40 protein-coding genes and 1 rRNA gene (1 of these 41 running past the window's edge) are annotated in these 50,811 nt (G+C 62.9%); 18 read left to right on the top strand and 23 right to left on the bottom strand.

Going from position 1 to position 50,811, the window contains the following annotated elements:
- Both rrf and FVW59_RS17445 read left to right on the top strand, forming a co-directional pair.
- Positions 1–114, top strand: a 5S ribosomal RNA gene (gene rrf / locus FVW59_RS17450); the annotation flags it as partial.
- 245 nt (positions 115–359) lie between these two features.
- The gene (locus FVW59_RS17445) at positions 360–1,232 is read left to right on the top strand and encodes a bifunctional methionine sulfoxide reductase B/A protein (RefSeq protein WP_148065646.1); all 873 of its coding nucleotides are present in this window, start codon (positions 360–362) and stop codon (positions 1,230–1,232) included.
- Between the two features lie 4 nt (positions 1,233–1,236).
- Here FVW59_RS17445 and FVW59_RS17440 read toward each other — a convergent pair whose 3' ends face one another.
- From FVW59_RS17440 to FVW59_RS17420, 5 genes are all read right to left on the bottom strand, one after another.
- A complete protein-coding gene (locus FVW59_RS17440) occupies positions 1,237–4,377 on the bottom strand; it encodes an HD domain-containing phosphohydrolase (RefSeq protein ID WP_148065645.1) in 3,141 nt (1,046 codons plus the stop codon).
- Positions 4,377–5,759: a hypothetical protein gene (locus tag FVW59_RS17435; RefSeq protein ID WP_148065644.1), complete on the bottom strand. Its 1,383-nt coding sequence runs from the start codon at positions 5,757–5,759 to the stop codon at positions 4,377–4,379. Before FVW59_RS17435 ends, FVW59_RS17440 begins: the two co-directional genes overlap by 1 nt.
- A 1-nt stretch (position 5,760) precedes the next feature.
- The gene (locus FVW59_RS17430) at positions 5,761–8,925 is read right to left on the bottom strand and encodes an HD domain-containing phosphohydrolase (RefSeq protein ID WP_148065643.1); all 3,165 of its coding nucleotides are present in this window, start codon (positions 8,923–8,925) and stop codon (positions 5,761–5,763) included.
- A gap of 203 nt (positions 8,926–9,128) precedes the next feature.
- Positions 9,129–11,465, bottom strand: coding sequence for an Ig-like domain-containing protein (locus FVW59_RS17425; RefSeq protein ID WP_148065642.1), 2,337 nt, complete (start codon positions 11,463–11,465; stop codon positions 9,129–9,131).
- 292 nt (positions 11,466–11,757) lie between these two features.
- Positions 11,758–12,981, bottom strand: coding sequence for an Nramp family divalent metal transporter (locus FVW59_RS17420; RefSeq protein ID WP_148065641.1), 1,224 nt, complete (start codon positions 12,979–12,981; stop codon positions 11,758–11,760).
- Between the two features lie 90 nt (positions 12,982–13,071).
- Here FVW59_RS17420 and FVW59_RS17415 point away from each other — a divergent pair, with 90 nt between their 5' ends.
- From FVW59_RS17415 to FVW59_RS17400, 4 genes are read left to right on the top strand one after another with little or no spacing between them, the layout of a single operon-like run.
- The gene (locus FVW59_RS17415) at positions 13,072–13,923 is read left to right on the top strand and encodes a glycosyltransferase family 2 protein (protein WP_148065640.1); all 852 of its coding nucleotides are present in this window, start codon (positions 13,072–13,074) and stop codon (positions 13,921–13,923) included.
- Between the two features lie 50 nt (positions 13,924–13,973).
- On the top strand, positions 13,974–14,681 hold the full coding sequence (locus FVW59_RS17410) for a hypothetical protein (RefSeq protein ID WP_148065639.1): 708 nt from the start codon (positions 13,974–13,976) through the stop codon (positions 14,679–14,681).
- Positions 14,678–15,148: a ribosomal protein S18-alanine N-acetyltransferase gene (rimI, locus tag FVW59_RS17405; protein WP_187275955.1), complete on the top strand. Its 471-nt coding sequence runs from the start codon at positions 14,678–14,680 to the stop codon at positions 15,146–15,148. Before FVW59_RS17410 ends, rimI begins: the two co-directional genes overlap by 4 nt.
- Positions 15,135–15,542, top strand: a complete 408-nt coding sequence (locus FVW59_RS17400) for a hypothetical protein (protein WP_148065637.1) — start codon at positions 15,135–15,137, stop codon at positions 15,540–15,542. Before rimI ends, FVW59_RS17400 begins: the two co-directional genes overlap by 14 nt.
- 64 nt (positions 15,543–15,606) lie before the next feature.
- Here the strand turns inward: FVW59_RS17400 and FVW59_RS17395 are convergent, their stop codons facing one another.
- The 7 genes from FVW59_RS17395 to metG all read right to left on the bottom strand — a co-directional run bounded on the left by FVW59_RS17395 (position 15,607) and on the right by metG (position 23,448).
- A complete protein-coding gene (locus tag FVW59_RS17395; protein ID WP_148065636.1) occupies positions 15,607–16,320 on the bottom strand; it encodes an electron transport complex subunit E in 714 nt (237 codons plus the stop codon).
- Positions 16,320–16,973 carry an electron transport complex subunit RsxG gene (gene rsxG / locus FVW59_RS17390; protein ID WP_148065635.1) on the bottom strand — a complete coding sequence of 218 codons (654 nt, stop codon included), beginning with the start codon at positions 16,971–16,973 and terminating at the stop codon, positions 16,320–16,322. Before rsxG ends, FVW59_RS17395 begins: the two co-directional genes overlap by 1 nt.
- A complete protein-coding gene (gene rsxD / locus FVW59_RS17385) occupies positions 16,973–18,010 on the bottom strand; it encodes an electron transport complex subunit RsxD (protein ID WP_148065634.1) in 1,038 nt (345 codons plus the stop codon). The genes rsxG and rsxD overlap by 1 nt, the downstream gene beginning before the upstream one ends.
- Positions 18,010–20,058, bottom strand: coding sequence for an electron transport complex subunit RsxC (gene rsxC / locus FVW59_RS17380; RefSeq protein WP_148065633.1), 2,049 nt, complete (start codon positions 20,056–20,058; stop codon positions 18,010–18,012). The genes rsxD and rsxC overlap by 1 nt, the downstream gene beginning before the upstream one ends.
- Positions 20,055–20,666 carry an electron transport complex subunit RsxB gene (gene rsxB / locus FVW59_RS17375; RefSeq protein ID WP_148065632.1) on the bottom strand — a complete coding sequence of 204 codons (612 nt, stop codon included), beginning with the start codon at positions 20,664–20,666 and terminating at the stop codon, positions 20,055–20,057. The genes rsxC and rsxB overlap by 4 nt, the downstream gene beginning before the upstream one ends.
- 6 nt (positions 20,667–20,672) lie before the next feature.
- On the bottom strand, positions 20,673–21,251 hold the full coding sequence (rsxA, locus tag FVW59_RS17370) for an electron transport complex subunit RsxA (protein WP_148065631.1): 579 nt from the start codon (positions 21,249–21,251) through the stop codon (positions 20,673–20,675).
- Positions 21,252–21,381: 130 nt separating this feature from the next.
- On the bottom strand, positions 21,382–23,448 hold the full coding sequence (metG, locus tag FVW59_RS17365) for a methionine--tRNA ligase (protein WP_148065630.1): 2,067 nt from the start codon (positions 23,446–23,448) through the stop codon (positions 21,382–21,384).
- Between the two features lie 202 nt (positions 23,449–23,650).
- Between metG and apbC the strand changes: the two genes are divergently transcribed.
- Positions 23,651–24,469: an iron-sulfur cluster carrier protein ApbC gene (gene apbC / locus FVW59_RS17360; protein ID WP_148065629.1), complete on the top strand. Its 819-nt coding sequence runs from the start codon at positions 23,651–23,653 to the stop codon at positions 24,467–24,469.
- A gap of 18 nt (positions 24,470–24,487) precedes the next feature.
- On the top strand, positions 24,488–25,054 hold the full coding sequence (dcd, locus tag FVW59_RS17355) for a dCTP deaminase (protein WP_148065628.1): 567 nt from the start codon (positions 24,488–24,490) through the stop codon (positions 25,052–25,054).
- Between the two features lie 39 nt (positions 25,055–25,093).
- Here dcd and FVW59_RS17350 read toward each other — a convergent pair whose 3' ends face one another.
- From FVW59_RS17350 to purM, 3 genes are read right to left on the bottom strand one after another with little or no spacing between them, the layout of a single operon-like run.
- On the bottom strand, positions 25,094–25,882 hold the full coding sequence (locus FVW59_RS17350) for a DUF3108 domain-containing protein (RefSeq protein ID WP_148065627.1): 789 nt from the start codon (positions 25,880–25,882) through the stop codon (positions 25,094–25,096).
- Positions 25,818–26,504: a phosphoribosylglycinamide formyltransferase gene (gene purN, locus FVW59_RS17345; protein WP_148065626.1), complete on the bottom strand. Its 687-nt coding sequence runs from the start codon at positions 26,502–26,504 to the stop codon at positions 25,818–25,820. The genes FVW59_RS17350 and purN overlap by 65 nt, the downstream gene beginning before the upstream one ends.
- On the bottom strand, positions 26,501–27,544 hold the full coding sequence (gene purM / locus FVW59_RS17340; protein ID WP_148065625.1) for a phosphoribosylformylglycinamidine cyclo-ligase: 1,044 nt from the start codon (positions 27,542–27,544) through the stop codon (positions 26,501–26,503). The genes purN and purM overlap by 4 nt, the downstream gene beginning before the upstream one ends.
- 187 nt (positions 27,545–27,731) lie before the next feature.
- On the opposite strand from purM, the gene FVW59_RS17335 reads away from it, so the two are divergent.
- From FVW59_RS17335 to FVW59_RS17320, 4 genes are all read left to right on the top strand, one after another.
- Positions 27,732–28,793, top strand: coding sequence for a DUF2066 domain-containing protein (locus FVW59_RS17335; protein WP_187275954.1), 1,062 nt, complete (start codon positions 27,732–27,734; stop codon positions 28,791–28,793).
- On the top strand, positions 28,790–29,860 hold the full coding sequence (locus FVW59_RS17330) for an AI-2E family transporter (protein ID WP_148065623.1): 1,071 nt from the start codon (positions 28,790–28,792) through the stop codon (positions 29,858–29,860). The genes FVW59_RS17335 and FVW59_RS17330 overlap by 4 nt, the downstream gene beginning before the upstream one ends.
- A gap of 2 nt (positions 29,861–29,862) precedes the next feature.
- Complete coding sequence (hda, locus tag FVW59_RS17325; protein WP_246139785.1) at positions 29,863–30,570, top strand: DnaA regulatory inactivator Hda; 708 nt, start codon at positions 29,863–29,865, stop codon at positions 30,568–30,570.
- A gap of 166 nt (positions 30,571–30,736) precedes the next feature.
- A complete protein-coding gene (locus FVW59_RS17320) occupies positions 30,737–31,759 on the top strand; it encodes an OmpA family protein (protein ID WP_148065621.1) in 1,023 nt (340 codons plus the stop codon).
- A 7-nt stretch (positions 31,760–31,766) separates the two neighbouring features.
- Here FVW59_RS17320 and FVW59_RS17315 read toward each other — a convergent pair whose 3' ends face one another.
- The 3 genes from FVW59_RS17315 to FVW59_RS17305 are packed head-to-tail and all read right to left on the bottom strand — an operon-like array spanning position 31,767 to position 34,167.
- Positions 31,767–32,549 carry an amidohydrolase gene (locus FVW59_RS17315; protein WP_148065620.1) on the bottom strand — a complete coding sequence of 261 codons (783 nt, stop codon included), beginning with the start codon at positions 32,547–32,549 and terminating at the stop codon, positions 31,767–31,769.
- Entirely contained in the window at positions 32,537–33,682 is a 1,146-nt protein-coding gene (locus FVW59_RS17310) for a methionine aminotransferase (protein ID WP_148065619.1), read from the bottom strand. Before FVW59_RS17310 ends, FVW59_RS17315 begins: the two co-directional genes overlap by 13 nt.
- 35 nt (positions 33,683–33,717) lie before the next feature.
- A complete protein-coding gene (locus tag FVW59_RS17305) occupies positions 33,718–34,167 on the bottom strand; it encodes an Lrp/AsnC family transcriptional regulator (RefSeq protein ID WP_246139784.1) in 450 nt (149 codons plus the stop codon).
- 152 nt (positions 34,168–34,319) lie between these two features.
- Here FVW59_RS17305 and FVW59_RS17300 point away from each other — a divergent pair, with 152 nt between their 5' ends.
- Positions 34,320–37,820: an indolepyruvate ferredoxin oxidoreductase family protein gene (locus tag FVW59_RS17300; RefSeq protein WP_148065617.1), complete on the top strand. Its 3,501-nt coding sequence runs from the start codon at positions 34,320–34,322 to the stop codon at positions 37,818–37,820.
- A 35-nt stretch (positions 37,821–37,855) separates the two neighbouring features.
- Positions 37,856–38,926 (top strand): Glu/Leu/Phe/Val family dehydrogenase, encoded by a 1,071-nt coding sequence (locus tag FVW59_RS17295; protein WP_148065616.1) that lies wholly within the window; start codon positions 37,856–37,858, stop codon positions 38,924–38,926.
- A gap of 10 nt (positions 38,927–38,936) precedes the next feature.
- Here the strand turns inward: FVW59_RS17295 and FVW59_RS17290 are convergent, their stop codons facing one another.
- Together FVW59_RS17290 and FVW59_RS17285 are read right to left on the bottom strand one after the other, a co-directional pair.
- Entirely contained in the window at positions 38,937–39,719 is a 783-nt protein-coding gene (locus tag FVW59_RS17290; RefSeq protein ID WP_148065664.1) for a queuosine precursor transporter, read from the bottom strand.
- Positions 39,720–39,747: 28 nt separating this feature from the next.
- Complete coding sequence (locus tag FVW59_RS17285; RefSeq protein WP_148065615.1) at positions 39,748–40,449, bottom strand: SDR family NAD(P)-dependent oxidoreductase; 702 nt, start codon at positions 40,447–40,449, stop codon at positions 39,748–39,750.
- A 208-nt stretch (positions 40,450–40,657) separates the two neighbouring features.
- On the opposite strand from FVW59_RS17285, the gene FVW59_RS17280 reads away from it, so the two are divergent.
- Positions 40,658–41,140: a 6-pyruvoyl trahydropterin synthase family protein gene (locus FVW59_RS17280; protein WP_148065614.1), complete on the top strand. Its 483-nt coding sequence runs from the start codon at positions 40,658–40,660 to the stop codon at positions 41,138–41,140.
- On the opposite strand, the gene prlC is transcribed toward FVW59_RS17280, so the two are convergent.
- On the bottom strand, positions 41,137–43,170 hold the full coding sequence (gene prlC, locus FVW59_RS17275) for an oligopeptidase A (RefSeq protein WP_148065613.1): 2,034 nt from the start codon (positions 43,168–43,170) through the stop codon (positions 41,137–41,139). The two genes, FVW59_RS17280 and prlC, sit on opposite strands and share 4 nt — an antisense overlap.
- Before the next feature lie 62 nt (positions 43,171–43,232).
- Between prlC and FVW59_RS17270 the strand changes: the two genes are divergently transcribed.
- Positions 43,233–45,305, top strand: coding sequence for a S9 family peptidase (locus FVW59_RS17270; RefSeq protein WP_148065612.1), 2,073 nt, complete (start codon positions 43,233–43,235; stop codon positions 45,303–45,305).
- A 454-nt stretch (positions 45,306–45,759) separates the two neighbouring features.
- On the opposite strand, the gene FVW59_RS17265 is transcribed toward FVW59_RS17270, so the two are convergent.
- Entirely contained in the window at positions 45,760–47,088 is a 1,329-nt protein-coding gene (locus FVW59_RS17265; protein WP_148065611.1) for a DEAD/DEAH box helicase, read from the bottom strand.
- 140 nt (positions 47,089–47,228) lie between these two features.
- Between FVW59_RS17265 and FVW59_RS17260 the strand changes: the two genes are divergently transcribed.
- Entirely contained in the window at positions 47,229–49,142 is a 1,914-nt protein-coding gene (locus FVW59_RS17260; protein ID WP_148065610.1) for a HipA family kinase, read from the top strand.
- Positions 49,143–49,158: 16 nt separating this feature from the next.
- Positions 49,159–50,493 (top strand): NTP/NDP exchange transporter, encoded by a 1,335-nt coding sequence (locus FVW59_RS17255; RefSeq protein WP_148065609.1) that lies wholly within the window; start codon positions 49,159–49,161, stop codon positions 50,491–50,493.
- On the opposite strand, the gene FVW59_RS17250 is transcribed toward FVW59_RS17255, so the two are convergent.
- A protein-coding gene (locus tag FVW59_RS17250; RefSeq protein ID WP_148065608.1) for an ATP translocase crosses the window boundary here: on the bottom strand, positions 50,460–50,811 show its 3' portion. It continues 1,289 nt past the right edge of the window; only the last 352 of its 1,641 coding nucleotides appear in the window; its start codon lies beyond the right edge, outside the window — the gene reads right to left on this strand; its stop codon occupies positions 50,460–50,462. The genes FVW59_RS17255 and FVW59_RS17250 overlap by 34 nt on opposite strands.

Raw genomic sequence — 50,811 nt, 5'->3', positions numbered from 1 at the left:
TGGCGACAATAGAGCATTGGAACCACCTGACCCCATTCCGAACTCAGTAGTGAAACGATGCATCGCCGATGGTAGTGTGGGGTCTCCCCATGTGAGAGTAGGTCATCGCCAGGCTTTTAATACAAACGCCCCGATCAGTTATGGTCGGGGCGTTTTACTTTGTGTGTTCGATACTCCCACACGGGCAGACCCCGCGCTTTATATGGGGTCCCGGATTGCCGGACCACCCCATGTGAGAGTAGGTCATCGCCAGGCTTTTAATACAAACCCCGTGGTACGCTGTACCGCGGGGTTTTTTATTGCCTGTAAATAAAGCCCTATGTATGGTTCTACCGGTTTGCACACAGGAAACCAGTTGTATGAGTGATGATTGGAAGCCATTGACCCCGGAAGAACACAGGGTCATTGTCGAGAAAGGCACTGAACGCCCTTTCAGCGGTCAGTACGATGATTTTTTTGGGGCGGGCCTTTACCTTTGCCGCCGCTGTGAAGCACCGTTGTACCGTTCCGAAGACAAGTTTCCCTCGCATTGTGGGTGGCCCAGCTTCGACGACGAGATAGCCGGCGCAGTGCGGAGAGAAGTGGATGCCGATGGTCGGCGCACCGAGATACTTTGTGCCCACTGCGATGGGCATCTCGGGCATGTCTTTCAGGGCGAGATGCTGACGGTCAAGAATGTCCGTCACTGCGTAAATTCCGTATCGATGATATTTGTCAGTCATGAAGAGTGGCAACAGAGGGAGGGCACAGCCATGCGGAAGGCGTACTTTGCGGGAGGTTGCTTCTGGGGTGTGGAACATCTCATGCGGCAGCAGGACGGTGTGCTGGATGTGGTGTCCGGTTATATGGGAGGGCACCAGGAAAACCCGAGCTACCGCGAGGTCTGTAATAAGACCACTGGTCATCTAGAGGCCGTAGAGGTCAGCTATGACCCTCGGCGTGTTGACTACGAAACACTGGCAAAACTGTTCTTTGAGATCCACGATCCGACGCAGGTTGATGGTCAGGGCCCGGATCTAGGTGAACAATATGCCTCTGCCGTGTTTGTGGGTGATGACTCGGAGCGGGAAATCATAGAAAAGCTGGTTGCTATCCTTGAGGGCAAGGGCATGGATGTTGCTACCAGGGTCCTGCCGCTCTGTCGTTTCTGGAAGGCTGAGGAATACCACCAGAACTATTATGTAAAAACCGGCAAGGAACCTTACTGCCACTTCTACACCCCGCGCTTTTGAATGCCTAGCCGAGGTAGGTTGATTCGTCTATGGTGTCGATCTGCTCCGGGGCTAGGTATTGCTCGGCGTACTCGAGATAAACCCCGTTGCGGATAAACAGCTCGAAGCTGTCGCGGTCGATGTGGTTGTCCTCCACCATCCTGTGCAGGATATCCACTGCCACACTGACCGGCTTGGCCTTCTTGTAGGGCCGGTCTGCGGCGGTCAGTGCCTCGAAGACGTCCGCCACTGCCAGCAGGCGCTCCGGCACACTCAGCTCTGAGCCGGGCAGCCTGCGCGGATAGCCGGTGCCTTTCATGGTCTCGTGGTGGGTTGAGGCGTAGCGCGGCACGTTCTGCAGTTCATCGGGGAAAGGCAGGCTCTCCAGCATCTTGATGGTGCTGATCATATGCTCGTTGATCTTGAAGCGGTCCTCGGCTGTCAGCGTGCCGCGTGAGATGGACAGGTTGTAGATTTCCCCGAGATTGTAGAGATGTTCGGGGATATCCATGTTGATCCCGTATTCGGGCGGATAGTGCGTGCTGTGAGTGCGCTGAATGATGTGCTCGGGGCGGTCCGCCAGCAGAGGCTCGGTGGCGGGGAGCGGCACTTTTTGCAGGGGTTGGCGCAGTTCTTCCACTGGCGACAGGCCGATGCAGTTGTCAAAGTGACGCTGCCAGGTCGTTGCGGCGATCTGGCGCAGCCGCGCCTGGGCGTCGTCACCCAGGAATTCCCCGCCCACGTTGCACTCGGCAACGAAGGTAAAGTCATCCACCAGTTGCCGCTGCGAGGCCACCAGCGTCTTGCGATGCTCCGCTTCTGCTTCGGGGTCCGCCAGGCAGGCCTTGAGGTAGCTGATCTCGGCATCCCGCCACAGCACTTCGAAGCGGGTGCGTATTTCGTGAATGCGGTTGTAGATGGTTTCCAGCTTGCTGCCCTTGTCGACCACGTGCTCGGGCGTGGTGATTTTGCCGCAGTCGTGGAGCCAGGCGGCGATGCGGAATTCGCGCCACTGCTCCTGGCTGTCGAGCTTGAAGTCGCGAAAGGCCGGGAGTTGGGAGTCGGAAGCGTGCTTGGCCAGCATCAGGGCCAGTTCCGGCACCCGCTCACAGTGTCCGCCGGTATAGGGTGATTTGTCGTCGATGGCCTGGGCGATAAGGCGGATGAAGGCGTCCATCAACTCCCGTTGCGCGGCCTCGTGGGCCTGGATGGCCTGCACCATGTTGAACACAGAATCGGACAGGTCGTCGATTTCCTTGATACGCGACGGGTAGTTTACAACTGCGTCGTACTCGCGCCGTCGAACCTTCTCGTTTTCGACGGCGAGGTGTTTGATAGGTTCGACAATGGGGGCGGCGAAGACCCATGAAAAGGGAAGCAGCAACAGCAGCATGATTCCGGTCAGAATCACGGACAGCCAGACCTTTTCGTTGAATGGGGCGAGCACCGCCTCCCGTGGAACCAGCACGCCGAGATACCAGCGACTGCTCTCATGGCTTAGTAGCGGCTCCACGTAGGTGAAATATTGCTTGCTGCGATAGTGGGCAGGTATCAGCCGGGACTGCAGCTTCTGGTCGCTTGCTGCGCTTATCATCAGGTCCAGAGGGACAGTTCCTGCGTCTATGTTTTCGGTTTGCTGGTTGTCCTCGGTCAGCCACTTGGCCGCAAGTGCCTGCCGTTGTTCGGGGCCGATGGCGGCAATGGCCCGATTCAGCAAGTGCGCCAGTTGCAGCTGACCCGGCTGTACCAGCATGGACATTTCATCGGGAACCGGGTGGCCGCCGAAATCCAGGTTGCTGTGATAACGCAGGCCGTTGATGTAGTAGTGGCTTTGCACATAGCGCAGAATCGGCTCGTTATCCAGGGTCGCGAACACTTCGCCATCGCGCACCCGGCGCAGGGAATCGGCGGGACTGTCGGTCTCAACAATAGTGATCTCCGGAAAGTAATCGCGCACCATGCTGGCCACAGCCCAGCCCTTGGGGATAGCGATCTGTTTACCGGAGAGTTCCGCAAGTGACCGCAGTTGTGCTTTGTCGCGCGTTGTCACCAGTGCCAGCGGCAGCTGCATAAAACTGTCGATGACTTCGCCCCAGTTGCGGTTTTGCTCGGTAATACCGATGGGTTGAAGAATATCCAGCGTGCCGTCGCGGAACTCGCTGATCAGTGAGGGCCATGTCATGCCATTTACAAAGTTGAATTTCAGGCCGGTCATGGCGCCGATCAGGTGGATGACATCCACTGCGTAGCCCCGGGGCTCACCGAGTACCGCATAGTCTATGGGTGGCCAGTCCATTTCGTTGGAGACTTTAAGCGCTGGCAGGCTATCGACAAAGGCTTGCTCATCGGAGCTGAGAGTGAGTTGTGGCACAGGAATGCTGGCAAATTTGTCCTGCTGGCGCAACGAAGAGGCGACGAGCCCTCCCTGTTCGTCGTAGATATACAGCTCGCTGCCTCTGGGGAGATCCTGCTTTGCCAGGCTTTCGGAGACGGCGGCCAGGGTGCGGTCGATGGCTACCACTACACCGCTGTCCAGGACGCGTGCGGAGGTAGTCTGCCCCGGCGCGCCGAGGTGGGCGAAAAGGTAGGGGGCACTGAGGTATACCCCGGGTTTGGCAAGTGCCTGGCGATACCAGTCGCGGTTGCGGACATCGTAGTCGGTCGCTTCCGAGCGGGTTGCACGCACCTGCCAATGCTCGTCGAGGTAGGTAAACTGTCGCTGACGTTCGCTCCCTGCACTGCTGATTTCAACGATGACCCAGCGATCACTTACCGTCGCCAGTAGATGGCTGCGTGTGTCGGTGCTGTGGTTGAGGTTGATCAGCTCCAGGAAGCTGCCGTCCGACCGGCCGATATACAGGCCGTAGAGGGCGTTATTGTATTCCAGCGTGCGCCGGAACAATTGCAGCTGTTCATCGCGGGCATCAGTTTGCAGTAGTTTGGTATTGGTACTCAGCAGCCGGATGACCGAATCAGTGCGTTCAAGGGTCGCGTTATACGCGAGGCCTATGCCATTGGCACTGGTGGTGTAGAGATTGGTGGCGGCGGATTTGGCCAGTGTCTGACTGAAGTAGTACTGCAGCCCCAGGGCAATGCCAGTGGTAGTCAGTGTGGCCAGAACGAAAATTGTGACCACCGCAATGCGGATCGGAATACGGAAGGCCATTAGTAGTAATAGCCGAAGTTGATATTAAAGCGATAGTCCCAGCGATTGTTTCCGGAGACGCCAAAGTCGTTCACCATGTCGATTCGGCTGTAGTCGTCGCCTTCGTTGCCGATGAAATAGTTACCGTCCGAATAGGTCATTTCGCTGTAGATATACCAGCCACCTCGTGCCAGTGCCGCGCCGACTACCACCAGTTGGCTGTCGTTGAAGCTGTCCTCATCCTTTACGATACTGCTCCATTCCAGGTAGGGGCGAATGGAGTCGAGCCAGGGTATGTTGCTGGTCACCAGCTTGTAGCTGACGGAAATGGCTGGCACCCAGGCCTGGGCGGCGACTGGCCAGGCGAAGTCGTAGGCGCCCATTGGAATCAGGTCGTCACTGCGCCAGGGGTTGTCGGCGCTGATGTGATACTCATAGCGGCTGGCCTGAAAGCCAATGGTCAGGTCTCCGATATTCTGGACCAGGTGCATGGCCGCTGCCCAGTGTTCGCCGTCATCGACATTTGTGCCATCGAGTCCGCCGTACTGCAGGGAGGCGCCGATAGCTGTGTCGCCATATTCAGAGCGGAGGTAGCGGATGAGGCGCAGGTTGAACTGGTCGGCTTCGCGAAAGCCACTGCGCGCGCCGTTGAAAGTCACGTTGCCGTCGCTGTCGATGCTTTCTCGCCAGCGCACCACGTCGTAGCCGTAACGGGTGCTGTCTTCACTGCGGCCAGAAAAGCTCGGTTCATTGTGGACGTAGTAGCCCAGATCAACGGCCCAGTCGTCGCCCGCATAGCTGTACTTTGCGCCGAGGTCGGGGTCGTCCGAAAGGCCCACATAGTAATGCTGGTCGAAAAAATAGCTCTGGCTGATGCCGTAGGGGCCGGCGCCGAAGGGGACACGATTCACACCCAGCTCCAGGTGACTCTGCGACGACAGGCGATAGCCGAGCCAGCCGGTATGCAGGAAACTGTAGTTCTGGCCGCTGCCGGCCGGATACCAGCGATATTCCAGCTTGCCGACCAGTGGCCCCTGTTCGAGCGCCATGTTGATACGGAAAGTATCCAGCTCGACATTGCCGCCGTGTCCGGCGCGGCTGGGGCCATCATCGTAGCCCTCGTAACTGCCGTATACATAGTTTACGCGCATGGCGCCACCAATGGTCAGCGGCCCGATACTAAAGCCGGCGTTGGCCTCGCGGTTGCGCTGCAATTCGGCCCGCAGTACCTCCGACTCTTCCCGGGATTTGCTCGCGGCGTCCCGGGCAGCCTGTAGATCCCGCTCTGCCGCGTTCAATCGCGCCTGCAGATCTGCCACCCGTGCTTCAAGTTCACTGATGCTCTCTGCCCGCAGCGGTACAGCAAGGCAGCAGAAGGCCAGCAGGCCAAAAGGGGCGACCACGTTACAGTGCACGGCCCAGGTAACTTGCGCGGTCCACCTCGTCAATCTGCTCAGGCGCGAGGTAGCGCTGGGCATACTGCAGATAGACTTTCTTACGGATAAACAGCTCGAAGCTGTCGCGGTCGATGTGGTTGTCCTCCACCATCTTGTGCAGGATATCCACTGCCACACTGACCGGCTTGGCCTTCTTGTAGGGCCGGTCTGCGGCGGTCAGTGCCTCGAAGACGTCGGCCACTGCCAGCAGGCGCTCCGGCACACTCAGCTCTGAGCCGGGCAGCCTGCGCGGATAGCCGGTGCCTTTCATGGTCTCGTGGTGGGTTGAGGCGTAGCGCGGCACGTTCTGCAGTTCATCGGGGAAAGGCAGGCTCTCCAGCATCTTGATGGTGCTGATCATATGCTCGTTGATCTTGAAGCGGTCCTCGGCTGTCAGCGTGCCGCGTGAGATGGACAGGTTGTAGATTTCCCCGAGATTGTAGAGATGTTCGGGGATATCCATGTTGATCCCGTATTCGGGCGGATAGTGCGTGCTGTGAGTGCGCTGAATGATGTGCTCGGGGCGGTCCGCCAGCAGAGGCTCGGTGGCGGGGAGCGGCACTTTTTGCAGGGGTTGGCGCAGTTCTTCCACTGGCGACAGGCCGATGCAGTTGTCAAAGTGACGCTGCCAGGTCGTTGCGGCGATCTGGCGCAGCCGCGCCTGGGCGTCGTCACCCAGGAATTCCCCGCCCACGTTGCACTCGGCAACGAAGGTAAAGTCATCCACCAGTTGCCGCTGCGAGGCCACCAGCGTCTTGCGATGCTCCGCTTCTGCTTCGGGGTCCGCCAGGCAGGCCTTGAGGTAGCTGATCTCGGCATCCCGCCACAGCACTTCGAAGCGGGTGCGTATTTCGTGAATGCGGTTGTAGATGGTTTCCAGCTTGCTGCCCTTGTCGACCACGTGCTCGGGCGTGGTGATTTTGCCGCAGTCGTGGAGCCAGGCGGCGATGCGGAATTCGCGCCACTGCTCCTGGCTGTCGAGCTTGAAGTCGCGAAAGGCCGGGAGTTGGGAGTCGGAAGCGTGCTTGGCCAGCATCAGGGCCAGTTCCGGCACCCGCTCACAGTGTCCGCCGGTATAGGGTGATTTGTCGTCGATGGCCTGGGCGATAAGGCGGATGAAGGCGTCCATCAACTCCCGTTGCGCGGCCTCGTGGGCCTGGATGGCCTGCACCATACTGACCATGGAATCGGACAGGTCGTCGATTTCCCGCACACGTGAAGGCAGTCGATTCACTTCGTCATAACGACGCAGGCGAATCTTGTCATTCTCCAGCGCCAGCTGGCGTATGGGATAGACTATGGGAGAGGCGAAGGCCCAACACAGCGGCAGCAGCAGGATGAACAGGCCGCCGGTAATGGCTGCGGACAGTTTAACCTTTTCCAGGAAGGGGCCGATGATAGCGGCCTGCTTTACCAGTACGCCAAAGTAGAGTTGGTCGGCACCGGCTGCAATAGATGGCGAGACAAACAGGAAATGGGGCTCGCCCTCGTGCACCACTTCACGGAGGGTGTCGAACAGATGGGGCGACTGTATCAGTGAAATCATCGTTTCAGTGGGGACAACACCGGCACTGGCTCCGTTGCTGGTCCGGGAATAATCCAGCCAGCGATGGTTCAGCTCGTCCCGCTGGGCCTGGCTGATGTTGGCAATGGCGCGATTGATCAGCGGCAGGGCCGGAGCCAGGCGCTCGCCGGCAAGGATATGAAGACTGTCCGGCACAGGTCCCGATCCAAGATCGACACTACTGTGGTACTGCAGCCCGCTCAGGAAGTAGTGCTGTTCTATGTAGCGCAGGATGGCCTCGTTATCGAGCGCTGCGTCAACCTCCCCGTTACGCACCAGTCGCATGGCAGCGAGAGTGCTGGTAGTTTCGACGATACCGATCTGGGGGAAGCGCTCCCGTATAACCGGAATCACTGACCAGCCAGCTGGAATGGCAAGTTGCCGGCCGGCAAGTTCGGACAGGCTGGAGACGGGTTTGTGCCCCTGGGTGGTGACGATGGCGTAGGGCAGTGTGAAGTAGGCGTCGGAGGCTTGTCCCCACTGGGCGTTGTCGGCAGTCAGCAAAACGGAATGCAAGAGGTCGATGCGGCCTTCGCGAAAGCGTTCCACCAGCTCTGACCAGGTGTAGCCGTTGACGAACTCCACTTCGAGTCCCAGTTCTTCGGCAATTAACTGGATCAGATCAATGGAATAGCCCCGGGGCTGTCCAGTCAGTGCGTAGTCAAAGGGTGGCCAATCCATCTCATTGGAAACGGTGATGGGTGACAGGCGTTCCATCAGTGCGCGTTCTTCGCGGTTTAGCGACAGCAAACCATTGGCAGCAAGTGCACGCTGCTCACCGGTGCGGGCGGAGGTGCCCATTACGGTACCGTCGGCGCGGTAAATATAAATGTCGCCAAATTCCGCTATCTGCTGTTGTCGCAGCCAGTTGGAAATGGATTCCAGGGTAAAGTCCAGGGCAACCACTATGTCGCTGTTGCCTACCCGGCGTGACACCGTGCGACCGGGAGCGCCGAGTTGTGAGAACAGGTAGACATCCGTCCGGTGCAGCTGGCCCTTGTTCTCCATCGCCTTGCTGTACCAGTTGCGGGCGCTGGGGTCGTAGTTTACCTGTTCACTGCGTTGCACCCGCTCGACCAGGTCGGCGTTGAGGTAGTGGAAGCTACGGGTTGCCTTTTCCTGGCCAGGGGTGACCCTGATCGCCAGCCAGCGATCGTCCGGCGTCGCCAGATGAAAGCGCCGCAGGCCCGGTTGTACGTCGAGGTTGACCAACTCCACCATGCTGCCATCCGCACGGCCGATATAAATGCCGTACAGCAGGGGATTGGTGATCAGGGCCTGGGCGAAGGTTTCCAGCATCTTCCCTTCGTCGTCCCCGGTGAGCAGTGCTTCATTCTCTGCCAGCAGGTTGAGGGTACTGGCATTGCCGACGGCGAAATTCATCTGTTCCGTCATCAGAGCGCCGGAGGCCAGGGTGAACAGTTCGGTGGTGGCTTCCCGGGCCAGCTGGCGGCCGAAGTAGTACTGCAGGCCGATGGCCAGCGCCGCCGTCAGCAGCGTTGCCAGCATGAAAATCAGTACCACGGTCATCCTGATCGTGATCCTGATATTGCCCAGCCTGAGTTCCATTTAAGCTCCGGTGCAGATTCCGCGGAGGAATGAGCTAACTAAAGCAGATTTTGTGGGAAAGTCACGCCGCCGTTCCCGTTCCGGCTCAATCAGTGTGGGGTGCGTCTATCATCGCCGAATCATCATACCGCGGTTTTTTGTGGGTCGGATACAAAAAAGGCCGCACGGAATGCATGCGGCCTTGAGTGCGACTTGCCTGTCGGCTAGCAGCTTGGGGAGTTGGGATCCGCCGGGGGTTGTTGGGGCGCATCGTTATCCCAGCCGCAGGTGTAGAGTATGGATTCCGCTGCGCCGCCATCACCGGGTGACAGCGTTACGCGCAATGTGTCGGTTCCGGATTCCCGGGGGCATCCCTGTTCTGTTTGTGAATCGGGATTGTCGCCGCTGCTGCTCAGTACCTGGAATGCCGCGCCAAAGGCGCCGCGCCCGGTGGTGTTGGTTACGATAAAGGAGTCCTTCGACGCCTGGCACTGCCCGTCGGTGGAGGCAATGGTGACGGTGGAACCTGCGGGCGGCCGGCTATTGAAGAGGTCCGATATGTAGACTACGTAGTCGCGCCCTTCGGTTGTACCCTGCTGGACAGAGGAGCCTCTGGCCAGTTGGAATTGCCAGCCAACTGCGGTATCTCCCGCCGACAGTATCAGGATGGTTTGGTCGAATACATTCACCAGGGTTCTGCTGCACCAGACGCCATCGCCCTCCGGGGGGCAAAGCAAGCCGTTGTACAGCGCAGGGCTGTCGTTGTTGTTGTAGCTGCCGTCGCTATTGAAGTCCACAAAGGTTTCTTCAGAGCCGGCAAGGCATTGCAGTGAGTTTGAGTTGCCGCAGCCGGGCAGGGTCGGCGTGTAAAAGCCGTCTTCATTGTGATCGATGAAGGCTTCGGGCAGGTTGGCGAAAAGCTCTCTTTCGTCCTCGTCCATGACGCCGTTGCCGTTGCGGTCAACGAAGGACTCTTCACCGATGGCGGTGACAAGAACGGTGGAGCGACCGCCGCGAACATACAGCAGGTCGTCAGGGCAGGGGCCGGTGGCGCCGCCGAGGCTGGGGCAACCCGTGTTGTTGATGGTCTTGATGGCGTCCTGCGCATCGGGAAGGGTCGGGACCCGAGGCTCGCCGCTGGTCCAGAGTACATCACACTGGCCTTCTGGCGGAGGGGTGGGGCCACCACAGGCCGGAATGGAAACGGCCCTTTCGCCATTGCGTTCGCCGGTGACACAGGACGGGTCGATAGTGCCGTACTCGGTGGTGAAGATTGCACTGGTGCCGTTGGGAACCGGGTTGTTGAATTTGTCCGCCATGCGCACTGTCAGGCAGCGCTGGATGCCGTCCATGGAAAACCCGCTTTCAACCACAAAACTGCCTTCAACCGAAAGGCTGATGGAGTTCTGGTCCGGCAGGCCCGTACTTACAGTGAGAATGTCGGACACAGTCGACAGCGACAGGCCGCTGCCGTCACCTGCCATTACCGAGGCGATGACGCGCACCACGGTGGAGACATCGCCGGAGAACAGGGTGACCTGTACCAGGCCCTCTTCGTCGCTGGTATCGGAGCTCGGGCTCAGCGCCAGGCCGCCCACGGCAGTGCTCAGTGAGAAGTTGACGTCAACGTTTGGCAGCGGGTTATTGCTGGAATCGATCACCTGGAAGGTGACGACGGAGGATTCCTGGCGGCTGCTGCCCCCGCCGGTGCCCTTGAGCACGATCAGGTCGGGCTCTGCGCTGACAAAGGTCAGGCTGTTGGCACGGGGTGAGCCGATATTGAGGGTTGTGAAAGCCTGGCCCTGGCCGCCCTCGATGGTGGCGGTGATCTCGTCGGCCCCGGCGCAGTCGATGGCGGTGAAGGTGGTGGATACGTTGCCGGTCGTGGTTTCCAGCGGGCTCGCCGGTTCGAGTGTCGCCTTGCCGGTGGCGAGGCAGTTACTGCTCAGGGTAATCACCTCGGTGCTGGTCGCACGCTGGCCGCTCTCGTCCACGATGTCGACAAAGACCTCGGCGGAGCCGCGGTAGACCAGGTCGGAATTGGGGTGGACGCCAATTTCGTTCTCAATGAACAGGCCATTGCCGTCGAAGTGGCCGAGGCGCAGCCCCGCGGCGCCAACCTGGTAATTCAGGGTCTGCGAAGTTGCAAGGCCGTCCTCATTGGTGACGGTCGCGGTGATTGCGCCGGCGCCGGTTTCACCGTCTGCTTCCAGGGTGAACAGGGCGATACCCTCGGCGTTGGTGAGGGCTGTCGCCGGGGTCAGTATACCGATGCTGGCATCTGCGGTGACCAGGGTATCGGCAATGAGCGCGCCATTGGGGCCCTCGCGGGTAACCTTGACCTTTAGCGTGGCGGGCATTGAAGTGCTGATGGTATTGGTGCTGTTGCCGTCGGCGTCTTCGAGGCCGAGGGCGAGGAAGTAGGCATCATCTTCCGGATCTACAGGGAGGAAGCCGCCGTCACTTCCACCACCGCCGCCCCCGCCACAGGCGGTGAGCAGTGCGAATATCGCGAGAAGCGCCGAAAAACGGCTGCAGAGACTGGCATAGCGAGTGATCATTGTCTTCCCCTTGTGCCCGCTGTTATCAAGCTTTTATGGCGTCCTGATGGTCATTGTTGGGCCTCCGACCGCTGCTGGTCGGGCCCGTAGCCCCGTTGTGCTGCGACCACAGATTACCACGGTTATTCCACAAAAACTCGATGGATAACATGGCGATACGGACTTTTTGTAATTTTCTCCAGAAACAGCCGGAAGCGGTCCCCAGGGGCAAATTCGGGCGAGTGTCGGGGTGCCCCGGCGAGCTGAATGTCACGCAGGTTCCGCTGCCGGGATCGCGTCGGTGGTGAATGTGCTAGAAGGCGCCTGCCACTCCCATCAGCTTTACCGCTCCCAGCCCGAAGGCAACCATCACCACCAGCCCCCCCAGCAGGTTGGCCAGCGGGCCATTGGTAAACTCACCCAGCAGTTTGCGCTGGTTCATTACCACCAGCAGAAACACGGCCACAACGGGCAGCAGGAAGCCGTTGGCGACCTGGGCGAACAGAATGGCCGTCAGGGGCTTGCTGCCGAGGGCGGCGAAGATGGTGCCGGTAAGCAATACCACCAGCCAGACTACGCGAAAGCCGGGAGCAGACAGTTCATTGCGCCAGCCCAGGGCTCCGCACACCGCGTAGGCGGCGGCCAGCGGGGCGGTAATTGCGCTGGTAAGCCCGCCGGCAAACAGCCCCGCGGCGAACACATAGCGTGCCCAGGTGCCGAGCAGCGGCTCCAGTTGCAGCGCCAGGGAGTCGCTGGTGAAGACGGCGCTGGTGCCAAAGAAGGCCACCGCGGCGGTGCTCAGTATCGCCAGGGTAATCAGTCCGCCGATGCCGATGGAAAGTCCGGTGTCCCAGCGGGCTTCGCGCAGCGCCTGATCGGTGGGCATGTCTTGTGGCCACTTTTCGCGCACCGCGTTGGCGTGCAGAAACAGGTTGTAGGGCACTACCGTGGTGCCGATGAGAGCGATGACGGTCATCAGCGAGCCCGCTGGCAGCGATGGCTTGAGCATGCCTTCCAGCATGGCGGCAGGGGAGGGTGAGACTTTCCAGGCGGTAAGCAGGAACACCGCGCTCATCACCAGCACCAGGACTATCAGGGAGGATTCAAGTACCCGGTAGCGGCCGCTGTACAGCAGCCCGGCCGCGGCCAGCCCGATGACTGCGGCCCACAGGCCGCTGCCAGCCTGGCTGACCAGGGCCAGTGCCAGGGCGGCGCCGGCGATGTTGCCCGCCTCGTAGGCGGCATTGCCGAACCCGACTGCCGCCACCACCAGCAGCACTGCCGCCCGCCCCAGAACAGGGCTGTGAAAATAGCTGCGCAGGGCCTCGGCCAGGCCGGCCCGGGTCACCAGGCCGAGGCGCGCGGCCATCTCCTGCAGCACGATGGTCGCGAAGAGGGAAAACACCAGGGCCCAGAGCAGGGCGAAGCCGAAATGGGCGCCGGCACTGCTGGCAGTGGTAATGGTGCCGGGGCCAATGAAAGCGGCGGTCACCAGAAGTCCGGGGCCGAATTTTCGCAGGAAGCCGTTTTTCGCCATTTAAAGATGCCATCCGGGTGAAAAGAGCGCACCGATGATAGCACCTCAGCGGATGGCGCTGCGGTTACTTGGCCGGGGCGACCTGCTACCATGCGCGCCATGTCGACGCCGCCCAATCCCGCTTCCCTGTCAGTGTCTCTGGTTTTATACCAGAGCGATGCGGTGCTGCTGGATGCAACGCTTGCCAGCCTGGAAAAGGCGGTGGCGCGGGCCAGCAACAGCGGCCTTTTACACACACCGGTTGCCGTTGCGGTGGTGGACAATGCTTCACCGGCCGGATATCGCGCTCAGGTTGAACCCCTGCTGCATTGCGACCCGCAATGGCTGCGCTGCAGCTGGCAGTCGTCGGCTTCGAACCGCGGCTTTGGTGGCGGTCACAACCTGGCGCTGGATGCTCTCGACAGTGAATACCACCTGGTCCTCAATCCCGACGTCGAATTGGCGCCCGATGCCCTGCAGCAGGCCCTGGCCAGCCTTCATCCCGCCCCGGATATTGCCCTGATGGCTCCCGCGGCCAGCGGCAGCGATGGTGCCACTGAGTTCCTGTGCAAACGCCAACCCTCGTTGTTGGTGCTGTTGGCGCGCGCCAGCGGTCAGTCCTGGCTGAGGCGCATACTACGACGCAGTATGGAACACTATGAAATGCGTGAACTGGCCGACGCCCGGGAACTCGTCGACGTGCCGCTGGCCAGCGGCTGCTGTATGTTGCTGCGCACGCGGGCGCTACAGGCGGTGGGCGGCTTTGATGAGCAGTTCTTTATGTACTTCGAGGATTTCGACCTCTCCCTCCGGATCGCCGAGCAGGGGCGGGTGGTGTTCAACCCGGCCATGCGCATTGTTCACCACGGCGGCTACACCGCCAGCAAAGGTTGGCAGCACATCCGCCTGTTCTGCCGCTCCGGCATCCAGTTCTTCAACCGCTACGGCTGGCGCCTGCTGTAGGGCGGGCAGAAAAAACTGGTAGACTGGCACTTTCCGCCAGCACCCGAATCATGCCGCAAGCCCACATTATCCAGCAGCAGGCCTATCTCGCCGCCCTCGGTATCGACTGTCATGTCTCGCGCAGGGATTTGCCTGGCGCGGCGCCGAGCCGGCGTCATGTGATTCAGGCGGCCGTGCCGGCCGCACCAGAACCGGCACCGACAGCAGCAGAGGCGCTAGTGCCCGCCGACGTGGGCGCGATGCTGCGCAACCCTTCTGCGACCCCGGTGCCACCTCCCGCGGCGGCGAACGAAAAGATTGAGCCACAGCGAGCGCTGTCACCCCCGGTCGCCCGCTTCACCCTCTGCGCGGTGTTTGCCGGCCACTGGCTGTGGCTGGAATCGCTGCCCCGCGCCGTTCTGGGCCGCGACCAGGTCAAGCTGATTGGGGCCATGGCCCAGGCCCTGGGGGCGGGGGGCACTCCGCAGGTGGCCCGCTTTGACTGGCCGCCGCACAACAATCGCCAACTCGACCTCGGCGAGGCAGCCGCCCAGGCGGCCCTGCACTCCTTCCTGGAGCGGCAACTCGACGAGCGCGGCTGCCGCGCCCTGATTGTCCTGGGTGAAGGCGCCCTGCGCCACCTGGGGGCGGCGCGCCCCGCCGGGGCCGAATGCGTCGTTGCACCGGCCGGTTCCGCCGATATGCTGGCGGACCCGGGGCTCAAGCGCGGAGTCTGGGACGCGATTCGCCCGCTGCACCTTGCGGAGTCAGCGCGGTGACGCTCAACTTGCGCAGGGCGCTGCCCGCCGATGTGCCGGCCATGGCCGAGATCGATGCCTCTGTGTCTCTCTCACCCTGGTCCGCCGCCCAGTTTCTGGATGCGGTCGCCGCGGATGCGCGCGGTGAGTTTGCCTGGGTGGCAGAGGTGGACGGTGCTGTTCGCGGCTTTGTGGTCTGCCAGCGGGTACTGGACGAACTGAGTATCCACAATGTGGCGGTGGCGCCCGTGGCGCAGCGCCGGGGGCTGGCCAGCCGCCTGTTGCACCACGCCCTGGGCGAGGTGAGGCCGTTACCAGCGCGCTGCCTGCTGGAAGTCCGGGCTTCCAACGCAGCGGCACTGGCCCTGTATCGGGGCCTCGGCTTCACCGAGGACGGCCGCAGGCGACACTACTATCCCGCCGCAGAAGGCCGCGAAGACGCGGTACTTATGTCATTGCAACCAGGAGTCGAACGTGAACGTGCTTGAAACCGAATGGTGGAGCCTGCTGATCCCCCCGGAGTGGTGGGCCGAGGCGGAGGACGACACCATCCTGGTGGGTGACCTGGACGATGTCGGCTGTATCGAGATCAGTACCCTGCACAAGGAAACGGGCATCTTCGACGCCGCTGAAGTCGCCGGCATCGCCCGCGCCGAGAGCCCCGATGCGGGTGATTGGCGCACAGTGACGCGGGGCGATTTCAGCGGCGTGCACAGCGCTTTTTCCGAGGACGGCGCCGCAGTCCGCGAGTGGTACCTGGCCAGCGACGCCATGCTGCTTTTCGTCACTTACAGCTGTGACGAGGAGAACCGCGGCATGGACGATGCCGCGGTGGATGAGATTCTCGATACGCTATTGGTGTTGGGGCCGGCGTCGGACTGAAGCGCCCCGGGCAAGTTAGCCCCGAACAAATTGGCTAGCCCGTCCCGGAAAACGACGCGTACTGTCAGGAAATGGTCCCGGTGACCCGCACCCGCTTGGAGCCTTTTACCGGGCGGGCCTTGAGGGCATCCTGGCGGCGCTTGATCTCGCTGTCGATGAGGTTCTTGCCGGCGATGATCAGCCCGGTGAAGATGAACGCCCCCGGCGGCAGGATGGCCAGCAGGAAGGCCTGGTAGTCCTGCACCATGACCCAGTGCCAGTCGGCGGCGCCCGGGCCGAACAGCAAATCCATATTGGCGAACAGCGCGCCGGTGCCGAGCAGTTCCCGCAACGCCCCCAGCAGCACCAGAATCACTCCGAAGCCCAGGCCCATCATCAGTCCGTCGCACATGGCGAGGGGCAGGGGATTCTTGCTGGCGTAGGCATCGGCGCGACCGAGAATCACGCAGTTGGTGGTGATCAGCGGCAGGAAGATGCCGAGGATCTGGTACAGCTCGTAGGTGAAGGCCTGCATCAGCAGTTCGATACAGGTCACCGCCGCAGCGATGATCATCACAAACACGGGCAGGCGCACCGCATCGGAAACCACATTGCGTATCAGTGACACGGCGGTATTGGAGCACAGCAGTACCAGGGTAGTGGCCGCCGCGAGCCCCAGCGCATTGACTACACTGCCGGTAACGGCCAGCAGGGGGCACAGGCCCAGTAACTGCACAATGGCCGGGTTGTTTTTCCACAGGCCATTCAGGCTGAGCTCGCGATAGTCCGAAGCGGCCATTATTCTGCTCCCTGGTCAGCGGTATTGGCGCTTTCGCCGGCGGCGACGCCAAACAGTCTGCCGTTATTGTCGCGGGCGTATTCCAGCGCGCCCCTGGTGGCGGCCACGACCGCCCGCGGGGTAATGGTAGCACCCGTGAACTGGTCGAAGGCGCCCCCGTCCTTTTTCACTGCCCAGCTATCGGGCTCCGGGTTTTCCAGGGAGCGGCCGTTGAAGCCCAGTATCCAGTCGGATTTGCTCAGTTCCACCTTGTCGCCAAGCCCCGGGGTCTCGCGGTGATTAAGTACCCGCACCCCGGCCACGCTGCCATCGCGATTGACGCCGATGATCAGTTCGATGGCGCCGGAGTAGCCGTCCGGGGCCGTGGCGGGCAGGATCACGGCGATGGCCTGTTGGCCGCGGCGCGCGATATAGGCGGGCTTGTCCTGCTTCAGCCCCAGAGTGCCGGCGGCCACGGTCACGGTGTCGTCCAGCATGTTGTTGTCGTGGCGCTCGTCAGGGATGATTTCCAGCAGGGCCTTTTCCTCGGCCTGGCGCTGGGCCTCGGCAATGCGATCCCGGGTGGACAGGTAGGTGCCGGCGATCAGCACCGTGGTGATCACGGCGAACAGCCCCAGCAGCAGGCTGTTGCGGCTGATGGATTGGCCCAGCATCAGCTTTCCTCCCGACGCTTGGCGGGTTTGCGGTGGCCGTAGGTGCGCGGCTGCGTGTAGTGGTCGATGAAGGGCGCCGCAAAGTTCATGATCAGCACCGCGAAGGCCACCGCGTCCGGGTAATTGCCCCACACCCGGATCAGGTAGACCAGCAGTCCGGCGAGGGCGCCGTAGACCAGCCGCCCGCGTACCGACACCGCCGAGGTCACCGGATCGGTGACGATGAAGAAGGCGCCGAACATGGTGGCGCCGCTGAGCAGGTGGAACAGGGGAGAGCCGCCGCTGGCGGAACTGCCGCCGTCGTAGAACAGGGCCGCCATCAGGGCCAGTACAGCGAGGAAGGCCAGTGGCGCGTGCCAGGTAAAAATACGCCGGTACAGTAGCCACAGGCCGCCGGCGAGAAAGGCGATGTTGGCCCACTCCCAGCCGATGCCGGCCCAGCGGCCGAACACCGGTTCGGCGGCCCACAGATTTTCCAGCAGCAGGCTGTTGTTCTGCTTCAGCACATCCAGTGGTGTCGCAGCCGTCGTGCCGTCAAAGCTGGCGGGGGTAAAGCAGGCTCGCAGCGCGTCCAGCAGACCGGGCACTTCGCCCACCCCGCGCGGCGCCTCCCAGGTGGTCATCTGTACCGGAAAGGAAATCAGCAGCACCACGTAGCCGACCATGGCGGGGTTGAAGGGGTTGTAGCCGAGGCCGCCGTAAAGGTGCTTGGCCAGCAGGATGGCGGAGGCCATGCCCACGGCGATCAGCCACCAGGGCGAGTAGGGCGGCAGCGCGACCCCCAGCAGGACGGCAGTGACCAGGGCGCTGCAGTCTTTCAGGTAAAAGCCCAGCTCGCGGCCGCGCAGCTTCAGGGCCAGGCTCTCAAAGGCCAGAGCCAGCAGCGCCGCCCAGGCGATATTGACCAGCACACCGAAGCCGAAAAAGTGGATCAATGCAATCACGCCGGGCACGGTGGCCAGCAGCACCTGCTGCATCACCTTCTGGGTGCTGGCGGGGCCGTGGGCGTGGGGGGAGGTGACGCGCAGGAGGGCCATCAGGGACTTTCCACCTTTTCGGCTTCACTCTCCAGCGCGCTGATTTTCTCTTTCAGGCGCTGCACGGTAGCGGCCAGTGCCTCCACGATTTTCTCGTCTTCCCCAGCCTCCCGGCTCTGTGCCAGTCGCTGTTCGGATTTGTCGAGGCGCTGGCGCAGGCTGTCGAGCTGCTTGCGGGCTTTTTCCTGCGGGCTCAAGTCCGCCTCTGCCGCACGTGCGGCTTTGGCCTTTGCAATGGCGATCTCGGCGGCGCTCCTGGGTTTGGCCACCGCCGGCTCGCTGGCGGGGGGGGGATTGTCCTGGCTGGCAAGGTGCTCGGCCAGCGCCTTCTCTGCGGCCTCCAGCTTGGCGCGCGTCTTGTCGACCCCGCTCTGCAGGGCGTCGATCAGGTCTGAACCCTCGGCTCTGGCCTGCTCCAGCTTGGCGCTGGCGGTATCCAGGCGCTTGCGGGTGCTGGCGACGGCCTTCTCCAGTTTGTCCTGTTCACTCTCGCCGCCGGCGGCCTGTTGCTGGGCGGCTTTTTTCGCCTTGGCCCGCTCGATGGCCGCCTGGATAGGGTCGACTTCCGCTCCGCTATCGTCACCGCTCTCGGCAGCTTGTTGCTGGGCGCGTAGCTCTGCCGCCTTTTTGCGGGCCAGGCGCTTGGCTTCTTTTTCCGCTTCTTCCCGGGCCAGTCGTTCCTGCCGGGCCTCGAAACGTATCCGCGACTGCTCCGATTTCTCGTGGTCGCGGCGCTGCTGCAGAATGTCGGCCTTCGAGGCGCGGTAGTACTGCACTAGCGGGATATGACTGGGGCAGGCCCAGGAGCAGGCGCCGCACTCGATGCAATCGAACAGATTGTGTTCTTCGAGTTTGTCGTATTCCTTGCCCCGGGCGAACCAGAATAGCTGCTGGGGCAGCAGGCTGGCAGGACAGGCTTCGGCGCAGAGGCCGCAGCGGATGCAGGCCTGGGCCGGTGGCGGCGCAGGTAGTTCTTCGGCACTGGGGGCCAGCAGGCAGTTGGTGGTTTTCACCACGGGTACCGCGGAGTCGGTGAGGGTGAAGCCCATCATCGGCCCACCCATGACCAGGCGCTGGTTGCGCGCCGGGTCAAAGCCCGCCAGGTCCAGCAGGTGCTGCATGGGGCTGCCCAGTAAAACGCGGTAATTCCCGGGGCGGCTCACGGCTTCGCCGGTGATCGTGGTGATACGCGAAATCAGTGGGCGGCCGTGCACAATGGCGTCGTAGACCGCCACTGCCGTGCCCACGTTCTGGCATACAACACCGACATCCGCCGGCAGTCCGCCACTGGGTACCTGGCGGCCTGTGAGGATTTCGATCAGCTGCTTTTCGCCGCCGGAGGGGTATTTGGTGGGGAACACCACAATCTCGATGCCGGTTCCCTCGGCGGCCGCCTGCAGCGCGGCAATGCCCTCGGGTTTGTTGTCCTCCACTCCGATCAGGGTGTTCTTCGGCCCGACGATATGGCGCAGGATTTCCGCGCCGGCCACAATCTCCGCGGCGTGCTCCCGCATGAGTGCATCGTCTGCGGTGATGTAGGGCTCGCATTCGGTACCGTTGATGATCAGTGTATCGATGCTGGCGCCGGGTTTTTCCTTCAGTTTGACCGCCGAGGGAAAGCCGGCGCCGCCCATGCCGGCGATGCCCGCCTCGCGGATATGCTCCAGCAGATCGGAGGGGCTTTCGCCTTCGTAGTTCTCCAGCCCGCGGTGGGGCAGCCACTCATCCCGGCCATCGCAGTCGATGACAATACAGAGGGCATGGAAACCGGAGGGGTGGGGAATGGGCCGCTCCTCGATGGCCGCGACGGTGCCGGAACTGGGCGCGTGCTGCGGGACACTGACAAAGCCTGCGGCCTCGGCGATCACCTGGCCTTTCAGGACCCGGTCGCCGACGGCGACGATAGGGCTGGAGGGCGCGCCGATATGCTGGGACAGGGGCACCACCAGCTGCGCCGGGATGCCGGCGTCGCGGATGGGCTCGCCCAGTGATTGCTGTTTGTTCTCTGGCGGATGGATGCCGCCGTGAAAGTCAAAAATCTTTCTCATGCGGCGCGATCCGTCTGCGCATCGCTGGCGATGATGTCCACATTGGCGCGGCCGAGCTCGGGCAGTTTCCAGTGCCAGGTCTGCAGGCTTTCCTCCTGCGGGATCATGTCGATACAGTCCACCGGGCAGGGTTCCACACAGAGGTCACAGCCAGTGCACTCACTGGCGATAACAGTGTGCATCTGCTTGGCGGCGCCGAGAATGGCGTCCACCGGGCAGGCCTGGATGCACTTGGTGCAGCCGATACACTCGTCCTCGCGAATGAAGGCCACCGATTTGACCTTTTCTTCGCCGTGCTCTTCGTCCAGCGGGAGAGCTTCGACATCCAGCAGGTCGGCCAGGGCCTGGATGGTTGCTTCGCCGCCAGGAGGACATTTGTTGATTGCCTCGCCTTCGGCGATGGCCTCGGCGTAGGGGCGGCAGCCGGGGTGTCCGCACTGGCCGCACTGGGTCTGGGGCAGGATGGCGTTGATCTGGTCGGCGATGGGGTCGCCCTCGGTCTTGAAGCGCACCGCGGCGAAGCCGAGCACAGCGCCGAATACCAAACCCAGACCGACCAGGGCAAACAGGGCCGCCAGCAGGGGATACTGTGCAATCAACTCAAACATACTTCCCTACACCAGCCCGGCAAAGCCCATAAAGGCCAGCGACATCAGGCCGGCGGTGACCATGCCGATGGCGGCGCCCTTGAAGGGCACCGGCACATCCGCCACTGCCAGTCGCTCGCGCATGGCGGCGAACAGCACCAGTACCAGGGAGAAGCCCACGGCGGCGCCGAAGCCATAGAAAAGCGACTGCAGGAAGTTGTGTTCTTTATTGATGTTGAGCAGGGCCACGCCCAGCACCGCGCAGTTGGTGGTGATCAGGGGCAGATAGACGCCGAGCACACGGTGCAGCAGGGGGCTGGACTTGCGCACCACCATCTCGGTGAACTGCACCACTACGGCAATGACCAGAATAAAGGAGATGGTGCGCAGGTATTCCAGCCCGAGGGGGGCGAGCAGGTAGTTGAATACGAGGTAGCTGCACACGGACGCGAGTGTCAGTACGAAGGTGGTGGCCGCCGACATACCCATGGCGGTTTCCAGTTTGTTGGATACACCCATGAAGGGGCACAGTCCCAGAAACTGTACCAGCACGAAATTGTTGACCAGGATGGCCCCGATCAACAGGATGGAATAGTCAGCCAACATTGTTTGAGTGATCGTCTGCAGCGCTCAGGCGGCGAATTTCTGTCCGTTTCAGTCAAGCGGCTAATGGTAAGTAGTTACAGCGGGACAGACAACTTGCGATTTGTCATAAGCTCATAACGTCGCCGCTGGTTTATTTAACTTGCATACCCGGGCTGGCACCGCTGTCGGGGGTGAGGAGGAAAATCTCCTCGCCGCCGGGGCCCGCCGCCAGCACCATGCCCTCGCTCAGGCCAAAGCGCATCTTGCGCGGGGCCAGGTTGGCCACCATCACCGTGAGGCGGCCGACCAGGTCCTCCGGCGCATAGGCCGCCTTGATGCCGGCGAATACCTGGCGCTGCTCCTCGCCGAGGCTGAGGGTCAGGCGCAGCAGCTTGTCGGCGCCTTCCACATGATCTGCCGCGATAATTTCCGCCACCCGCAGGTCCACCCTGGCGAAGTCTTCGAAGGCAATGGTGTCCGCGGCCGCCTGCTCTGGCCCTGCTTTGGCCTTGCCGGAATCCGGCTTGCCGCTGGCGGCGGTCTTGCCGGCCGCGTTGGCGGTGGCCGGCGCTTCTTCCCGGCTGGCCTCCAGCATGGCCTCGATCTGTTTGGGGTCAATGCGGGTGATCAGGGGCTGGAATTTCTCCAGCTGATGGCCGGTCAGCGGGGCGGACAGGGCGGTCCAGTCCAGCGAGGTATTGAGGAAGGCCTCTGCTTTCTCCGCCATCGCCGGCAGCACCGGCTTCAGGTAGGTCATCAGCACCCGGAACAGGTTGATGCCGACGCTGCATACCGCGTGGACTTCCGCCTCGCTGCCTGCCTGTTTCGCCAGCACCCAGGGCTTTTTCTCGTCGATGTACTGGTTGGCGCGATCGGCCAGGGCTACGATCTCGCGGATGGCCTTGTTGAACTCACGGCCTTCGTAGAGGGCGGCGATACCGTCGCCGGCGTCGATAAAGTCCTGTACCAGTGTCGCTTCAGCGCAGTCAGCAGTGAGGGTGTTGTCGAATCCCTTGTTCAGAAAGCCGGCGCAGCGGCTGGCGATATTGACTACCTTGCCCACCACGTCGGCATTCACTCGCTGCACAAAATCCTCGAGGTTCAGGTCGATGTCGTCGACTGAGGCGGCGAGTTTGGCGGCAAAGTAGTAACGCAGGTACTCGGCATCCAGGTGCGCGAGATAGGTGCTGGCCTTGATAAAGGTGCCCCGGCTCTTGGACATTTTGGTGCCGTTCACCGTCAGGAAGCCGTGGGCGTAAATCGCGGTGGGCGTGCGCAACTCGGCAGAGTGCAGCATGGCCGGCCAGAACAGGCCGTGGAAATTGATGATGTCCTTGCCGATGAAATGATAGAGCTCCGCCTGCGAGTCCTTCTGCCAGTAGCTGTCGAAGTCGATGCCGGCACGCTCGCAGTAGTTCTGAAAGCTCGCCATATAGCCGATCGGAGCGTCCAGCCACACGTAGAAGTACTTGCCCGGCGCGTCGGGAATCTCGAAGCCGAAGTAGGGGGCATCGCGACTGATATCCCATTCCTGCAGGCCGGCGTCCAGCCACTCGCGCAGTTTGTTGGCGATCTGCGGCTGCAGGGTGCCGGAGCCGGTCCAGGTCTTCAGCATGTCGGCAAAGGCCGGCAGGGTGAAGAAGTAGTGCTCGCTTTCCTTTTCAATCGGCGTCGCACCGGACAGGGCTGAAACCGGGTCGATCAGCTCCGCGGGGGTGTAGGTGGCACCGCAGGCCTCGCAGTTGTCACCGTACTGGTCGGCAGTCTTGCACTTGGGGCAGGTGCCCTTGATAAAGCGGTCTGCCAGAAACAGTTCCTTCTCCGGGTCGAAGGCCTGGGTGATGGCGCGGGTGGCAATGTGGCCGTTGGCGCGCAGGCGCCGGTAGATTTCCTCGCTCCAGGCGCGGTTCTCCGGCGAATGCGTACTGTAGTAATTGTCGAAACCGATCAGGAAGCCGGCGGTGTCGCGCTCGTGCTCTTCCTGTACTCGCTTGATCTGCTCTTCGGGGGTGATGCCGAGCTTCTCGGCCGTGAGCATGATCGCAGTGCCGTGGGCATCGTCGGCGCAGACGTAGTGGCAGCGGTGGCCGCGGGACTTCTGGAAGCGCACCCAGATATCGGTCTGCACCATCTCCAGCAGGTGGCCCAGGTGGAGTGAGCCGTTGGCGTAGGGGAGGGCGCTGGTGACCAGGATGTCGCGGGTGCTGTGCTCAGCCATTGTCTGCCTGTCTGTCCGGTGCAAAAAAGGGGCGCTACTATAGCGGTTTTGCCGGGCCATTTCACCCGCTGGAGCCAGTATTGGCGCGGCTTTCGGCCCTCTTCCCCGGCGGGCGCCATTGTTGATGCGCAGGCGGGCGCGTATACTGCCGCCCTTTGCCCAAGCGGCCCTTTTCAGCGGCTGCCAGCGGATGCCCATACCCATGAACCAGATCAAGCATATAGTCGCCGTCGCCTCCGGCAAGGGGGGGGTTGGCAAGTCCACCACCGCGGTAAACCTGGCCCTGGCCCTGCGCGCAGACGGCGCGGAAGTGGGGCTGCTGGATGCCGACATCTATGGCCCGAGTCAGCAGCGCATGCTCGGTCTGGCCGAGGGCACCCGCCCCGAGCAGGCCGACGGCGAACGCCTGCTGCCGGTACTGGCCCACGGCCTGAAGACCATGTCCATGGGCTATCTGGCCGGTGAGCGCACGCCGATGGTGTGGCGCGGCCCGATGGCCGGTTCCGCCCTGGCCCAGATGCTGGAGCAGACCGCCTGGGGCGAACTGGACTACCTGATTATCGACATGCCGCCGGGTACCGGCGATATCCAGCTGACCCTCTCGCAAAAGGCCACGGTGGCCGGCGCGGTGATCGTCACCACGCCCCAGGACATCGCCCTGCTGGATGCCCGCAAGGGTATCGAGATGTTCCGCAAGGTGGACGTGCCGATCCTCGGCATCATCGAGAATATGGCGGTGCACGTGTGCAGCCAGTGCGGCCACAGCGAGCACGTGTTTGGCGCGGAAGGTGGCCGCCGGGTGGCGGCGGACTACGGTGTGCCACTGCTGGCCAGCCTGCCGCTGGCCCTGTCCATTCGCGAGCAGACCGATGCCGGCCGGCCGACCGTGGTGTCGCACCCCGATTCGCCAGAGGCGGCTGCCTATATCGGCGCCGCTCGCGCCATTGCCGCCACTCTGGCGGCCCAGGCCGACGGCGGCGGGGTGCAGCAGTTCCCCAATATCAGCATCAGCGACGACTGACACAGGAGTAGAGCACGCGTGAGTATCAAGTCAGACAAGTGGATCCGTCGCATGGCCGAGGGCGCCGGCATGATCGAGCCCTTTGCGCCGGGCCAGGTGCGGGAGGACGGCGATCGCCGCCTGATTTCCTATGGCACCTCCAGCTACGGCTACGACGTGCGCTGTTCCAACCAGTTCAAGGTTTTCACCAATATCAATTCCGCCACCGTGGACCCCAAGCATTTTGACGAGCAGAGCTTCGTCGATGTGGAGGGGGATGTGTGCGTGATTCCGCCAAACTCCTTCGCCCTGGCCAGCACCGTGGAATACTTCCGTATCCCGCGCAATGTGCTGACCATTTGCCTCGGCAAGTCCACCTATGCCCGCTGCGGCATTATCGTCAACGTGACGCCACTGGAGCCGGAGTGGGAGGGCCATGTGACCCTTGAGTTTTCCAACACCACCACCCTGCCGGCGAAGATCTACGCCAATGAGGGCGTGGCGCAGATGCTGTTTTTCGAATCCGATGAAGTCTGTGAAACCAGCTACAAGGACCGCGGCGGCAAGTATCAGGGCCAGCGCGGAGTGACCCTGCCCAAGGCCTGATGTTGCCGGGGCGCAGTGCTGCGCCCCTTTGCCCCATCGTTATTCGTCGCCGGTAGCGACCGGTACGCCGTCGATACTGGCCTTGGTCAGCAGGACTTCAACCGGCCTGTCGTCCTCGACGTGTACGGTTTTCACCATCAGGTAGTCCCAGTCCGGCGCCACCCAGATTTCCGAGGTGCGATCCGGGTCGTCGTGCAGGCGCGCAAAATGCAGGGTTTTCACCGGCCCGAGGGCGGTTTCTACCATTTCCTCGCCGACAAATTCGATGTTGTAGTCCTTGATCTTGCGGCCGTCCGCTACAGTGATGACCAGATCATCCCGCGGGTTGGGGTCGCTCAGCATCAGCAGGCGAAGATGTTCCTGCTGGCTCAGGCGGTCGAGGGTGCCGGGTTTGTTGGGCAGTTCGTACCACTCGCCCTTGTACAGGCTGCGCAGGGTGTCGGCGCCGGGGGTGATGTGCACTTCGCGGCGGCGGTTGATCAGCCCTGTTCCCTGGTAGACATAGGATTTGGGGATGACCTCGCCATCGCGCACGCTGAAAACGGCCACTTCGTGGAAGCCCGCAACCAGAATTTTGCCGCCATTGGTGAGGGTGTAGCCGCCATCGCCGTCACTTTTCAGTTCCCGGTGCAGGGTGAGGTGCATGCCCAGGGCGCTGGTGTTGTACTCGGCAGTGTAGGGGCGCAGATTGTCCACGGCAGATGCCAGCAGCGGCGCCAGGCCGAAAAAGACCCCTGCCAGCAGTGCGATGCCCCGGGCCAGGCTACGTTGCGGCCCTGTCGAGGTCCGGTTGGTAGGTGAGGCCGGTATCCGGTAATCGCTTGCCATCGAGAAACGCTCCTTGCTCGCTTAGCGTCAGCCGCCCCTGCACAAACCAGCGGGCGGCCAGCGGATAGATTTTGTGTTCCTCAACAATCACTCGCGCCGCCAGGCTGTCTGCGCTGTCGCCCGGCTGTACGGGCACCCGCGCCTGCAGCACCGGTGGGCCGCCGTCCAGTTCCTCGGTGACGAAATGCACCGTCACTCCGGCTTCGCTGTCGCCGGCGTCCAGGGCGCGCTGGTGGGTGTTGAGGCCCGGGTACTTGGGCAGCAGGGACGGGTGAATGTTCAACAGCTGCCCCCGGAAAGCGGTAATAAACACAGAAGTCAGGATGCGCATGAAGCCGGCCAGTATCACCAGTTCAGCGCCGGCCTGGCGCAGCCGGGCCACCATGGCGGCGTCAAAATCTTCCCGCCTGGCGTAGTCACGGTGGTTGATCACTGCGGTATCGATGCCGGCTTCCCGGGCTCTTTCCAGGCCGGCTGCATCGGGATTATTGCTGAGCACCAGGGCGATCCTGGCATCCAGTTGGCCGGCTGCGACAGCCTCGATAAAAGCGACCATATTGGAGCCGCGGCCAGAGATCAGGATGGCGATGGGAAGGGGGGTGCGAGGGGCTTCGTGACTCATGCCTCGCCGAGCTCAACGCCGTGCTCGCCCTGCTCGATACGACCGATCTGCCAGGCATTCAGGCCGCTGTCGGCCAGGGCTGCCAGGGTCTTGTCGAGCTCTGTCGGTGCCACGCAGAGCACCATGCCCACGCCGCAGTTGAAGGTGCGGTACATCTCCCGGGTCTGCACGTTGCCCTGTTGCTGCAGCCAGTGGAATACCTCCGGCCACTGCCAGCTGGTGGTGTCGATGTGCGCGCGGCAGTTCTCCGGCAGAACGCGGGGCAGGTTTTCCAGCAGGCCGCCACCGGTAATGTGGGACAGTGCCTTTACCTCCACCTGCTTGAACAGGGCGAGCAGCGGCTTCACGTAGATGGTGGTGGGTTCCAGCAGGGCGCGGCCGAGGGTGGTGTCCCCCAGCGGCTGTTGCAGGTCTGCGCCGCTGACCTCGATAATCTTGCGAATCAGGGAGTAGCCGTTGGAGTGGGGTCCGGAACTGGCGATACCGACCAGCGCGTCGCCGGCGGTGACCTTGCTGCCGTCGATGATCTCGTCCTTTTCCACCACACCGACGCAGAAGCCGGCAAGGTCGTAGTCCTCGCCCTCATACATGCCGGGCATTTCGGCGGTCTCGCCGCCCACCAGGGCACAGCCGGCCAGCTCGCAGCCGCGGCCGATACCGGTGACCACATCCACCGCGGTATCCACATTCAGGGCGCCGGTGGCGTAGTAGTCGAGGAACAGCAGGGGCTCGGCGCCGGCGACCACCAGGTCGTTGACGCACATGGCTACCAGATCGATGCCGATGGTGTCGTGAATGCCGAGATCCATGGCCAGGCGCAGTTTGGTGCCGACGCCGTCGGTGCCGGACACCAGCACCGGCTGGCGATAGCCCGCAGGCAGTTCGCAGAGGGCACCGAAGCCACCCAGGCCGCCGAGCACCTCGGGACGGGCGGTGCGCCTGGAGACGCTTTTGATACGCTCGACCAGTGCATTGCCAGCGTCGATATTGACGCCGGCGTCCTGGTAGCTGAGGGAGGGCGCGCCCTTGTCTGTGCTCATTTGGTACGGGTCCGGTATTGGGGATCTGGAGGGCCCGCTATTCTAGCGGTATTGCCCGGGTGATACACCCCGCAGGCGCAATTGTTCACACAAGTGCCGCCGTTGCGGGGCGGAGTGTCGATAGCGGCTTCAGTTGTTATCCGGGGCTGCTACAATGCTGGCCTTGCCGAATTGTCCGGGGGAGTCTGTGATCAATCTGTTGCTGCGCCGAGGCGCCCTGCTGCTACTGGGTTTTGTCCTGGTGGTGCCCCTCGGCGCCCGGGCCGAGGTGGTAAAGGATCTCTACACCGGGCAGGCGCCGGTGACTGATCGCAGCCAGGAGGAACTGGCGCGGGCGGCGCGGGAGGCCCTTTCCCAGGTGCTGGTCAAAGTCTCCGGCAGCACCGAGGTTCTGAGCTTGCCGGGTATCCCCGCTGCCCTCAGGGGCGCTGTGTCCCAGGCCCAGCAGTTCTCCTATGCGCGCACTGACAACCCCGAAGAGCCCCTGGCAGCCCGCTTTGAGTTCAGCCAGCGCTGGGTGTCCGGCCTGCTGAGCGAGGCCGGTGCTCCACTGTGGACCGCCAACCGGCCATCGGTGCTGCTATGGCTGGTACAGGACTCCCCCGAGGGGCGCCAGTTCGTGAACCGCGAAACGGCACCGGACCTGGTGCGCCAGCTGGAGGCGGATTTCCGCGCCCGCGGCGTGCCTTTGCGCTTCCCCCTGTTTGACCTGGCCGATGCCGCAGCCCTGTCGCCGCAGCAGGCCTGGTCACTGGGAGAGGTGGCGCTGCGCCAGGCCTCGTCGCGCTATCGCAGTGACGACATCCTGGCGGGGCGCCTGAGTGAACTGTCCGGCGGCCAGTGGCTCGGGGACTGGGCGTATTTCTCGGATCAGGACCGCCTGGATCGCAGCGCATCCCCGGAATCCCGGGAAGCCTTTCTCAGTGCCGGCGCGGCTCTGGTCGCGGAGACCATGGCCGCCCGCTACGCGGTCGCCGCCGGTACCGCGCCCGCTTCCGGTACGGCCATGACCGTGAGCAACGTCCGCAGCTACGCCGACTACGCCGCGATCGTATCCTGGCTGGAAGGGCTGGAACCGGTGGAGCAGGCCAGGGTCGAGCATATTGGCGGTGACCGCCTGCAACTTCGCCTCAGTGCCCAGGCCGATGCCAGCCAGCTGGCCTCCCTTATCCAGTTGAACAAGCGCCTGGTGCCGGCGGCGGCTCCGGGCGCGACAGGTGAGTTGAGGTACCAGTGGCAGAGTCGATGACAGGCGGTCCCCTCGGGCCACGGCGCTGGCCCTGGCTGCTGGCTGTCCTCGTCGCGCTGGGGCTGGCTTTCTATCTATTACAGCCCATTCTGCTGCCCTTTGTGCTCGGTGCGCTGATCGGCTACCTCGGCGACCCCCTGGTGGATATGCTGGAGCGGCGCGGCATGGGGCGCGGGTTGGGAGTGTCGGTGGTGTTCCTGATATTCACCGTCCTGCTGGCAATCGCCCTGCTGATTGCCATTCCGGCGTTGGTCCACCAGGTGGACGCCCTGGTGCGCAAAATACCGGACATCTACCGCTGGATCACCGACACCCTTCTGCCCTGGTTGCAGGCCCGCTTCAGTGTGCCGGTATCCGCCCTGCCCGAGATCGACTGGACCTCGCGCCTGGCCGAGAACTGGCAGTCCCTGGGCAAGGCGACAGCCTCCACCCTGCGCGGTATTACCGGCTCGGGCGCCGGTCTCCTGGCCGGGTTGTTCAATCTCGCCCTGGTGCCGGTAGTGGCCTTTTACCTGATGCGCGACTGGGACATCCTGATGGGCAAGATCCTGCGCATGGTGCCAAAGGCCTGGCAGGAGAACACCTCGTTGATGGTCGGGCAGGCCGACGAAGTGCTCGGCGCCTTTATTCGCGGCCAGTTGCTGGTGATGCTGGCGCTGGGGGTGATTTACAGCCTCGGCCTCAGTATTGTCGGTGTGCAGCTGGCCCTGGTGCTGGGCATGGTGGCGGGGCTGGCCAGTATCGTGCCCTACCTGGGCTTTATCGTCGGTATCGTCAGCAGCCTGCTGGTGGCCTGGTTCCAGTTCCACGAGCTGAGCGCGCTGCTGCTGGTGGCGCTGGTGTTCGGCATTGGCCAAGTGCTGGAGTCGGTGGTGTTGACGCCCATCCTTGTGGGGGATCGCATTGGCCTGCACCCGGTGGCGGTGATTTTCGCCCTGATGGCCGGTGGCCAGATTGCCGGTTTTGTCGGCGTGCTGGTGGCACTGCCGGTGTCGGCGGTGATCATGGTCTTCCTGAGGCACGCGGTGGCGCACTATCGCGCCAGCGATCTCTACACCGGAGAATGAGCGTGTCGAGTGCAGCGCCCGGCGGGCATCAGCTCGCCCTCAATGTCCACCTGCGCGACGACGCCACTCTGGACAATTTTCTCGCCACTGAGTCAGTGGCGCCCTTGCTACCCCAGTTGCGCCAGCAACTGGAGCCCTGTGGCGAGCCGGTGATCTTTCTGCACGGGGCTGGCGGCAGTGGCAAATCCCATTTGCTACAGGCCAGCTGCCACCTGGCCGGTGAAGGCGCTCTCTACCTGCCGCTGGCGGAGTTGCTGGATCACCCGCCGGATGCAGTGCTGGCGGACATGGAAAACCTTGCCCTGGTGTGCCTGGATGACTTGCAGGCCGTCGCCGGCGACGAAACCTGGGAGCAGGCTCTGTTCCACTTTTTCAATCGCGCCCGGGCCGCAGGCTGCCGCCTGCTGCTGGCAGCGGATGCGGCGCCGAGGCATTTGGCAGTCCAATTGGCCGATTTGCGTTCGCGTCTGGGGTGGGGGATCGTATATCATCTGCCAGACAGTGATGATGAGCACAAATGCCGGGTGCTGGCTTTTCGGGCCGGGCGCCGGGGGTTGCAGTTGCCGCCGGAAGTGGCCCGTTTCATTGTCGTCAGGGCGCCGCGGGCACTGCCGGAGCTGCTGGACATACTCGCCTTGCTCGACCGTCACTCCCTGGCGGAGCAGCGGGCGCTGACTGTGCCCTTCGTAAAACGGGTGCTGGACTGGTAGCCGGTGGCGCTATCTGGGAGTTATTCCCGGGAAATGCGCAAATATCACCGTAAAAATTCCACCCCAACTTTATTAGAAAGTTCAAAAATCACTGCTATATTGAAGTGACGTAGGGTCGCGCGACTAGGCTCGGGCGTGCGTATTTTTGATCAGGAGATGTGTAACAATGAAAAAACGAATTCTTTCCCTTGCAGCCGGCGCAGCGCTGGCTTCGGTACTGGCGGTCCCCGCATCCGCAGATGTGCCCATTACAATCAACGGGGGGATCGGTCAGTGGTATTTCGATAGAGACCGGGACATCGACGACACCGCAACGCCCTGGGTGAGCCTGGAGTACGCCTTTGACGACAACTGGGCGGCCGAGATCTTCTACGCAGAAGATGAAAGCAACACTAACGGTGTCGACATCGACGTCGCCACCTGGCAGCTGGACATGCTGTACTACGGTGGCAGCTACATCGGTGGCGGCAACCGCGTGCGTCCCTACCTGGCCTTCGGTGGTGGTGAAATCGATTTCGAGGCCGATAACGGTATCGATTCCGTGGAAACCGTACTGAACGCCGGCGCCGGTGTCCGCTACATGCTGACCTCCCGCTTCGGCGCCCGCCTCGAAGCCCGCCTGGTGCACAGCCTGGACGAGAGCCACAACGACGTGCTGCTCACCGCTGGCCTGAACTACTACTTCGGTAAAGTGAAGGAAGATTCGCCCCCGCCGCCACCCCCGGCGCCGGTGGATTCCGACGGTGACGGCGTTACCGATGACAAGGACCAGTGCCCCGGCACTCCCCCCGGCACCCGCGTTGATGCCAACGGCTGTCCGCTGCCGGTTGAGCGCGTAGCCTCCATCAAGCTGAAGGTGAATTTCGACTTCGACTCCAGCAAGGTGAAGGAGCAGTACTTCAACGATATCGGCGAGCTGGCCAACTTCCTCAAACGCTTCGACGATGTTGACGTGCAACTGGAAGGTCACACCGACAGCGTTGGTCCGGACGACTACAACCAGAAGCTCTCCCAGCGCCGTGCTGACGCTGTGAAAGACATGCTGGTTAACCAGTACGGTATTGCCGCCAGCCGCATCAAGCCGGTTGGTTACGGTGAAGCCCAGCCGGTCGCTACCAACGACACCAAGGAAGGCCGCGCGCAGAACCGCCGCACCATGGCCACCCTGGAAGTCACTTACGAGGAGTAAGTGGCGCTCACCGGGTGGTGATACCCGCCAGCTGGAAGCCGTCGGCATCCAGCTGGCAGGGGAAAGCTTCCCGGTACTTGACCAGAGCGGCACCGTCCAACACAGCGTTGGTGGTGCCGTTTTCATTTTCGGGGTCTGCCAGAATGGCGCCCTGGGCGTCGATAGCGAGGCTGTCGCCGCTGTAGTCGAGCCCCCTGGCATCGCTGCCGATACGATTCACTCCCACCACGCAGGCCTGGTTTTCGATCGCTCGCGCCTGTAGCAGGCTGCGCCAGTGCAAGCGCCGGGTCGCGGGCCAGTTGGCCACGTAGACGGCCAGGTCGTAGTCGCCGGTATTGCGACTGAACACCGGGAAGCGCAGGTCGTAGCAGACCTGCAGCAGTATGCGCCAGCCGCGCCAGCTCACGATAACCCGTTCACTACCCGGTGCGTAGCGCTTGTGCTCGCCCGCCATTCGGAACAGGTGGCGTTTGTCGTAAAAGTCACAGCCCTCCGGGGTCGCGAACAGCATGCGATTGTAGACAGCGTCGCCCGCCTGGACCGCGATAGAGCCGGTGAGAGCGCAGTTGTGCTCGCGGGCCCTGTCCTGCAGCCACTGTTCGGTCGCGCCTCCCGGGGCCTCGGCATTGGCCAGTGCATTCATGGAAAAGCCGGTGGTGAACATCTCCGGCAGCACGATCAGGTCGGTATCGGCGGTGGCTGCGATGATCTCATCGAACTGGCGCCGATTGTCGGCCGGAGCCTCCCAGGCGAGTTCGCACTGGACCAGGCTGACTTTTAAATCCTGCATAGTACCTCCGCGGCCCGCAGCAGCTGCTCGTCCTGCTTGGCAAAGCACAGGCGCAGGAAGTGCTGCTGTGGCGGGGCCTGGTAAAAGATGGAAATGGGGATGCTGGCAACACCGTGTTCCCGGGTCCAGCGCTCGCACAGCTGGTGATCCGGCTCATCGCTGATAGCGCCGTAATCGAGTAACTGGAAGTAGGTGCCGGGGCTCGGGCGCAGGCGGAAACGGGAGGGCGCCAGGGCCCGCTGTAGCAGGTCGCGCTTGGCCTGGTAGAAGGCCGGCAGCGCAGCGGGGTAGGCCGGCTCTGCCGCCATAAAGTCCGCCAGCGCCAGCTGCACCGGCGTGACGCCGACAAAGCAGTTGAACTGGTGCACCTTGCGCAACTCGGCAGTGATCGCAGCGGGGGCCACACAGTAGCCGGTTTTCCAGCCGGTGACGCCGTAGGTCTTGCCGAAGGAATAGACGGCCACACTGCGCGCCCGCAAGGCGGGGTATTGCAGCACGCTGTGGTGTCGGGCGCCGTCGAACACCAGATGCTCGTAGACCTCGTCGCTCACCACCAGCAGGTCGTGTTGCTCTGCCAGTGCCTGCAGGGTTTCCAGGTCGCTGTGGCTGAGCACCGCGCCGGTCGGGTTGTGGGGGCTGTTGATGACGATCATGCGGCTGCGGGGTGACAGGGCACCGGTCACGCGCTCCCAGTCCACGCTGAAGTCTCGGTTGTTTAGCGGAACATGCACCGCGCGACCGCCGGCCAGGCGCACCGCCGGTTCGTAACTGTCGTAGCTCGGGTCCAGCAGGATCACTTCATCGTCGCGGCCCACCAGCGCCATGATGGCGCAGAACAGGCCTTCGGTGGCGCCGGGGACAATGGTGATTTCTTCGGTCGGGTCCGCTGCAACGCCGCGAAAGTTCTGCAATTGCAGGGCGACCTGTTCGCGCAGGGCGGCCTCGCCGATCATCGGCGCATACTGGTTATGGCCCTCCAGTGCGTGCCGGGCCAGGGCCTGACGCAGTCCCTCGGGGGCAGGGAAGTCCGGGAAACCCTGGGACAGATTGATGGCGCCGTGTTCCCGCGCCAGGGCGGACATGCGGGTAAATATGGTGGTGCCGACATCCGGCAGCTTGCTGTGCAGGTTCATGACATCCTGTTCGTGGCGTTGGGCTGGCGCGGGGCTCAGAGCTGGGTATCCAGCGGCAGCTCTGTGCTGTTCTTGATCTCGGTCACCGCCATGTGGGAGTGCAGTTCGCGGATCGCCGGGCTGGCGGTCAGGGTGTTGCGCACGAACTCTTCGTAGTGGCGGATGTCCCGGGTCACGATCTTCAGCATATAGTCCCATATCCCGGTCATGGTGTAACACTCCATGACCTCCGGGTGCCGCACGATATCTTCTTCAAAGCTCATCAGATTCTGGCGTCCGGTGGAGGTGAGGTTGATGGTGGCGAACACCACCACCTCCATGCCCAGGGAGTCCCGGTCGAGCAGCGCCACCCGGCGCTGAATGATGCCCTCCTGCTCCAGCCGGTTGATACGCCGCCAGCACGGGGATTGGGACAGGTTCACCCGCTCGGCGATCTCTCCGGTGCTGAGGGTGGCGTCCCGCTGCAGTAGACGGAGGATGTCCAAATCCTGTTTTGCCAAAGAAGTAGGCATACTATCCTCAAAATAATATTTCAGTGCATATTCTATGCATTCTATGGCCGCTGGAGCCTGTAGATCAAATAACAATTCCTATACTTCTGGGTGACACTATGCCGCAATAAAGAGGTGAGCTGGATATGACTACCCACGGCAACAACGCTGTTCGCAAAGTATCGCTGGACGACAAATACGCGCTGGATACCACTCGCGCCTACATGACGGGTATCGAGGCTCTGGTGCGCCTGCCCATGTTGCAGCACCAGCGTGACCAGCGGCGCGGCCTGAACACCGCGGCGTTCATTTCCGGTTATCGGGGTTCCCCCGTAGGCGGGGTGGACCAGGCCATGTGGCGGGCCAAGCCCTGGCTCGACAAGCACAACGTGGTTTTCCAGCCCGGCATCAATGAGGATCTCGCCGCTACGGCAGTGTGGGGCAGCCAGCAGACCAACCTGTTTCGCGGTGGCAAGTACGATGGCGTGTTTTCCATGTGGTACGGCAAGGGCCCCGGTGTCGACCGCTCCATGGATGTCATCAAGCACGCCAACGCCTTCGGCACCAGCAAATACGGCGGTGTACTGGCGGTGGCCGGCGACGACCACGCCTGTAAATCATCCACCCTGCCGCACCAGAGCGAGCATATGTTCATCGGTGCCTCGGTGCCGGTGCTGAGTCCCGCCAACGTGCAGGAAGTGCTTGACTTGGGCGTATACGGCTGGGAACTGTCGCGCTACTCAGGCTGCTGGGTGGCGCTGAAGGCTATTACCGAGAATATGGATTCGGCCATCTCCGCCGACATCGACCCCAACCGCATTGATATCGTGATTCCCGAGGAGTTCCAGTTGCCCGCGGACGGTGTCCACGCGCGCTGGCCGGACAAGCCGCTGGAGCAGGAACTGCGGCTCAACAAGTACAAGATTTACGCCGCCCGCGAATTCGCCCGGGTCAACGGGCTCAACCGTATCGTGGTGGACAGCCCCAACGCCCGCTTTGGCATCATTACCTCCGGCAAGGCCTACCTCGACGTGATGCAGGCGCTTGAGGACATGGGGATCGACGACAAAGTCGCCGCCCAGATCGGCCTGCGGGTGTACAAGGTGGGCATGCCCTGGCCGCTGGAGCCGCGCACCACCCACGAATTCGCCGAGGGGCTGGAAGAAATCCTGGTGGTGGAAGAGAAGCGCTCCATTATCGAGGACCAACTGACCGGCCAGCTCTACAACTACCCGGTGGCGGCGCGCCCGCGGGTGTTCGGCGAGTTCGACGAGAACGGCAAAGACCTACTGCCCAATCTCGGTGAACTGACCCCCGCGATGGTGGCGCTGGCGATTCACAGCCGCATCAAGCGCTTTTTCAAATCGGAGCTGATGGATCAGCGTGTCGACTGGATCAACCGCAAGGAAGCGTCACTCGCCACGCCGCGGGAGACGATCGAGCGGATGCCCCACTTCTGCTCCGGTTGTCCCCACAACACCTCCACCAAGGTGCCCGAAGGCAGTCGCGCCATGGGCGGTATCGGCTGCCACTACATGGCGACGTGGATGCCGGATCGCGAGACCCACACCTTCACCCAGATGGGCGGCGAAGGGGTGACCTGGATCGGCCAGGCGCCGTTCACCGAGACCAAACACATTTTCCAGAACCTGGGGGATGGTACCTATTTCCACAGCGGCCTGCTGGCAATCCGCGCCGCCGTCGCCGCCGAGGTGAACATCACCTACAAAATCCTCTACAACGACGCGGTGGCCATGACCGGCGGCCAGCCCATCGACGGCCCCCTGAGTGTGGGCGATGTGGTGCGGCAGGTGAGCGCTGAGAACGTGCGCCGCATTGCGCTGGTCAGCGACGCCCCCGATGCCTGGCGCGGCGAGATCTCCGGCATACCGGGCTTCAGCCTGCACCACCGGGACGAGATGGACGCCCTGCAGAAAGAGTTGCGCGACTACAAAGGCACTTCCGTCATCGTCTATGTGCAAACCTGCGCGGCGGAAAAACGCCGTCGCCGCAAGAAAGGCACAATGGTCGACCCGAACAAGCGCCTGTTTATCAACGACGCGGTCTGCGAAGGCTGCGGCGACTGCAGCGTCAAGTCCAACTGCCTGTCGGTGCTGCCGAAAGAGACCGAGTTGGGTCGCAAGCGGCAGATTGACCAGAGCTCATGTAACAAGGACTACAGCTGCGCCAACGGCTTCTGCCCGAGCTTTGTTTCGGTGATCGGCGGCAAGCTGCGCAAGCCAGGCGGTATCGGCGACGACAGCCAGGTGGTGTTCGATCCCCTGCCGGAGCCGCAATTGCCCTCGCTGGATCGCCCCTGGAATACCGTGGTGACCGGGGTAGGCGGTACCGGTGTACTGACAATCACTGCCCTGGTGGCGATGGCCGCCCATATCGAGGGCAAGGGCTGCGCCACCATGAACCAGACCGGCCTGGCACAGAAGTTCGGCGCCGTGGTGAGTCACGTGCGGGTGAGCCAGAACCAGGAAGACATCAAGGCGGTGCGCATTCCCGCCGGCGAGGCGGACCTGCTGCTGGGTTGCGACCTGGTGGTGACCAGCACCTACGAAGCCATGGGCAAGGTCGCCCAGGGCCGCACTCACGCGGTAGTTAACGAAGCGGAAGTGCCGACCTCGGCCTTTATCCTGGATCCGGATGCCAGATTCCCTACCCAGTCCATGAAGGACAAAATCAGTACGGAAGTGGGTGACGACACTCACTTTATCGATTCCACCCGGATTGCCACCCAGTTGCTGGGCGATTCCATTGCCTCCAACCTGTTCCTGCTGGGTTTTGCCTGGCAGCGCGGCACCGTACCGGTATCCGCCGAAGCGCTGGAAGAGGCGATAGAACTGAACGGCGTGGCGGTGTCCTTCAACAAGGCCGCCTTCCTGTGGGGGCGCCGCTGCGCCCACCAGCCGGAGAAGGTCCTGGCCCTGGTGGAACAGCTGGAACCGGCTCCGGTTCCGCGACTGGAATCCGTGGACGAGATTATTGCCGACCGGGTGGCGCGCCTTACCGAGTACCAGGATGCGGCCTATGCCGAGCGCTACCGCAGCCAGGTCGAACGTGTGCGCGCCGCCGACCCGCGCGCGGAGCAGGCCAATTCCATCAGCGTGGCGGTGGCCCGCAATCTGTTCAAGTTGATGGCCTACAAGGACGAGTATGAAGTTGCGCGTCTTTACACGGATGGCAGCTTCCAGAAAAAACTGGCACAGCAATTTGAAGGCGATTACGAGCTGCGCTTCAACATGGCACCGCCCCTGTTCAGCAAACGCGATCCGAATACCGGCCACCTGATCAAACAGGAATTCGGCCCGTGGATGATGAGCGCCTTTGGCTGGCTGGCGAAACTGCGTCGTCTGCGCGGCACTCGCCTGGATATCTTCGGTTACACCGAGGAGCGCAAGCAGGAGCGTCGCGACATCGCAGACTACGAAGAAGTGCTTGAAAGCGTGCTCGGCGCGTTGAACAGCAGCAACTACGAGGTGGCCCTGGAACTGGCGCGCCTGCCGGCCAAGTTGCGCGGCTTTGGTCACGTCAAGGATCGCAACCGCGCGAACCTGGAACCTCGCAAACAACAGCTGCTCGCGCAACTGCGCGGCGAAACCCGTGCCGCGGCGGTGAAAATCGTCGACGCGGCCTGATCTGTAACCCTGACTGAACCCACCGAGGAATGGCGATGAGTGTGTTTTCTGCCCCGGCCTTTGACCAGCACGAGCTGGTGTCTTTCTGCTCCGACAGCGATAGCGGCCTGCGCGCCATTATCGCCGTGCACAACACCACCCTGGGGCCCGGTGTCGGCGGCTGCCGCATGTACCCCTATGCCAGTGACGATGACGCCCTGCGCGACGTACTGCGCCTGTCCCGCGGCATGACCTACAAGTCCGCTCTGGCCGGCCTGCCCCTGGGTGGCGGCAAGTCTGTGATTATCGGTAACCCGCGCACTGAGAAGAACCGGGAGCTGCTGCTGGCGATGGGCGACTTTGTCAATTCCCAGAGCGGTCGCTACGTGGCCGCGGAGGATTCCGGCACCGGCGTGGCGGACATGAAGGTGATCGGCGAGCGCACCCAGTGGGTGAGCGGCCTGGAAGACAACGAATTTGGCGGGGATCCCTCGCCCAGCACCGCCTGGGGCGTTTACCTGGGTATGCGCACAGCCATCCGCCACCGCCTGGGCGCCGACAACTTCAAGGGCCTGAAAGTCGCCATCCAGGGGCTGGGTCATGTGGGCTATTACCTCGCCCGGCACCTGCGTGCCGACGGCGCCACGGTCTACGGTGCCGACGTAAATGCAGACAACCTGCAGCGCGCGGTGAATGAACTCGGAGTGATTGTCGTCGATGTGCAGGACATTCTGCAGCGGGAAGTGGACATCGTCGCCCCCTGCGCGATGGGTGCCATCCTGAACGAGCAGAGCATTCCGCAACTGCGCGCGGGGATTGTGTGCGGTGCCGCCAACAACCAGCTCGCAACCCCGCAGGACGGCGATCACCTGCGCGATCTGGGCATTCTCTATTGCCCCGATTTCCTGGTAAATGCCGGCGGCATCATCGACGTCCACCACCAGCGCGCCGGTTCGGCGGAGGCCAGCAAGCGGGAGCATATTGCCCGTATCGAAGGGTCTCTGGCGGAGGTGCTGCGGCGCGCCGACGAGTGCCACAGTTCCACCGAGTCGATTGCCGAGCAACTGGCCGAGGAGTACCTGGCGCAAAAGCGAGCAGAACCGCCAGCTCTGGCGGCCGTAAGTTAAATCGCTTCTCCTACCCGGCGGGTGTTGCTTCGGCAGCCCCGCCGGGTACCGCGTATTCCCCCTCAGACAGCTGCAGGTAGCGCTTGAGGTAGTGCACGGCAAGATAGAAGGGCCCGGTGTCCAGCAGGGCGACCGTCGCCTTGAACAGGTAGTTGCTGCCGATCAGTACCAGTATCGCCTTGAAGGCGATATCCCCCCGCAGGAAGGCCGCGCCGAAGGTCACGCTGATCACCATCACCGAATCCACCATCTGGCTCATCAGCGTGCTGAAGTTATTGCGCACCCACAGATACTTGCCCCTGGTCACCCGCTTCCAGAAGTGGAACAGCTGCACGTCACAGTACTGGGCGGCGATATAGGCCAGCATGGAGGCAAACACTGCGCCGGATGTGGTGGCGTAGATGAGCTGATAGAGACCGATACTGCCCTCCACCACATCGCCGTTTGGCAGCGCCACCGGCGCCGCCAGTTGTAGTATCTGCCAGGGTGGCATCTGGTCTGCCGGTACGGACGGAATGGCATCCCCGAGAAACAGCACCGCCAGAATCAGGAAATTCAAACCCAGCCCCACACTCACCAGGAAATTCGCCCGGGCCTTGCCGTACAGCTCGCAGATCAGGTCGGTACAGAGAAAGGTCAGGGGGTAGGGCAGTACGCCCACCGCCAGTGCCATTGGCCCGAGCTGGATAAAGCGGGTAATACCGATGACATTGAGCAGGGTCATGGCGGCGAGGAAGGTTCCCGCCAGCACCAGAAACACCCGCTCCCGGCGCTCCTGCAGGAGCGCCGGCATCAGTGCCTGTGCCGGACTGCCCGCCACTTCAGCTTTCCCGCTGGCCGAGATTGGCGTGCAGTACCGAGCCGTTGATCACCGGATTGTGGTGGGCCCAGTGCAGCAACTCGGCAATTTCGGCGGGCTCGATCAGACGGTTGTAGCTGTTCATGGCGGAGATGGCCTGCACTACCGTGACATCGTCGCCGATGTGGGTGCGCAGCATTTCGGTGTCGGTGAAGCCCGGGCATATGAGCGCCGTGTGGATACCGCTGCCCATCAGGTCCTGGCAACTGGCGCGCATTATGCCGAGTTGGGCGTGTTTGCTGAGGACGTAGCTGAAGGAGCCGGGTACCGCCTTTTCCGCCAGGGTGGAGCCCACGTAGAGCAGACTGGAGCCGGCGGGCAGTGACGGCAACAGGTGCCGGTTGATGCTGTTGATCGCCACCACATTGGTTTCCAGCACCGCCCGCAGGCTGTCGCTGTCACAGTCCATCGTGCTGTCCTTGCGCATCTGGCTGGCGTTGTGGATCAGGGCCACGCTGTCACTGGCAGTAACTGCATCGAGAACGGTCTCGCAGCACCGTGCGATATCGGCGTCGCCGGCCAGGTCGCAGCTGAGGTTGTCCACCCCGGCTTCCGGGCACTCCCGACGCGCCAGGTTGAAGACGCGATAGCCGTCGGCGACAAAACGGGCCGCGGCAGCGCGCCCGATGCCGACACTGGCGCCGGTGATGATGGCGGTTTTCATGGTGGCGATTCCTGCGGTAAGTTCGCAGCGCAGTATGCCGCCTATCTGCCGCTGGATTCAATTGAGACAGGGCCACTCTGTTTGAACTGAAGCAGTCGACTTCCGGGCTTGCGGCAGAGTCCACTGGCTTGAACTACCCCGCCGGGCGCCCTTGCCATCATCGGGGCCAGCCGCAACAATGGGCGGCCCTCGCAAGCGGAACGGTCCGATGGAGCGCCTGACTACACTCTATATCGACAAGGAAAGCCACAAGTTCTCGGCTGCCCACTACACCATCTTCAGCGCCAGCGAGCGGGAGCGCTTGCACGGCCACAACTATTCCGTGTCGGCGCGGATTGTGGCGCCGATGGGGGACAATGGCTTCTCTGCCGACTACAACGTTTACAAGGGCCGTATCAAGCAGCTCTGCGATGAGCTGGACGAGTACATGCTGCTGGCGGGGGAGTCGCTACACCAGCACATTGCAGAGGACGGGGATTACTACCGGGTGCGCTTTGCCGGGGACGACATGCTGTTCTTGCGCAAAGATACCCTCATCCTCCCCATCCGCAACGCGACGGTGGAGGAGTTCGCCCACTATCTGCTCGGCAAGCTGCGGACCCTGTCCGCGGGCGAAGATCTGCGCGAGGTGGAGGTCTGTGTAGCCTCGGGCCCCGGGCAGCGCGGCGGGGCCCTGTGGACGGCGGATTAGGCCGCGATGCCGCTGTGGCGCAGCAGCGCCGCAGTCTCCGGTTCGCGACCGCGAAAATCGACAAACAGCTGCATGGCATCCACCGACCCTCCCACGGCGAGCACCTTGTCGCGGAAGTCGGCACCGGTTAGCGGGTTGAAAATGCCCTCTTCCTCAAATCGGGAGTAGGCATCGGCCGAGAGGACTTCCGCCCACAGGTAGCTGTAGTAGCCCGCCGCGTAGCCGCCGGCAAAGATGTGGGAAAAGCCGTTCTGGAAGCGGTTGCAGGCCGGCGGAATGACCACCGCCACGTCGCGTCGCACCTCGTCCAGTAAACCCTGCACTGAAGGCGGGTTCTCCAGCGACCACTCGCCGTGCAGGCGGAAGTCGAACAGGCCGAACTCCAGCTGGCGCACCATGAACATGGCGGACTGGAAGTTTTTCGCCGCCAGCATTTTGTCCAGCAGTGCCTGCGGCAGCGGCTCACCGGTCTGGTAGTGCCCGGTGATGAAAGCCAGGGCCTCCGGCTCGTAGCACCAGTTCTCCAGAAACTGGCTGGGCAGCTCTACGGCATCCCAGGCAACGCCGTTGATGCCCGATACCGCCGCCACGTCCTGCCGGGTCAGCATGTGGTGCAGGCCGTGGCCGAACTCGTGGAACAGGGTAGTCAGTTCCTGCTCGGTGAGCAGGGAGGGGGTGTCGCCCACAGGGGCTGTGAAGTTGCACACCAGAAAGGCTACCGGCAATTGCAGTTCGCCGTTGCGATGCCGGCGTACCCGGCAGTCCGCCATCCAGGCGCCGCCGCGTTTGTCGCTGCGGGCGTAGAGATCCAGGTAGAAGCGGGCGATGGCTGCGCCCTTGTGGCGCAACTCGAACAGGCGCACATCCGGGTGGTAGCTGTCGAAGTCGTCCAGTTCAGCCACTTCCAGCCCGTACAGCCGCCCGACCAGTTCAAACATGCCACCCAGCACGCGATCCACTGGCAGGTAGGGGCGGATTTCCTCCTGGGAGACCTTATAGCGCTCCTGCTTCAGTTTTTCCGCGTAGTAGGCCACATCCCAGGCCTGCAGGGTTTCTACCCCGTGCGCGCTGCGGGCGTAGTCGCACAGCTCGCGCCACTCCTGCTGCGCCTGGGGGCGGGCGCGGGCGGCCAGGTCCTGCAGGAAGCCGAGCACCTGTTGCGGACTCTCCGCCATCTTGGTGGCGAGGGAGAGTTCGGCGTAGCTGGCAAAGCCGAGCAGTTGCGCCAGTTCCAGGCGCAGGTCGAGGATTTCCGCAATCAGCGGGCTGTTGTCCCACTGGCCGGCGTGTGGTCCCTGATCCGAGGCGCGGGTGCTGTTGGCGGTGTACACCTCTTCCCGCAGGGCGGCGTTGTCGCAGTAGGTGAGTACCGGTTGTACCGAGGGAAATTCCAGGGTCAGCAGATAGCCGGACTTGCCGGCCTGCTCGGCGGCCTGGCGCGCACTGGCCAGCGCGGTGGCGGGCAGGCCGGCCAGTTCCTCCGCGCTGGCCGCCCGGGTCCAGGCCTTGGTGGCGTCCAGGACGTTCTCGCTGAAGGTGCTGCCCAGTTCCGACAGGCGCTTTTTCAGCTCGCCGTAGCGCTGTTGCTGTGCCGGCGGCAGGGCGACGCCCGCCAGCCGGAAATCCCTCAGGGTATTGTCGACGGCCTTGCGCCGGGCCCTGTCGAGGGCGGCGTACGCGGGACTGTCAGCGATCTGCTGGCAGGCCTCGAACAGGGGCCGGTGCTGCCCCATCCAGGTGCTATACTCCGACAGCAGCGGGAGGCAGCGATTATAGGCCTCCCTCAGGGCCTCCGAGTTCATCACGCCATTCAGGTGCGACACCGGCGCCCACGCGCGTTCCAGGTCGTCGTCCAGATCTTCGATAACCTGCAGGGTGTTCTCCCAGTCAGGCGATTGTCCCTTTTGCAGCAGGGTATCGATGGCCGTTTTGTTGCGATCCACCAACTGGCGGACGGCGTCTTCCACATGTTCTGTGCGAATGCGCGAAAAGGGCGGCAGGTGGTGGTATTCGAGCAGGGGATTGGACATGACAGTGCGTGGCAGGGTGATGAGTGAAGGGCCATGGTAACCGAACTGAAAAGGGAGAAGGAATGAATAGCCCGCGACAAACCAAACACCGGCAGGCCCTGGCCGCGATCCTCGGTGTTGCCGCTGGTGTGCTGGGCGCCACCGCAGCACTGGCCGCACCCACTTTTGCGCCGGAAGATGTGTTCCAGTTGCGCTACGCCAGCCATCCGCTGGTGGACAGCGAGGGCGAACGCGCCCTCTACCTGCGCCACAGCATGGACATCATGAAGGACCGCTCCCGCAGCAACCTGTGGCTGGTGGATATCGACTCCGGCCGCGAGCAGCCCCTGACCAGCGGCCCCAACAATATCAGCGGTGCGGTGCTGTCGCCGGATGACAGCCGGGTGGCCTATATCAGCAAGGACGATGTCGGCTCGCAGATCTTTGTCAGCTGGCTGGACAGCCCCCGCAGCGCCCAGCTCACCCGCCTGCCGGAAAAGGCCAAAAACCTGGCCTGGTCCCCCGACGGCAAGTGGCTGGCCTTCGCCATGCGCGTGCCGCAGGACGCCCCGGTGATGGGCAAACTACCGCCCAGGCCGGAGGGTGCCGAGTGGGCTGCGCCGCCGGTGGTGGTGGATCGCAGTGTCTATCGCAACGACGGCAGTGGCGACAAACCGGTGGGTTACAGCCATGTTTTCGTCATGCCCGCCGATGGCGGCAGCCCGCGGCAATTGACCCGGGGTGACTTTCATCACGACGGCAGCATCGCCTGGTCCGGCGACGGTCGCGCCCTCTACGTCTCGGCCAACCGCAACGCCGACTGGGCGATTGATGTGTCCAACACCGACATCTACCGTATCGATGTCGCCAGCGGCGAACTGACCGCGTTAACCGATCGCAAGGGTCCGGACGGCGACCTGTCGGTATCGCCGGACGGCAAGCGTATCGCCTGGACCGGCTGGGACGATCGGCGCATGGGCTACCATCGCAATCGCCTGTATGTGATGAATCGCGATGGCAGCGACAAGCGCGAACTGCTCGCCGAACTGGACCGCAATATCGTCGACCCCCAGTGGTCCGGCGACGGCCGCGCCATTTACTTCCAGTACGACGACAGGGGCGCCACGGTGCTCGCCGCCACCAGCCTGTCCGGCAAAATCACCGAACTGGCCCGCGATCTTGGCGGCACGGCACTCGGCCGCCCCTACACCGGCGCGGATTTTGCCGTGGGCGGCGATGGAGTCTATGCCTACACCGTCGGCTCAGCGGCCTTTCCGGCGGAACTGGCGGTGGGCGAGAGCGGTCGCAACCGCCAGCTGACCTACCTGAATGCCAACCTGCTCGACTACCGCGAACTGGCCCCGGTGGAAGAACTGTGGGTGAAATCCAGCTTCGACCAGCGGGACATCCAGGCCTGGGTGGCGCTGCCGCCGGGGTTTGACCCGGGCAAACGCTATCCCATGATCCTGGAGATCCACGGCGGCCCCTTCGCCACCTACGGCCCGCACTTCGCCGCGGAAATCCAGCTCTACGCGGCCGCGGGTTATGTGGTGGTCTACGCCAACCCCCGCGGCAGTACCAGCTACGGCGAGGACTTTGGCAACCTGATTCACCACAACTACCCCAGCCAGGACTATGACGACCTGATGAGCGTGGTGGACGCGGTTATCGAGAAGGGCTATGTGGATCCGGACCAACTCTACGTGACTGGCGGCTCCGGCGGCGGCGTGCTCACCGCCTGGATTGTCGGCAGCACCGACCGCTTCCGCGCCGCGGTCGTGGCCAAGCCGGTGATCAACTGGACCAGTTTTGTACTCACGGCGGACATGTCCCCCTATTTCGCGCGCTACTGGTTCGACAAGATGCCCTGGGAAGATCCCGAGACTTACTGGCAGCGTTCACCACTGTCGCGGGTGGGTAATGTGACGACGCCGACGATGCTGCTCACGGGCGAGTCGGATCTGCGCACGCCGATGCCGGAGACTGAGCAGTACTACCAGGCGCTCAAGTTGCGCGGGGTGGATACGGCGATGGTGCGCATGCCGGGCGCTTCCCACTCGATCTACAAGCGGCCGAGCCAGCTGATTGGCAAGGTGGCGGCGATTCTGGAGTGGTTTTCGCGGTATGGGCCGGAGCAGAGCGAATCCGGTAGTTGAGGTCCCAGGCCATCCCCACGCAGGTGGGGATCCATTTTTTCAGTGGCACTGGTGCCTTGAAGCCACGTGCGCAATGCCCGAGGCCCTTCCGGGACACGCCGTGAATACATCCATGTAGTCTCTTCAGCGGCATCCATGCCGCTGACGGTCCCGGAAGGGCCTCGGGCACCGCACACGCTCTATCGGCGGTGAATTCAGTTGCCTCACTTCGTATCTGCACATATTGCAACCTGCTACGGAGCCAGTTCCACCAGATCAAATTCGAAGTGGAGAGGCAGTAAAGTCCGCCGCAGGAGCACGCATGGCCTGGGATGCCTTCCAGGACCGTCGGCAGCATGGATGCTGCCGTCGAGCCTACATGGATGTATTCACGGCGTGTCCAGGAAGGCATCCCAGGTCATGCGGGCGGGACCGAAGCGACTGTGGCGAAAGTTCAGAACCCAGGCACAGAGTTCTACTTCTTCTTCATCAACGGCCCAGTCCCATCATTGACCGCACCACTAGGTTTACCGCGTTTCGGCTTGCCCTTGTTTTTCGAATCCCGCGCCCGCTGCTTCGCCTTGGCGCCATCCTTGCCGGTTTTTTTCTTCTTGCCACCCGCCGCCTTGCCCGAGCCCTTGGTTTTTTTCGGCCCGCTGTACCTGGCCTTCAGGCCGGGCAGGGCGCGCTGCTCGAAATCCATATTCAGATAGCGCTGGATGCTGATCATCAGGTTCCACTGGCTGGCTTCCACCAGGGAGATGGCTACCCCCGTGGCGCCGGCGCGACCAGTGCGGCCACAGCGGTGTACATAGTCGTCGCCGGAGTGGGGCAGGTCGTAGTTGATCACCGTCTCAATGTCCGGCACATCCAGCCCCCGGGCGGCGAGGTCCGAGGCGCACAGCACGTGTATCTTGCCCTCGCGGAAGGCCGCCATCACGCGCTTGCGCTCCTCCGTGCTCATCTCACCGTGCAAACTGTCCACCTTCAGCCCGTGGTGGCCCAGCAGGCCGCTGAGGCGCTCGGCGGTAACGCGCTTGTTGGCGAACACCAGGCTGCGGCGCCCTTCATTGTTCTCCAGCAGGGCCAGCAGCAGCTGGTTCTTGTGGTCGACGCTGTCGGCGAGGATGCGCTGGTGGTGGATGCTGGCCTGGGCCTGTCGCGGCGGGTCGACGGCGATGGTCTGCGGCTCTTTTAGCAGGCTGTTGCCGAGTTCGCCCATGCCCCGGGTTTTCAGGGTGGCGGAGAGCAGCAGGGTCTGGCGCCCGGGGCTGCAGAAGCCCGCGATTTTCAGTACGTCGTCGCGAAAGCCCATATCGAGCATGCGGTCCGCCTCATCCAGTACCAACACCTTCAAGGCCGACAGGTCCGCGCTGCCTTTTTCACAGTGTTCCAGCAGGCGCCCGGGGGTGGCGATGACAATCTCGGGGTTCTTGCGGAACTGGGCTTTCTGGTACTTGAAGTCGGCGCCGCCGGTCAGGGCCATGGCCTGCAGCGGGGATTTTGCCGTCAGTTCGCGGCAGCTTTTCAGCACCTGCCGCGCCAGCTCCCGTGTGGGCACCAGAATCAGGGCCAGGGCACCGGCATCGCGCGGTGCCTGCTCGCTCAGCAGGCGCTGCAGGATGGGCACCAGGTAGGCCAGGGTCTTGCCACTGCCGGTTTCGGCGCTGACCAGCAGATCGCTGCCGGCGAGCGCGGCGGGAATCATCTGGGCCTGCACCGGTGTGGGTGTTTCGAGCGCCAGTTGATCGAGGGCGAGACGCAGTTGGCGGTCGAGGGGGAGCTCTTGCAGCACGGTGGGCATTCCAGTCAGTGTCGATGGGCTATTCTAACGTAACTCGTGGCCCGGCGGCGGGCGCAGTGCGGCAATCTCATCTAGACTGAAGCAGCCGCCCGGATACCGGGCAGGCAACGACTGGGACACTGTGGAAGGGGAGCAGCGTGTTGGACGACTATCGTAGCGGAATGATCATCTGTCTGTGGTGGATGACGGCCCTGTTGGCGGCCGCAGCCCAGGCTGCACCGCAATATACCTTTGAGACTGACAGTCGCGTGGTGGCCTTCGCGGATGTTCACGGCGCGTTCGATGACTGGACCCAACTGCTGCGGGAGGTGAAGGTCATTGATCAGCAGAATCAGTGGGTCGGCGGCCGTACCCACCTGGTGTCAACCGGTGACCTGGTCGACCGCGGCGCGGGCTCACGCAAGGTGGTGGAACTGCTCATGCAGCTGCAGCAGCAGGCCCGGGCCGCCGGCGGTGACGTGCACCTGACGCTCGGCAATCACGAGGTGATGGTGATGACCGGCGACCTGCGCTATGTCTCGGCCGAGGAATATGCCGCCTTCGCCGCTGATGAAAGCGCGTCTGACCGCGATGCCCTGTGGCAGGCCTATCGCGCCGTGAACCCGGGCGGTGACGAGGCCGAAGTACGCACGCTGTTTGAGCAGGAGTACCCGCCGGGGTTTGTCGCCCTGCGCAAGGCCTTCTCCCCGGGCGGCGCGATAGGTGACTGGCTGCTGCAACAACAGTTCGCGGTGCAGGTGAATGACAGGGTCTACATGCATGGGGGCATCGCCAGGAGCCCGGCGTTCAGTTCCCTCGTCGATCTCAACGATAAAATGATGGGCGAGCTGCGCGACTTTCTCGACAACATGGGCCAGTTGCGCGCAGCCGGCGTGATGCCCTGGCATGTGGGCTACCACGACCGGCTGAACTATCTCAATGCCCGCGCCGAGGAGTTCGCCGCCGCTAATCCCGGCACCCGTGCCGACTGGTTTGACCCGCTGCAGGCGGTGTTTGAAGCCCAGTCTGCCTTTGTCTTCAGCGACGAGAGCCTCAACTGGTACCGCGGCTCCGCCCTCTGCCACCCCTACGCCGAGAGCTGGAATACCGAGGTGTTCCTGAAGAAGGTGGGGGCCAGGCAGCTGGTGATTGGCCACACGCCCACCCGGGGTGACGTACAGTCGCGCATGGACGGCCTGGTGTTGCGCCTGGACACCGGCATGCTGACCAGCGTGTACAAGGGCCGGGCATCGGCCCTGGTGAGCGAGGGCGACGACAGCTATGTGCACTATCTCGGGCAGTCCGGCCGGGCAGCGCCGGTGCCCGAGCCGCGCGACCTGGCCATGGAATTGTCCGGGATGGAGGACGCCGAACTCGAGGCATTCATGCAGAGCGCCCCGGTGGTGGCGGTGGAGGACATCGGCACCGGTATCACCAAGCCCAAGCGGGTGACCCAGGAGCGGGACGGCAAGCGCAACGACGCGGTGTTCAAGTACGAGGACACCGACCCCGGCCTGCAGAACAAAACCCACTACAGTATTCGCACCGCCGACGACAGTGACCGCTACGTCTACGATGTGGCGGCCTACAAGCTGGATCGCCTGCTCGGCCTGCAGATGGTGCCCACCGCCGTCATCGGCGAAGTGGAGGGCACAGAAGGGGCCCTGTCCGACTGGGTCGACAACACCATCAACGAGCGCGACCGGCTGGAGCAGAACCTGCCCTTCAAGAGTTACTGCCCGCAGACCGAGCAGTACCGCCTGCGTTTTGTGTTCGACATCCTGATTCACAACGATGACCGCAATCTCACCAATATCCTGTGGACCAGGGATGACTACATGCTGCGCTTTATCGACCACAGCCTGGCCTTTCGCTCAGCGCACAAGCGACCAAAGCAGTACCGCAAGGTGGACCTGCGGGTGTCTGACCTGCTGATTCGCCAATTGCAGGCGCTGGACGCTGAACAGCTCCGGGCTGAACTGGGCAGCTACCTCCATCCGCGGCAGATTGAGGCGATACTCGAGCGTCGAGACCTGATTGTTAAAGAGGCACTGCGCACCTCTGACCCGTCCTGAACTGGCGTAATCTCCAATGAAGGATACGGTGAATCATCCCCTGCAGGCCTTTATGGACGTGCGCCGCGGTGAGTGGCCGCTGGCGCTGGCCATGTTCAGCTATTTCTTCCTGGTCATCACCAGCTTCTGGATTCTCAAGCCGCTAAAGAAGGGCCTGTTTATCGAGTACTACGACGCCGGGGGCTTCAGCCTGCTGGGGCTGGACTTCAGCGCCGCCCAGGCGGAATTGCTGGCCAAGGTGCTGAACATGGCGGTAGCCTTTGTCGCGGTGGTGGTGTTCACCGCGCTCAGCCGGCACCTGCGGCGCCAGCACCTGAGCTTTGTTTTCAGCGGCTTTTTCCTGCTGTGCTACGGCCTGTTCGGCCGCTGGCTGTCACAGCTCGGCGACAGCGGCGTGTGGGGTTTCTATCTGTTCGGCGACCTGTTCAGCACCCTGATGGTGGCGACCTTCTTCGCTTTTCTCAACGATGCGGTGTACCCGGAAACTGCCCGGCGTTTGTACGGGCTGGTGGGGCTCGGCGGGGTGGCCGGCGGGGTGTTCGGCTCCACCATTGTGCGGGTCAATATCGAGCGCTTTTCCTATCCCGAGTGGCTCGGGATCTGTGCCGTGCTGGCGCTGCTGATCGTGGTGGCGGCCTGGGTAGCCGGGCGCCACGTGCAGGTGCCATCCACGGAGTTGTCGACGCCGCAGCCAGAGGAGGCCCGGCGCAGCGCCGCTACCGAGGGCGCCGCGCTGGTGTTTCGCTCCCGCTACCTGATGGCGGTGGTGGCGATCGTCGGACTCTACGAGATCATCTCCACCATCATGGACTACCAGTTTACCGCCACTGTCGCCCACTACCTGAGCGGCCCGGCGATCGGCGCCCAGTTTGCCCTGGTATTTTCAATCACCAACTGGGTTTCCCTGCTGGTACAGCTGTTTCTCACCGGGCTGGTGATGTCCCGCTTCGGTGTGGGGCTGGCGCTGCTGGTGCTGCCCTGCACCATTGCCATGGGATCAGCGGCCTTCCTGGTCTTTCCGGCGCTGTGGGTGGGCAGCCTGCTCAACACCGCGGACAACGGCTTCAGCTACTCGATCAACCAGTCCGCCAAGGAAGCGCTCTACGTACCCACCACAGCGGCGGAGAAGTATCGCGCCAAGGCCTTCATCGACATGTTTGTGCAGCGCTTCGCCAAGGCGGTGGCGGTATTGATCAGTCTCGGCCTGACCTACGCCTTCGGCGATTTCGACAGCCTGCGCTATCTCAGTCTGGTGACACTGGTATTGCTGGTGGCCTGGGTGGTGGCCGCACGCTATGCCGGCAGGGTGTTCCGGGATTACGAGGAGGCCAGCGACACCCCGGCGCCGTAAATCACGTTAAAACTGACCTCGGCTTCGAGCCCGTCGAAATCCCGTGCTACCACCTTGATCCGCAGGTGACCGCTGCTGTCATCCGGCGGATGGAAATGGAAGCGGCGCTTGAGGCTGTCGAAGGTCACCCACTGGGGCAGTCGCTCGCCGTCGTCACAGCGGGCACTGTAGCGCAGGGCGTCGCCGACGTCCGGGTCGATGAAGGTGTCTTCCGCGAGCTGCAGGCGGGTCAGGCTGCCGGCGGGTATGACCATGTCGTCCAGCTGGTCGGTGGCGACCGGCGGATGATTGGCCAGGCTGCGGGCGGCGTCTTCCTTG

The organism is Parahaliea aestuarii, assembly GCF_008064635.1.
Lineage (GTDB): Bacteria > Pseudomonadota > Gammaproteobacteria > Pseudomonadales > Halieaceae > Parahaliea > Parahaliea aestuarii.
The sequence above is the reverse complement of the archived record's forward strand: the minus strand, read 5'-3'. Positions and strand labels throughout refer to the sequence as shown.

Excerpts from the sequence above, each read along its gene's own strand:
- FVW59_RS17315 (WP_148065620.1), bottom strand. The coding sequence starts at position 32,549 with ATGCAGGATTTAAAAGTCAGCCTGGTCCAGTGCGAACTCGCCTGGGAG.
- FVW59_RS17280 (WP_148065614.1), top strand. The coding sequence starts at position 40,658 with ATGGAGCGCCTGACTACACTCTATATCGACAAGGAAAGCCACAAGTTC.
- apbC (WP_148065629.1), top strand. The coding sequence starts at position 23,651 with ATGAACCAGATCAAGCATATAGTCGCCGTCGCCTCCGGCAAGGGGGGG.
- prlC (WP_148065613.1), bottom strand. The coding sequence starts at position 43,170 with ATGTCCAATCCCCTGCTCGAATACCACCACCTGCCGCCCTTTTCGCGC.
- rsxG (WP_148065635.1), bottom strand. The coding sequence starts at position 16,973 with ATGCTGGGCCAATCCATCAGCCGCAACAGCCTGCTGCTGGGGCTGTTC.
- FVW59_RS17410 (WP_148065639.1), top strand. The coding sequence starts at position 13,974 with ATGCCGCAAGCCCACATTATCCAGCAGCAGGCCTATCTCGCCGCCCTC.
- FVW59_RS17440 (WP_148065645.1), bottom strand. The coding sequence starts at position 4,377 with ATGGCCTTCCGTATTCCGATCCGCATTGCGGTGGTCACAATTTTCGTT.
- FVW59_RS17295 (WP_148065616.1), top strand. The coding sequence starts at position 37,856 with ATGAGTGTGTTTTCTGCCCCGGCCTTTGACCAGCACGAGCTGGTGTCT.
- FVW59_RS17425 (WP_148065642.1), bottom strand. The coding sequence starts at position 11,465 with ATGATCACTCGCTATGCCAGTCTCTGCAGCCGTTTTTCGGCGCTTCTC.
- purN (WP_148065626.1), bottom strand. The coding sequence starts at position 26,504 with ATGAGTCACGAAGCCCCTCGCACCCCCCTTCCCATCGCCATCCTGATC.
- purM (WP_148065625.1), bottom strand. The coding sequence starts at position 27,544 with ATGAGCACAGACAAGGGCGCGCCCTCCCTCAGCTACCAGGACGCCGGC.
- FVW59_RS17270 (WP_148065612.1), top strand. The coding sequence starts at position 43,233 with ATGAATAGCCCGCGACAAACCAAACACCGGCAGGCCCTGGCCGCGATC.
- FVW59_RS17330 (WP_148065623.1), top strand. The coding sequence starts at position 28,790 with ATGACAGGCGGTCCCCTCGGGCCACGGCGCTGGCCCTGGCTGCTGGCT.
- FVW59_RS17430 (WP_148065643.1), bottom strand. The coding sequence starts at position 8,925 with ATGGAACTCAGGCTGGGCAATATCAGGATCACGATCAGGATGACCGTG.
- rsxD (WP_148065634.1), bottom strand. The coding sequence starts at position 18,010 with ATGGCCCTCCTGCGCGTCACCTCCCCCCACGCCCACGGCCCCGCCAGC.
- FVW59_RS17265 (WP_148065611.1), bottom strand. The coding sequence starts at position 47,088 with ATGCCCACCGTGCTGCAAGAGCTCCCCCTCGACCGCCAACTGCGTCTC.
- FVW59_RS17415 (WP_148065640.1), top strand. The coding sequence starts at position 13,072 with ATGCGCGCCATGTCGACGCCGCCCAATCCCGCTTCCCTGTCAGTGTCT.
- metG (WP_148065630.1), bottom strand. The coding sequence starts at position 23,448 with ATGGCTGAGCACAGCACCCGCGACATCCTGGTCACCAGCGCCCTCCCC.
- rsxB (WP_148065632.1), bottom strand. The coding sequence starts at position 20,666 with ATGTTTGAGTTGATTGCACAGTATCCCCTGCTGGCGGCCCTGTTTGCC.
- FVW59_RS17445 (WP_148065646.1), top strand. The coding sequence starts at position 360 with ATGAGTGATGATTGGAAGCCATTGACCCCGGAAGAACACAGGGTCATT.
- FVW59_RS17300 (WP_148065617.1), top strand. The coding sequence starts at position 34,320 with ATGACTACCCACGGCAACAACGCTGTTCGCAAAGTATCGCTGGACGAC.
- FVW59_RS17290 (WP_148065664.1), bottom strand. The coding sequence starts at position 39,719 with ATGCCGGCGCTCCTGCAGGAGCGCCGGGAGCGGGTGTTTCTGGTGCTG.
- FVW59_RS17310 (WP_148065619.1), bottom strand. The coding sequence starts at position 33,682 with ATGAACCTGCACAGCAAGCTGCCGGATGTCGGCACCACCATATTTACC.
- FVW59_RS17255 (WP_148065609.1), top strand. The coding sequence starts at position 49,159 with ATGAAGGATACGGTGAATCATCCCCTGCAGGCCTTTATGGACGTGCGC.
- rsxA (WP_148065631.1), bottom strand. The coding sequence starts at position 21,251 with ATGTTGGCTGACTATTCCATCCTGTTGATCGGGGCCATCCTGGTCAAC.
- FVW59_RS17395 (WP_148065636.1), bottom strand. The coding sequence starts at position 16,320 with ATGGCCGCTTCGGACTATCGCGAGCTCAGCCTGAATGGCCTGTGGAAA.
- FVW59_RS17320 (WP_148065621.1), top strand. The coding sequence starts at position 30,737 with ATGAAAAAACGAATTCTTTCCCTTGCAGCCGGCGCAGCGCTGGCTTCG.
- FVW59_RS17420 (WP_148065641.1), bottom strand. The coding sequence starts at position 12,981 with ATGGCGAAAAACGGCTTCCTGCGAAAATTCGGCCCCGGACTTCTGGTG.
- rsxC (WP_148065633.1), bottom strand. The coding sequence starts at position 20,058 with ATGAGAAAGATTTTTGACTTTCACGGCGGCATCCATCCGCCAGAGAAC.
- FVW59_RS17285 (WP_148065615.1), bottom strand. The coding sequence starts at position 40,449 with ATGAAAACCGCCATCATCACCGGCGCCAGTGTCGGCATCGGGCGCGCT.
- FVW59_RS17350 (WP_148065627.1), bottom strand. The coding sequence starts at position 25,882 with ATGGCAAGCGATTACCGGATACCGGCCTCACCTACCAACCGGACCTCG.